The following is a 55421-nucleotide window of genomic DNA, read 5'->3' on the forward strand; positions in this document are numbered from 1 at the left end:
CGCGCGGTGGAACTCCTCGCCGAGGTACTTGCCCGCCGGCTGCAGGTCCACGATGAGCGGGACGTCGAACCCGATCCGCTGCCACTCGGTCATCGGCAGGTCCACGCCGACGTGCCGGGCGACGGCGGTGATGTGGATGGGCGCGTTCGTGGAGCCGCCGATCGCGGAGTTGACCACGATGGCGTTCTCGAAGGCCTCGCGCGTCATGACGTCCGAGGGCTTGAGGTCCTCGTGCACCATCTCCACGATCCGCCGCCCCGTCAGGTACGCGTTGCGGGCGCGGTCGCGGTGCGGTGCCGGGATCGCCGACGAGCCCGGCAGGCTCATCCCGAGCGACTCGGCGAGTGCGTTCATCGTGGACGCCGTGCCCATCGTGTTGCAGTGCCCGGGAGAGGGCGCCGAGGACGCCACCATCTCCACGAACTCGGCCTGGTCGATCTCCTCGGCGGCCAGCATCTCGCGGGCCTTCCAGACGATCGTGCCGGAGCCGGTGCGCTCGCCGTTGTACCAGCCGTTGAGCATCGGACCGCCGGACAGCACGATCGCCGGGATGTCGACGGTGGCCGCGGCCATGAGCAGCGCCGGGGTCGTCTTGTCACAACCCGCGGTGAGCACGACGCCGTCGAGCGGGTAGCCGTGCAGCACCTCGACCAGCCCGAGGTAGGCGAGGTTGCGGTCGATCGCCGCGGTGGGCCGCTTGCCGGTCTCCTGGATGGGGTGCACCGGGAACTCGAAGGCGATCCCGCCCATCTCCCGGATGCCCTCGCGCGTCCGCTCGGCGAGCCCGAGGTGGTGGCGGTTGCACGGCGAGAGGTCCGATCCGGTCTGCGCGATCCCGATGATCGGCTTCCCGGACTGCAGCTCGTCGCGGGTGAGGCCCCAGTTCATGTACCGCTCGATGTAGAGCGCCGTCATCCCCGGGTTGTCCGGGTTGTCGAACCACGCCTGGCTGCGCAGTGCGCGCTTATCAGGGGTCATGGTGTGAGCTGCCCTCCGTTGACCTCGATCACCTGACCGGTGACGTAGCCGCTCATCGCCTGCGAGGCGAGGAACAGCACCGTGCCGACGCACTCCTCCGGGGTGCCGGTGCGCCCCATCGGGATGCCGGCGACCATCGCGTCCATCTGTTCCGCCGAGGTGTGGCGCTCGTGGAACGGCGTCGTGATGACGCCCGGCGCCACCGCGTTGACGCGGATGCCGTCGCGCGCCAGCTCCTTGGCCAGCCCGTGGGTGAACGTGCTGACCGCGCCCTTGCTCGTGGCGTAGGCGACCGAGCCGCCCGCCCCGCCGGTGCGGGCCGCGATGGAGGTGAGGTTGACGATCGCGCCGCCGCCCCGGGCCTTCATCGCCGGGATCGCCTGCCGGCAGGCGGCGAACACCGACGTCATGTTGAGGTCCATGACCCGGGCGAAGTGCTCGTCGGTCATCTCGCTGATCGGGGTGCGCCCGAGCAGGTCGCCCGCGTTGTTGACCAGCACGTCGAGCCGGCCGTGGCGGGCCACGACGTCGTCGACCAGCTGGGTGGCACCCGCGGCCGAGGACAGGTCCGCGGAGACGACCGACGCGGCGCCGCCCGCCTCCTGGATCGTGCCCGCGACCTTCTCCGCGCCCTCGCGGTTGTGCCCGTAGTGCACGACGACGTGCGCGCCGTGCCGGCCGAAGCCCTCGGCGACGGCGGCGCCGATCCCGCTGCCGGCCCCGGTGACGAGCACGACCTGGTCGTGGAAGTCGAGCACCGTCACATCACCGCCCCGAGCTGCCACGGCACGAACTCCTCCTGGCCGAAGCCCAGCTCCTCGCTGAACGTCTTGCGTCCGGAGGCGGTGTCGAGGATGAACTGGAACAGCCGCTCCCCCACCGCCTCCACCGACTCGCCGTCGGTGAGGATCACGCCGCAGTTGACGTCCATGTCGCCGGACATCCGCTCGTACATCTCGGTGTTGGTGGCGAGCTTGATGCTGGGCGTCGGCTTGGTGCCCAGCACCGACCCGCGACCGGTGGTGAAGCACATGACGGTGGCCCCGCCCGCGATGATGCCGGTGACCGACACCGGGTCGTAGCCGGGCGTGTCCATGAACGTGAAGCCCTTGGCGGTGACCTTCTCGGCGTAGCCGTACACGCCGGTGAGGTTGGTCGTGCCACCCTTCGCGACCGCGCCGAGCGACTTCTCCAGGATCGTGGTGAGCCCGCCCGCCTTGTTGCCCGGCGAGGGGTTGTTGTCCATCGACCCGTTGTTCTTGGCGGTGTAGGCCTCCCACCAGTGGATCTGGTCGACCAGCTTCTCGGCGATCTCGGGGCTCACCGCCCGGCGGGTGAGCAGGTGCTCGGCGCCGTAGACCTCCGGGGTCTCGCCGAGCACGGCGGTGCCGCCGTGGCGCACCAGGAGGTCGACGGCCGCGCCGAGCGCCGGGTTCGCGGTGATGCCGGAGTAGGCGTCGGAGCCACCGCAGTTCAGCCCCAGCACGAGCTCGCTGGCCGGGACGGTCTGGCGGGTGACCTCGTTGGCCTTGGGCAGCATCGCCTTGAGCGCCTCGACCGCCGCGCGGACCGTGGCGACGGTGCCGCCCTGCTCCTGGATCGTCATCGTCTCGACCGGCCGGGACGGGTCGAGCCGCCAGCCCTGCGAGACACCCCGGATCTGGTTGACCTCGCAGCCCAGCCCGAGCATCAGGAACCCGGCGAAGTTCGGGTGCTCGGCGTAGCCGGCGAGCGTGCGGCGCAGCACCGCGATGCCCTCGCCGTCGTCGGCCATGCCGCAGCCGGTGCCGTGGGTGAGCGCCACGACGCCGTCGACGTTCGGGTAGTCGTCGAGCAGCCCGGGCCGCCGGAACTGGTCGGCGATCATCTTGGCCGCGGTGGCCGAGCAGTTGACCGAGGTCAGGATGCCCAGGTAGTTGCGCGTGGCGACCTTGCCGTCGGCCCGCACGATGCCCTGGAACGTCGCGCGCTCCGCCTCGGGGACGTACTCGACCGGGGTGACGTCGGCGCCCACCGCGTAGTCGCGCTCGAACGCCTGGAACGCCACGTTGTGGGTGTGCACGTGGTCGCCGGGGACGATCGCCGCGGAGGCGAACCCGATGATCTGGTTGTACTTGCGCACGGGCTCCCCGACGGGGATCTCCGCCACCGCGATCTTGTGCCCGGCCGGCACGTCCCGGCGCAGCGTCACCCCGTCCACGGTCGTGCCCGCGGCGAGGGCCCGGGCGGCCACCACCACGTTGTCGGCGGCGTGCAGCCGAACGCTCGGCTCCCCGCGCCTTCCGATACTGACCGGTGTCACTGCCACGGCTGAAGCCGTCCCTCCTCGTCGAACGCCATCGGAACGGCGTCTGAAATGATCTCCAGGTTCGGGTTGTCGTCGACCGCGGGGCGCAACGACTCCGAGACCAGCAGGTGCTCCAGGTCGAGGGTGTTGCGCATGCGCACGATCGTGACCGCCGCCGGGTCGGGCCGTCCACAGGTCTGCACGGCCGCCGCGATCGCGTCCCGGTCGGTGGCGAACGCCATCGGGATCTGCGCGCGCTGCGGGCCGCCCAGGCCCGAGGTCATCGCGTTGATGTAGACGCTGCGCAGGTCGATGCGCTCGAGCAGCCGGAACGGCACGAAGTCGGCGAGCCCGAGACCCACGGCGTTGCCGTGCGAGGCGTCACTGACGTCCAGCACGGCGATGTTGCGGATGTTCGGGCGGTCGAACTCCGGGCTGTCGCGGATCATCATCCGGCCGATCACGTTGGTGTCCATGCCGGCGCCGGAGTAGTTCTTGCCCATCACGTCGATCACGGCGACGTCGATCTCGTCGAAGGGCAGCCGCGCCATCCGCTGCTTGGCGTCGGCGAGCAGGGCGGTCTCCGCCGGCCCGGCGATGTCCGGGGCGTCCAGCAGCTCGATGCGCGCCGCCCGGTCGTTGGCGTTCTCGACGATGGCCAGGCCACCGAGCACCTTGCCGGTGTCGACGATGCGCCGTGCCACCCGCGGGATCCAGACCCCGAGGTTGGACGGCCCGAACCGGTGGATGCCCTCGGCCCCGCGCTGCTTGCCCAGGCCGATCGCGATGATCTTGGCGATGCCGCTCTCGATCTCGCCCTGGAAGTCGGTGTGGGCCTTGACCCGGTTGACCGCGAGGATCCCGTCGGCCTTGGCGGCGTTGGCGTCCAGGTGCACGGCCGGGCCGTCCGGCAGCCGGTCGATCTCGACCGTCTCCATCGTGGCCCGGATCGGCATGCCGAGCCGCTCCTCGGTCATCCCGAGGTCGGCGAGCATCTGGACCTGGCCCTCGGCGGTCGCGCCGCCGTGCGAGCCCATCGCGGGCACGACGAACGGCTCCGCGCCCGCCGCGCGCAGCCACTCCCCGGCCGCGCGGACGACGGCCGGCTTGTCGTGGATGCCGCGGCTGCCCGCGGTGATCGCGACGGTCATCCCGGGGCGGATCCGGGCGCGCAGCGGCTCGAGCGCGGCCGCGGTGGCCGCGGCGACGTCGGTGACCTGCGTGGGGTCGAAGCGCTGCCGCACCGGCAGCAGCCGCGGGAACGCGACGTCGTAGGTCAGGCCGCGGACGGCCTCGAACGGACCCAGATGAGTGGTCATGACGCCGCCGCCTCCTTACGGGCGCTCGCCATCGATGCGCCCACCAACACCGCCTCCACCATGCTGTCCGCGCTCGCCTTGCCGGTGCCGGCGATGTCGAACGCCGTGCCGTGGTCGACGCTGGTGCGCACGATCGGCAGCCCGATCGTGGCGTTCACGCCGGTCTCGAAGCCGAGCACCTTCACCGCGATGTGGCCCTGGTCGTGGTACATCGCGATCGCCACGTCGAAGTCGCCCGCCACGGCGCGGCCGAACAGCGTGTCCGCCGGCCACGGGCCGGTGGCGTCGATCCCCTCCGCGCGTGCCCGCTCGATCGCCGGCGTGATCGTCGTCTGCTCCTCGTCGCCGAAGAGGCCGCCCTCGCCCGCGTGCGGGTTGAGCCCGGCCACCCCGACCGAGGGCCGCTCGATGCCCATGTCGCGCAGGGCCCGGTCGGCGAGCCGGACGGTGGTGAGCACCCGCTCGGTGGTGACCTTCTCCAGCATCTTCCGGATGCCGACGTGGGTGGTGACGTGCACGACGCGCAGCTTGAGCGCGGTGAGCATCATCGCGAAGTCGGTGGTGCCGGTGAGCTCGGCGAGGATCTCGGTGTGACCGGGGTAGGGGTGCCCGGCCAGCGCGATGGCCTCCTTGTTCAGCGGCGCGGTGACGATGCCGTCGATGTCGCCGGCCAGCGCGAGCTCCACGGCGTGCGCCACGCCGTCGAAGGCGATCTTCCCGGCCTCCGCCGAGAGCTTCCCGACCGGGACGGGCCGGTCCGACGGCACGACGACCACGTCCAGCGTGCCGGGTTCGAACCGGGCCTCGGCCGGCGAGGCCACCGCACGCAGCGCCGGGGCGTCCGGCACCACCGACGCGGCGGACCGCAACGCCTCCATGCTGCCGATCGCGAGCAGCCGGGCGGCCGCGACGCGCGGGTCCCGCGCCGCGGCGAGGACGACCTCGGGGCCGATCCCGGCCGGGTCTCCGACGGTCAGCCCGAGCAGTGGTCTCATGCGCACGCCTCCAGAGCTTCTGCAGCGCGGGTCAGCGCGTCCGGAGCGCCGAACCCGCCGGACTTCGTCACCACGGGTACCCGCCGGGGCCCCGCGACCAGCACGCCGAGCGGGAGCCCGGCCACGACCTCGCCGTGCAGGCGCAGCTCGGTGGCGCCCAGCGCGTCGGCGACGGCGAGGGCCGTGGCCCCGCCCGTCAGCACCAGGCCGGTGCCCGGCACGGCGTCGAGCACGGCGACGGCGGCGGCGGCCAGCCCGGCACCGAGCGCCACGGCCGCCGGGCTCTCCGGGTCCACCGGCCCGTCGGGCTCGCAGGTGAGCACGGCCCGCCTCCCTGCCCGCAACGCGGAGACGGCCGCCGGGGCCGTGGTCACGAGGTCGGCGCCGAGCGGAGCGAGCTGCGCCCGCGTCGTGGGATGCGGGGTGCCCACCACGAGCAGCACACCAGCCTCGACCGACGAACGGCACTCTCGTCGGCTAGGGACCGACGAGAGTGCCGTTCGTCGGCAGGTCGGCGGAGGGGGGAGGACCTCGGCTAGCGCGCGGGAGAGGCCGCCTGAGCCGATCGCCACCGATCCTCCGTCGGCGAGCCTGCGCGCCAGCGCCAGCAGGGCGTCGTGGCTCTCGGCGTCGACGACCTCGACGCCGTCCGGGAACAGCGCGGCCACCTGCGGCACCGTCGGTTCGCCGTGCACGAGCAGGGCGCCGTCGCGCACGACGCGGCCCTGCGCGGGGAAGGCCGGGGTGGCGATCGCCGTCGCGGCACCCCATGCCGCCAGCGCGCCCTCGACGTCGGCGCGCACCTGTCCCCGCAGCGTGGAATCGATCTTGACGAAGAGCAGCTCGGCGTCCGGCACCCGGCCGACCGCGCGGTGCGTGCGCTCGCGGGCCTCGGCCGCGGGGCGCCCGCGGTTGTCGGTGCTCAGGGCCACCACGTCGGCGGTGGGCAGCTGCTCGCCCAGCGCGACGGCGACGGTGAACCCGTGGGCGGCGAAGGGGGCAGCGGCGTCGGCCGCGCCGGTGAGGTCGTCGGCGACGACGGCAAGGCGGCGGACGGTGCCGAGGGAAGCCACTGCGACCGATGCCTCCCGTCCCTGCGCGACGCCACCGAGGCTAAATGGGCCGGGGGACCCCGTCAACGAGACCCCTCTGACATCTGATGGTTCGGCGGCCGCCGAGGGGCAGCAAAGCCACTTTGCTGTACCCCAGGGTCATGAATGTGGCTTTCCTGACCCTCCGGACCCGGGAGGCCGAGCGGAGACGTCAGATCTGGAGGGCGCGGCGCGTCACTTCCCGGAGCGGGAGCCCGAGCGCCACCGCCGCGGCGGCCACGTCGTCGTGCTCGGGCTTCGTGCCCCACGGGCCGTGCTTGAGGCGGATCGGGTACCCCTCCACCTCGACGGTGCTGGTGTGCCGCGGCAGCGCGGCGCGGTCCACGGGCGAGCGGCGCAGCCCCAGGCTCCCGGTCTCGGCGAGCACCAGCCGCTCGCACGCGGGCGCCCGCTCGGGCGCGACGAGCACGTGCACGGTGTGGGCGGGGCGCCCCTTCTTCATCACGATCGGGGAGAGCCAGGCGTCCGCCGCGCCGGCGTCGAGCAGCCGGGCGACGAGGTGGCCGAGCACCTCGCCGGTGACGTCGTCGACGTTGGTCTCCAGCAGCACGAGGCGTTCGACGGCGCCGGTGGCCTCGCCGAGCAGGGCCTGCAGCGCGTTGGCCCGGTCGTGCGGGTCGCGCCCGCCCGCCCCGTAGCCGACGCGTCGCAGCGTCATCGCCGGCAGCGGTCCGAACTTCGCCCCGGCCGCGACGAGCAGGGCGGCGCCGGTGGGCGTGACGGTCTCCCCGTCGCCCGCGCCGACGACCGGCGCGCCCGCCGCGGCCAGCAGCGCCGCGGTGGCCGGCGCCGGGACCGGCAGCACCCCGTGCCGGGTGGCGACGGTGCCGGAGCCGAGCGCGAGCGGCCCGCACACCACCTCGGTGACGTCGAGCAGGTCGAGCGCCGCGGCGACCCCCACCGTGTCGACCACGGTGTCCAGCCCGCCGATCTCGTGCAGGTGCACCTCGGTCGGGTCCGCGCCGTGGATGCGCGCCTCGACGTCGGCGATCGCGCGCACTGCCGCCGCGGCGACGCCGGTGTCCGCGCGCTCGATGCGGGCGAGCAGCTCGGCGGCGCGCCGCTCGGTGGCGGTGTCGGTCACCGTGACCACGGCCCGGGTGGCCGCCAGCCCACCGCGCGTGACGGGCTCCGCGGTGAGCTCCCAGCCGTCCAGCCCGGTGCGGGCCACGGCCGCGCGCACGCCGTCGAGCGGGGCGCCGAGGTCGAGGAGCGCGCCGAGCAGCATGTCGCCGGAGATTCCGCTGAACGGGTTGAGCCAGACGATCACCGGCGGGCGACCGCCATCCGGTGCGCGGCCACCGCGGCGCCGAAGCCGGAGTCGATGTTGACGACCACCACGCCCGCCGCGCAGGAGCTGATCATCGCGAGCAGCGGGGTGACGCCCCCGAGCACCGCGCCGTAGCCGACGGAGGTGGGCACCGCGATCACCGGGCAGCCCACCAGGCCGCCGACGACGCTGGGCAGCGCTCCCTCCATCCCGGCCACGCAGATCACGGCGTCGGCCGCGGCGAGCTCGTCGACCACGGCGAGCAGCCGGTGCACACCGGCCACCCCGACGTCGTGCACCTCGCGCACGCGCAGCCCGATCGCGCGGGCCACGGCGGCCGCCTCCGCGGCCACCGGCCCGTCGGACGTGCCCGCGGCGACCACCACCACCTCGAACGGCCGCTCCGCCGCGGGCCGCCAGACCAGCAGCCGGGCCACGGGGTCGTAGCGCCCACCCGCGACGGCGGCGGTGACCGCGGCCGCGTCGTCGGGGTCGATGCGCGTGACCAGCACCGGGCCCTCGTTGCCCGCCAGCAGCGACCGCACGACACCGATCACCTGCTCGGAGGTCTTGCCGGGCCCGTAGACGACCTCGGGCAGGCCCATGCGCGCCTCCCGGTCGGTGTCGGGGCGCGCGTACCCGAGGTCCTCGAACCCCCGCGTCATCGCGCACCCGGCATGCCCAGCAGGACGTTCATCCGCCCGCTGGCGAACCCCTGCAGATCCAGCGCGCAGAACTCGAACCCCGCCGCGCGGACGCCCGCGTCCAGCTCGCCGCGCAGGCCTGCGGCCCGGGACACGTCCTCGGCGGGCACCTCGACGCGCGCCACCGCGCCGCCACCGTGGGCGCGCACCCGGCAGACCGGGAAGCCCAGCGCGCGCACGGCCTCCTCGGCCCGCTCCACGCGCTGCAGCACCTCCGCGGTGACCGGGTCGCCGTAGGCCACCCGCGACGCGAGGCAGGCCGCCGCCGGCTTCGCGGCCGTCACCAGGCCCAGCGCGTCGCTGACCAACCGCACCTCGGCCTTGCCGAACCCGGCGTCGAGCAGCGGCGCGATCGCACCCCTGGCCGCCGCCGCGGCCTGGCCGGGCCGGTGGTCCCCGAGGTCGTCGGCGTTCGTGCCGAGCGCGATCCGCGCGCCGGACAGCGCCGCCAACGGGGCGAGCGCGTCGAAGAGGGCCGACTTGCAGTGGTAGCAGCGGTCCCCGCCGTTGGCGACGTACTCGGGCCGCTCCAGCTCGTCGGTGGCGACCTCGACGTGCGCGATCCCGCGCTCGGTGGCGAACGCGCGTGCGGCAGCGCGTTCGCTGCGCGGCAGGCTGGCCGACACCGCCGTGACGGCGACGGCGCGTTCGCCCAGCTCCTCGGCGGCGACTGCGGCCACGAGGGCCGAGTCGACGCCACCGGAGTACGCCACGAGCACCCGCTCCTCGCGACGCAGGCGCGCGCGCAGCGCTGCCAGCAGGACATCGACCGACCGTTCGGGCACCACGAGGCGAGACCCTATGTCGTGCCGCCCGGATCCGCGATCGTGGCCGCGGTCGCAGTGGTGGCTGTGGTGGTGGTCGTCCCCGCCTGCCCCCCGTGTGCGATCCCGCACGGTAAGGTCGGCGCCGTCGTCGCGGTTGAGAACCCAGCCGTGCGGCCCGGGCTCGTCCGGCTGCCCGGACGGGTCGGTCGGCGCCGGTCCACACCGAGTTCGACCAGCCGGAGGTGAACGATGGGCGAGACGGTCCAGCCCGGACCGGGCGTGGCAGGCGCATCCGCCTCGGAGTTCCTGGACACCACGATCTCCCGACCCGAACCCGCCACGGTGCTGCTCAGCGTCCGCGGCGAGATCGACACGCTCACCGCGCCCGCGTTCACCGCGGCCACCGACGAACTGCTCGCCGCGCCGGGCGAGACCCTCGTCGTCGACCTGTCCGAGGTGCGGTTCCTCGCCTCGAGCGGGCTCGCGGTGCTGATCTCCGCCGCGCACCGCGCCGAGGAGCGGGGGCTGCGGCTGCGGCTCGTCGTCCCCACCAGGGCCGTCCGCAGGCCCATCGAGATCACCGGTACCGGGCAGCTCTTCGACCTGCACGGCGACGTGGCAGCCGCGACCGGGGGCCGCGATTGAACCGTCGCCCCGCGGGTAGCAAGATGAACCCGCACGTGCAGGACGTCCTCGTAACCACCGGAAGGAGACCCGGCAGCGTGTCGGACCTGTCCTCCCCCTCGCCCGCCGACGCGCTCGACGGGGCATCGACCGTGGAGGTCCGGACGTCGGCGAGCGCCGCACTGATCCCCACGATCCGCGCCGTCGCCTCCGACCTGGCCGCACGTGCCGACTTCGACCTCGACGCGATCTCCGACCTCCGGATGGCCGTGGACGAGGCGTGCGCCACGCTCGTCGACGTCGCGTCGCCCACCTCGTGGCTGCACTGCACGTTCCTGGTGCGCCCCGAGCGGATCGAGGTGCACGCCGAGGTGCAGACCAAGCACGCCGAAGCGGTCGTCTCCACCGACACCTTCGGCTGGCGGGTGCTGCAGACGCTCGCCGACGAGGTGTCCGTCCACCACGACCCCGGCCGCCCGGACTCCACACCGACCGTCGGGATCCGGCTGGACAAGCGCTCCGGCGACGTACTGCGGTGACCCGAGCCGACCCCGAGTACGGTCATCTCTCCCCGCTCCTCGAGCGCTACTCCACGCTCCGTCCGGACGACCCGGAGCGGGAGGCGCTGCGCGAGGAGCTGGTGCGGGGATTCCTCCCGGTGGCCCAGCACATCGCCCGCCGCTTCTCCAACCGCGGCGAGCCCCTCGACGACCTCGTGCAGGTCGCCACCGTCGGGTTGATCAACGCGATCGACCGGTACTCGCCCGACCGCGGCACCGACTTCTTCTCCTTCGCGGTGCCGACGATCAGCGGCGAGGTGCGGCGGCACTTCCGCGACCTCGGCTGGTCGATGCGGGTGCCGCGCCGGTTGAAGGACCTGCACGTCTCCATCAACGGGGTGGTCTCCGAGCTGTCGCAGAGCCTCGGGCGCGCACCCAAGCCCACCGAGATCGCCGAGCGCCTCGGGGTCCCGGTCTCCGAGGTGCTGGAGGGGCTGGAGGCGTCGGAGGCCTACCGGAGCTCCTCCCTCGACGAGATGCTGTCCTCCGAGCAGGGCAGCGCCACCGTCGGCGAGCTGGTGGGCGAGGCCGACGCGGAGCTCGACCGCGTCGACTTCCGGCAGGCGCTGCGACCGGTGCTGGCCGAGCTGGCCGAGCGCGAACGCACCATCGTGCTGCTGCGCTTCTTCGGCAACATGACGCAGACGCAGATCGCCGACCGCGTCGGCATCTCGCAGATGCACGTGTCCCGGCTGTTGGCCCAGACCCTCGACCGGCTGCGCACGCGGCTGGACCCCGAGACCCGCGTCGGCTGAGCCCTCCGCCACAATCGCCGGCGAGGGGGACGTCATGACCGATCAGCCGCAGCACGTGGTGATCGTCGGGGCGGGGCTCGGCGGGCTGCGCACCGCCCAGCAACTGCGCTCCGCCGGCTACCAGGGACGCATCAGCCTGGTCGGCGCCGAGCACCACGCCCCGTACGACCGGCCGCCGCTGTCCAAGCAGCTGCTGACCGGCGAGTGGGACGCGGAGCGCACGGTGCTGGCCGGCCCCGACACCGTCGAGGAGCTCGGCGTCCGGCTGCACCTGGGCCTGCCGGCCGTGGCGCTGCGGCCCGATGCGGGCGGGCACGAGCTGGAGCTGGCCGACGGCTCCGCCCTGCGTGGCGACGCGGTCGTCATCGCCACCGGGCTCGTCGCGCGGGCGCTCCCCGGCCAGCCCGCGGCCGTGCACACGCTGCGCACGCTCGACGACGCCCTCGCCCTGCGGTCCGCGCTGGAGGGCGCCGGCTCGCTGCTCGTCGTGGGCGCCGGGTTCATCGGCGCGGAGGTCGCGAGCGCCGCCCGCGGCCGCGGCCTCGACGTCACCGTGCTGGAGGCGCTGCCGGCCCCGTCGGCCCACGCCCTCGGCCCGCAGCTGGGCGCGCTGGCCGGCCGGCTGCTCACCGAGGCGGGCGTCGACCTGCGGACCTCGGCCACCACCACCGGCTTCGCCGACGTGCCCGCCGGTGTGGCGGTCGAGCTCGCCGGCGGCGGTCGGGTCGTCGCCGACGTCGCGGTCGTCGGCATCGGGGGCGCCCCGCACCTGGGCTGGCTCGACGGCGCCGGTGTCGACGGCAGCCGGGGCCTGCACTGCGGGCCGGACGGGCGGGTGCACGGGCTGGACGCGGTGTGGGCGGTCGGCGACGTCGCGGCGTGGGACGACCCCGCGCACGGCGACCGGCACCGCCACGAGCACTGGACCAGCGCCACCGACCAGGGCGCCGTCGTGGCCCGCGACATCATCGGGGCACCGCCCCCGCCGCGCACGGTGCCCTACTTCTGGTCCGACCAGTTCGGGCTCAAGATCCAGGTGCTCGGCCGCCCGGAGCTGGCCGACGGGCTGGTCCCGTTGCACGGCACGGGCCTCGACGACGGACCGGTGCGCGGCACCGTGGCGGCGTACACGGCGGGCGAGCGTGTGGTGGGCGTGGCCGGTTTCGGCGCCGCCCGCCTCGTGGCCCGCTACCGCCCGCTGGTGGCGGCGAACGCCGCGCTGGCCGAGGCCCGGGAGACGGCCGCCGCCCTGAGTGGATGACGACCGCGACGAACGGCACTCTCGTCGGCTAGGTGCCGACGAGAGTGCCGTTCGTTGCGGGGGGTCAGCGGAACAGGCGGCGGATGAACGCGATCGCCAGCAGGGCGCCGAGCGCCATGAGGCCGTAGCGGATCCTCGGGTCGCTCATCCGCACCGCGACGCTCTCCTTGCCCGCGTCGACGAGGTGCTTGGGGCTCGCGCGCTCGGAGAGGGCGTCGAGGCTGTCCGCGAGCGCGTCCCTGGCCTGCTCGATCTCGCGCTGGATGGTGTCCGGGTCGCGGGGCACGACGCCTCCTGGGATCTGCGGTCGACTGTGTCACGTCGGAGGGTGCCACCGTAGATCAGCGCGGGCCCGGACGGCGCCCCGGCCGTCGGCGCGTCCGGCGCCTGGTGCCAGTATCGGTGGATGACCACCCGCCTGGCCCCCGGCGACGCCGCTCCCGACTTCACCCTCCCCGACGCCGACGGCAGGCCCGTGTCGCTGTCGGACTACCGCGGCCGCCGGGTCATCGTCTACTTCTACCCGGCCGCGAGCACCCCCGGCTGCACGAAGCAGGCCTGCGACTTCCGCGACAACCTCGCGGACCTGGGCGACGCCGGCCTGGACGTCATCGGTGTCTCGCCCGACAAGCCGGCGAAGCTCGCGAAGTTCCGCGACGCCGAGGGCCTGACGTTCCCGCTGCTCTCCGACGTCGACAAGGAGGTGCTCACCGCGTGGGGCGCCTTCGGGGAGAAGCAGATGTACGGCAAGACCGTCACCGGCGTGATCCGCTCCACGTTCCTGGTGGACGCCGACGGGAAGGTCGAGCAGGCGCAGTACAACGTGCGCGCCACCGGTCACGTGGCGAAGCTGCGCCGGGACCTCAAGGTCTGACGACGCGGACCTCCACACCGGGGAGCTCACCGAACCCGGCACGGGCGTCAGTGGTGACGATCGTGCGGTCCGCGCTCCGGGCGGTGGCCGCGATGATCAGATCGTGGGCACCACACGCCTCGCCGCTCCTGCGCGTGTGGGCCAGCAGCGCAGCGTGGTGCTCGGCAACTCCCTCGTCGTAGTCGAGCACGGGCACGACCTGCAGGATCTCGTCGAGGAAGGCGCGTTGCGCCGCCGATCGGCCCGGATCTGCGTCGAGCAGTGTGCCCGCGAGGTACTCGGCCACCGCGATTGCCGGGAGCCCCACGTCGTCGGTGCGGGCGAGCGCGCCGAGGGGACCGCTGCCCCGCACACCGGCGACGAGAACGCCGGTGTCGAGGATCAGTCGCGCCACGGGTCGGTGTCCAGCTCCGCGGACACTGCGCTGCGGGCGGCGCCGACCTGCGCGGCGAACGCATCGTCGAGGGCGGGGTGGCCGCGCCAGCGCTCCATCACGTCGGACAGCGCCGCCCCGTTCGCGCGCGGGGCCGGCGCGATCAGCGCCACTCGCCGACCGGACCGGGTGACGACGATCGTCTCGCCCTTCTCCGTGGCGTCCAGCACCGCGGAGAAGTTGCGCGCCGCCTCGGACGCAGACATCTCCTTCACGCGGATCAGACTATCAGATTCCGAATATCAGGAATCGCCGAACACCGCGGCCACCCCGGGGATCCGCGCCCGGTACCCCCGCAGCAACTCCTGCGCCACACCCACCGAGTCGACGAGCGGGTGCTGGGCGAACGCGCGCAGCGCCAGCGCCTCGGAGCCGGTGACCGCGGCCTCGATCGTGTCCTGCTCCACGGCCTTGACCTGCTGCAGCAGGCCCAGCATCGCGAGCGGCAGCGGGGCGGTGGCCAGCGGCGTGACGCCGTGCGCGCCCACCAGGCAGGGCACCTCCACGACGGCGTCGGCCGGGAGACCCGGCACCGCGGCGCCGTTGCGGACGTCGAGGATCATGGTGCGGCTTGGGGGATGGAAGCCGGCGGAGCTTGCGGAGCCGGCGGGGTGGGTAAGGCTAGCGCCGCCGGACAGCGCCGCCATCAGGTCGAGGGCCACCTGCTGGTAGCCGCCGACGGCGAGGTCCTCCACGGCACGCTCGCCGGCGCCGCTGGCCTCGCGGCTCTCGGCCATGTAGCTCGCGTCGCGCTCGGCGTGCACGCGGATCCAGCGCTCCAGCGCGCCGCCCGGATCGGCCGCGGTGTCGGCGTAGAACCGATCCTGCTGGTCGAGCAGGTACTCCCCGCGGGTGCTCGCCGCCGCGCCGATGGCCGCCACGGCGTCCCGGGTCCGGTAGAAGTAGTAGAGGTACTCGTTGGGCAGGGCACCGATCGCGCGCACCCAGTCGGGCCCCACCAGGCGCGCCTCCTCGACCGACGCCAGCGCGGCGTCGTCGGCGAGCAGGTCCGGGAGCCGGTCCACCCCGTCCACCCGCAGCCCGCGCAGCCAGCCGAGGTGGTTGAGACCCACGTACTCGACCACCGGCTCCTCGGCCGCCGCGACGCCGAGGCCCGACAGCGCCCGCGCGGCGCGGTGCGCGAGCCCGATCGGCGAGTCGCAGATGCCGATCACGCGCTCGCCGAGCACGCGCTGCATCGCCTCGGTGATCATTCCGGCCGGGTTGGTGAAGTTGATGACCCAGGCGTCCGGCGCCACCGCCGCCACCCGCTCCGCGACGCGCAGCGCCACCGGCACCGTCCGCAGGCCGAAGGCGATCCCGCCCGGACCGGTGGTCTCCTGGCCGAGCACGCCGCACGAGAGCGCCACCCGCTCGTCCACGGTGCGCCCGGCGAGCCCGTCGACGCGGATGGCGGAGAACACGAACCGGGCGTCGGCGAGCGCGTCGTCCAGATCGGTGGTGGTGCGCACCGCCGGGGCCGTGGCCAGCTGCGCGAGCACCGCGCGGATCGCGGCGAGCCGCCCACCGGAGACGTCGTGCAGGACGACCTCCGTGATCGGCGACCCGCTCGCGAGCGCCCGGTAGACGAGCGGCACCCGGAACCCGCCCCCGCCCAGGATCGTGAGCTTCACGCGAGCCGGATCTCCGTGCCGGAGGCGGCGCACGCCGCGAGCGTGCCCGCGTCGGCCCCCTCGTTCGTGACGATCACGTCGACCTCCTCCGGTCCGCACACCGGGAGCAACCCGGTGCCGGGGAACTTGCCGCGGTCGGCCACCACGACGGTCTGCTCGGCTGCGTCGATCATCGCGCGCTTCACCGGAACCTCGACGAGGGTGGAGTCGCGCACCTGGCCCTCGCGGGAGATCCCGCTCGTGCCCAGGAACAGCCGGTGCGCCCGCACCTCGCGCAACGCCTGCTCGGTGAGCATCCCGACGAGCGAGTGGTAGTTGCGCCGCAGGATCCCGCCGAGCACGAGCAGCTCCACGGACCGGTCGTCGCGCAGCTCGTCGACGACCGCGAGGCTGCTCGTGATCACCGTGATCCGCCTGCCTCGCAGCATCCGGGCCAGCCGGGCGGTGGTCGTGCCGATGTCGAGCAGCACCACCTCGCCGTCGCCGACGAGCGTGGCCGCGGCGCGCGCCACCCGTTCCTTGTCGTCGGCGGCCACGGTGGCGACCTGCGCGAACGGCACCGGGTCGTCGTCGGGCACGCACCCGGCCCCGCCCCGCACCCGCCGCAGCGCACCCTCGGCGTCGAGCGACTGCAGGTCGCGCCGGATCGTCGACGGGCTCACCCCGAGGTTCGACGCCAGCGCCTCGACGGACACGATGCCGGAGGACCGCACCAGACGGAGGATCTCCCCGTGACGGCTCGCCGGAAGCACGGCGCCCACGGTAACGCAGCAGGGCGCACGCGAACACCGCCGCGCGAGCACAACGCGTCACATCTGAGCAAAGACGCGCGCGCACAGTTGCCATCCGCGCAGGCGACCCGGCACTATCCCGGCGGGACCGAGCAGGAGGACGAGGTAGCGCAGGCGGTGACCAGCACGAGGAACAGCACGACGGTGGACGTACCCCACGAGCCGGTGTTGTGGGACCCGCTGGCCGCGTTGCGCGGCGGCGCCGACTCGCCCCCGGTCGACATCTTCATGTCCGGCACGGTGTTCCTCGACATCGTCTTCACCGGGCTGCCGGCCGCGCCGTCGGCCGGCACCGAGGTGTGGGCGTCGGGCATGGCCTCCTGCCCCGGCGGGATCGCGAACCTCGCGATCGCCGCCTCCCGGCTCGGACTGCGCACCAGCCTCGCCGCGGGCTTCGGCGACGACGTCTACGCCGACTTCTGCTGGCAGACCCTCGCCGACCAGGAGCGCGTCGACCTCTCGCGGTCGCGGCGCTTCGCGCAGTGGCACTCCCCCGTCACCGTGTCGATGGCCGTGCAGCGCGACCGGAGCATGGTCACCCACGGCCACGAGCTGCCGATCCGTGCCGACGAGCTGATCGGCGTGCCGCCCCGCTCCCGGGCCGTCATCACCAGCATCGGCGAGGGCGCCGCCGACCCCGTCCTGCCGTCATGGGTGGCGCGGTCGCGCCACGAGGGTGCGCTGGTGTTCGCCGACGCGGGCTGGGACCCCACCGGGGCGTGGGACCCGCAGCTGCTGCGCACGCTCGCCGGTTGCGACGCGTTCATGCCCAACGCCGTCGAGGCCATGCACTACACGCGCACCGACAGCCCGCAGGCCGCGCTCAAGGCGCTCGCCGAGCACGTCCCGCTCGCCGTCGTCACGCTGGGCGGGGACGGCGCGATCGCGGTCGACGGCGTGACCGGCGAGACCGCGGCGGTGCCCGCGCTCCCCGTCGACGCCCTCGACCCGACCGGGGCGGGCGACGTCTTCGGGGCCGGGCTGGTGCTCGGCACCATCGCGGGCTGGCCGCTGGAGCACCGCCTCCTGTTCGCCGGCGTGTCCGCCGCCCTGGCCGTGCACGAGTTCGGCGGGTCCCTCGCCGCGCCCGGCTGGGGCGACATCGGCGACTGGTGGCGCCGCACCCGCGCCCGCGCCGACGCCGGGCACGCCGCCGCCGCGGACCTGAGCCGCCGCTACGGGTTCCTCGAGGACCTCGTGCCGCGCACCCACGTCTGCGGGGTCCGCCGCGCCGCTGCCACGATCGCCCGGCACTCCGACGTCGCCCGACCCACCACCAACACGACCCCCTGAGCACCCGAGGAGCCCCGATGGCCAGCCGACCGTCACGGATCCGCCGCGCGCCCGCCGTCGTCGCCGCGCTTCTCGGCGCGCTCCTGGCGACGGCCTGCACGCCCGGCTCCGAGAACGCCGCCGCACCGCCGACCACCGACCGGGCGGTGCAGACCGACATCGCCGCGCTCGGCCCCGTCACGCTCACCGTGTGGGACCAGGAGGTCCGCGGCGGGCAGAACGAGCAGATGGAGCGGCTCAACGCGGCGTTCCAGGAGCGCTACCCCAACATCACCATCGAGCGGGAGTCGCGCTCGTTCGACGACCTGGCCACCACGCTGCGGCTGGCGATCACCAGCAACGACGCGCCCGACGTCGTGCAGGCCAACAACGGCCGCGCCGACATGGGCGCGTTCGTCGCCGCCGGGCAGCTGCTGCCGCTCCAGCCGTGGGCGCAGGTCTACGGCTGGGACCAGCGCTACCCGGAGTCGGTGCGCCAGTACGTGAGCTACACGCCCGACGGCAAGGTGTTCGGCGAGGGCGAGATGTACGGGCTGCCGCAGGTCGGTGAGGTCGTCGGCGTCTACTACAACCCGGCCGAGCTGCAGCGCCTCGGCATCGCGGTGCCCACCACGTGGGAGGACTTCGAGGCCGCGCTCGCCACCGCGAAGGCGGCCGGCACGACGCCCGTGCAGCTGGGCAACGTCGAGGGCTGGCCCGCGCTGCACGTGTTCGGCACCGTACAGGACCAGCTCGTGCCCGCGGAGCAGGTCACCGACCTCGCGTTCGGGCGTGCCGGCGCGTCCTGGACGACCCCGGAGAACACGCAGGCCGCGCAGAAGGTCGCCGAGTGGGCGCGGGCGGGGTACTTCCCCGAGGGCGTCAACGGCATCGACGACAACCAGGCCTGGCAGGCCTTCTCCCGCGGCGAGTCGCCCTTCCTCATCGGCGGCACCTGGTACGCGCCCGACCTCGAGGCCGCCATGGGCCAGAACGTGCGGTTCATGCCGCCCCCGCCGCCCGCGGGCCGTCCGGTGTCGGCCACCGGCGGCACCGGCCTGCCGTTCTCGATCACCAGCGGCAGCGACGCGCCGGACGCGGCCGCGGCCTACCTCGACTTCATCACGAACGCCGACGCCATGGCCGTGCTCACCGAGACCGGCAACCTGCCCGTCGCCGACACCGCGGCGCAGACCCCGCCCGCCGGCCTGTCCGCGGACGTGTTCGCCGCGTTCGCCCAGGTGGCCGAGAACGGTGAGCTGCTGCCCTACCTCGACTACGCCACCCCGACCATGGGCGACACCATGGGCGCGGCGCTGCAGGACCTGATCGCGGGCGAGCAGCCGCCCGAGGCGTTCCTGAGCACGGTGGAGGCCGACTACGCGGCCTTCGTCGACGCGAATGGCTGATACCCGCACCCCCGCGCGCGCCCGGCCGGCACCCCCGGTCGTTCCCGCACCGGACGGGCGGCTGGGCCCGTCCCGGTGGCACGCCATGGCGTACGTGGCGCCCGCGCTCGTCGTCTACGCGGCGTTCGTGCTCTACCCGCTCGGGCGCGCCGTGCACCTGTCGCTCTACGACTGGGACGGGCTCTCCCTCGCCACGTTCGTGGGCCTGGCCAACTACGCGGAGGTCGTCACCGACGCCGGCCTGCGCGCGGCGTTCGGGCACGCGCTCGTGCTCATCGTGTTCTTCGCGCTGCTGCCCACGGCGATCGGGCTGGTGCTCGCGGCCGTGCTCACCCGCGCCCGGGTGCGCGGCCTGCCGTTCTTCCGCACGGTCGTGTTCCTGCCGCAGGTGGTGGCCATGGTCGTGGTCGGCGTCGCGTGGCGGCAGCTCTACGCCCCGGACGGATCGGTCAACGGCCTGCTCGACCTCGTCGGGCTCGGCGGGCTGACGCGGGCCTGGCTCGGCGACACCACCTTCGCGCTGCCGGCCGTCGGTGTGATCGGCACGTGGGTGCAGACCGGGCTGGTCACCGTGCTGCTGATGGCCGGGATGAGCCGCATCCCCGACCAGCTGTACGAGGCGGCGCGCCTCGACGGCGCCGGGCCGGTGCGGGAGTTCTTCGCGATCACCCTGCCCGCGGTGCGCGCCGAGCTCGCCGTCGCGCTCACGCTCACCGTCATCGCCGCGCTCAAGACCTTCGACCTGATCTACATCACGACCGGTGGCGGGCCGGGCAACCGCACGTCGGTGCCGTCGTTCGAGGTCTACAACCGCGCGTTCCGGCTGGGCGAGGTGGGCTCGGCGGCAGCCGTCGGCGTCACGCTCACCGTGCTCATCTTCGTGATCAACCTGGCGGTCGCGCGGATCGGGGAGCGCCGGTGATCTCCCGTACCGAGCGCGCGGCCAACTACGCGATCCTGCTGCTCTTCGCCACCTTCGCGCTGTGGCCGGTCCTCACGATCCTCGCCAGCGCGCTCGGCCCCGGCGACTCGGGCGGGCCGGGCGGCCTCGCCAACTTCCCCGCGGCATGGGAGCAGGGGCGGTTCGGGTCGTCGATGCTCACCAGCGTTGCGGTGTCGGCGTTCGTGGTCGTCGTCGCGGGGGTGCTGTCGGTGCTCGCCGGCTACGCGTTCGGCACGATGCGCGTGCCGGGGGCGGCCGTGCTGTTCCCGCTGTTCCTGCTCGGGCTGATGGTGCCCACCGAGGTGATCGTCGTCCCGCTGTACTTCGACCTGCGCACCTTCGGGCTCACCAACACGTTCTGGGCCATCGCCCTGCCGCAGGTGGCGCAGTCGCTCGCGTTCGGCACGTTCTGGATGCGGGCCTACTTCCGCTCCCGCCCGCAGTCGCTGATCGAGGCCGGCCGCCTCGACGGTGCGGGCTCGTGGCGCATCCTGTGGCAGATCCTGGTGCCGCCGGGGCGGCCCGCCATCGTCACGATGGTGGTGTTGACCTTCATGTGGACGTGGAACGAGTTCCTCATCCCGCTGGTCATGGCCACCGACGGGGACCTGCGCACCGCGCCGCTCGGGCTCGCGTTCTTCCAGGGCCAGCACATGACGGGCTTCACGCTGCTGGCGGCCGGCGCGGTGATCGTCGCGGTGCCGGTGGTGGTGGTCTACCTGTTCCTGCAGCGGCACTTCATCCGCGGGATGCTGGAGGGGGCGGTGCGGGAGTGAGCCGATCACCGTGGCGACGCGCGCTCGTCACCCGCCGTTCCCCGGCCCGGGGTTGGATGACGCAGGGCGGAGGGCGGGGGTCGGCGGATGTTCGTGGAGCTGCTGAACGCGGTGCAGCGGCGGTTCAACCGCTGGGTCGAGACGCGTGACGTCGAGGACCTGCTCGACCCGGCCGGCCTCCGCGACGTCGCGGCGCTGCTACCGCTGGCACCCTCGGAGCCGCCCCGACGCCGGTTCGGGTTCCTGCGGCTGACCCCGGAGCGGGAGGCCACCGTCGCGGCGCTGCAGGCCACCGGCATGCTGCGCTACGCCCGCGGCCTGCACCTGCCCACCGGCCCGGCCCGCGACGAGGAGCTCACCGCGGCCACCGACCCGCTGAACGCCGCGCTGCCGGCCCTGTCCGAGCTCCCCGACGACGTGCAGGAGCTGACACGGCTGGCGAACCCCGCCGCCGACGGTCCCGCTCGGGCAGCTCGGCGACGCGATCGCCGCGACCCGCCGCTTCGTGGCCGACTTCGCACACCCAGTTGCCACTTCGCACAAGGCCCGCGGTGTGCGAAGTGGGTGCTGGGTGTGCGAAGTCGAGCCCGTACGATTTGTGTGCGCCGGCGTAGCCCAACGGCAGAGGCCCGATCTTTAGGTGGTCGTCAGTGCGGGTTCGAATCCCGCCGCCGGCACCGCGCGCCCCTACGCGGCCCGCTCGTCCCCCGGCTCCACGTCGGTGGCGACCGGGAGCGGCACCACCGGCGCCGGCCTCCGGGCCGCGATCAGCGCCCCGGTGAGCCCGATGGCCCCCGAGCACACCGACACCAGCAGCATCGCGGGGTGCGGGTTGCCGCCCACCGCCGCGTCACCCAGGATGACGACCCCGATCGTGCCGGGTAGGACGCCCAGCACGGTGCCGATCAGGTACGGCGCGAACCGCACACCCGAGAGCGCCGAGGCGTAGTTCATCGCGGAGAACGGCACGGCGGGGATCAGCCGCAGCGAGATCATCGCGAGCAGGCCGCTGCGGTCCAGCCGGGCGCGCACCCACGTCATGAGGCGGTGGTCGGAGTGCTTGCGCGCGAACCGCCCGCCCACGCAGCGGGCCAGCCAGAAGGCGACGGCGGCAGCCAGGGCCGTGCCGGCCACGGCGAGCAGCACGCCGCCGATGCCGCCGAACAGCACCCCGGCGGCCACGGTGAACACGGTGCGCGGCACGGGCGCGACCGTGACCGCACCCTGCAGCAGCACGAACAGCAACGGCGCCCACAGGCCCGCGGTCTGCACGGCCGCGCGGATGTCGGGGATGCCGGTGCCGCTGCGGAACGCGAGCACGGCGAGGACGGCGACCGCGAGCACGCCGGCGACTGCGGCGATCCGTCCCCATCTCACTCGCTCGACGGTACCGAACGCCGTCTACCTGCTCGGCACGAAGGGTGGCGCTCGCCACCGGATGTTCACCTGCGCGGCGGCTACCGTGCCTCGCGTGACCGATGAGCAGCGCACCCTCGACCTCGATCCCGACGGCCTGGCCGTCCGCCGCGAGGTGCTCGGACCGGACCACGTGGACGCCGCGCTCGAGCGCGCCGACGAGATCACGTCCGAGTTCCAGGAGATGATCACCCGCTACGCCTGGGGCGGCATCTGGACCCGTCCCGGCCTGGACCGGCGGATGCGCAGCGCCATCACGATCACCGCGCTCGTCGCGCACGGGCACCTCGCCGAGCTGGAGCTGCACCTGCGCGCGGCCCTGCGCAACGGCCTCACCCGCGAGGAGATCGTGGAGGTGCTGCTGCAGAGCGCGATCTACTGCGGCGTGCCCGCCGCCAACTCGGCCTTCGGCGTGGCCCGCCGCGTGCTGAACGAGCCCTCCTGACGCGCCTCGGCGCTCAGGTGAGGGCGGCCAGGTGCGGGAGGAGGGCGCGCATGGCGCGGCCCCGGTGCGACGCCGCGTCCTTCTCCTGCGGCTCCAGCTCCGCCGAGGTGCGCTCCTCGCCGTCCGGCACGAAGATCGGGTCGTAGCCGAAGCCGTTCGTGCCGCGGGGCGCGCGCACGATCCGGCCCGTCCACTCGCCGTGCACCACGGTCTCCCGGCCCCCGGGCACCACCAGCGCGGCGGCGCACACGAACGCGGCGCCGCGGCGCTCGTCGGGCACGTCCCCGAGCTGGCCCAGGAGCAGTTCGAGGTTGGCGACGTCGTCGCCGTGGCGGCCGCACCAACGGGCGGACAGCACCCCGGGCATCCCGTTGAGCGCGTCGACGGCGAGACCGGAGTCGTCGGCCACCGAGGGGAGGCCCGTGGCCGCCGCGGCGTCCCGCGCCTTGGCGAGCGCGTTCTCGGCGAACGTGGCGCCCGTCTCCGGGGCCTCGGGGAACTCCGGGACGTCGGCGAGGCCGACGACCTCGACGGGGCCGTCGACGAGCATCCGCTGCAGCTCGACGAGCTTGCCCGCGTTGCGGGTGGCGAGCAGGACCTTCATCGCGTCACGACCGTCCCGGCAGGTCGCGCGGGTAGGGCTGGGCGAGTGCCTCGGCCTGCAGGTCCGCCAGCTTCTGGATGCCGACGAGCGCGACGTCGAGCATCGCGTCGAGCGTGCTGCGGGTGTAGGTGGCGCCCTCCCCCGTGCCCTGCACCTCGACGAGGGTGCCGGTGTTGGTCGCGACGATGTTCGCGTCCACCTCGGCGCGGGAGTCCTCCTCGTAGGGCAGGTCGAGGCGCACGCGCCCGTCCACCACCCCGACGCTGACGGCCGCGATCTGGCAGGACAGCGGCTTCGGGTCGGCGAGCGCACCGTGGGCACCGAGCCAGGTGACGGCGTCGGCCAGCGCCACGTAGGCACCGGTGATCGCGGCGGTGCGGGTGCCGCCGTCGGCCTGCAGGACGTCGCAGTCCAGCGCGATGGTGTTCTCGCCGAGCGCGGCGAGGTCGATGCACGCCCGCAGCGAGCGGCCGACGAGCCTGCTGATCTCCTGGGTGCGGCCGCCGACGCGGCCCTTCACCGACTCGCGGTCGTTGCGGGTGTTCGTGGCCGAGGGCAGCATCGCGTACTCCGCGGTGACCCATCCCAGCCCGGAGCCCTTGCGCCAGCGCGGCACGCCCTCGGTGACGCTCGCCGCGCACAGCACCTTCGTGTCCCCGAACTCGACGAGCACCGAGCCCGCCGGGTGCTTCTGGAAGCCCCGGGTGATCGTCACCGGGCGGAGCTCGTCGTCGGTCCTGCCGTCTGCGCGTGTCACGCGGCCACCCTATGACCCGGTCGGTTGAACCGACCGCCGCGGTGCGCCGTTGCACAGGACATGTGGGTCATCGACGGCATCCCGCTGCACCCCCTCGTCGTGCACGCGGTCGTCGTGCTGCTGCCGCTGGCCGCGCTGGGCGCCGTCGTGATCGCGGTCAGCCGGTCGTGGCGCCGCACGCTCGGGGTGCCGGTGCTGCTCGTGGGTGTGGCCGGGGTGGCGGCGGTCCCGATGGCGACGACCACCGGCACCCAGCTCTGGACGGCGCTCGGCGGCCACAACCCGCTGATCGACGTCCACGCGCAGCGCGCCTCGTGGCTGCTGCCGGTGGCCCTGGTCTTCCTCGTGCTGCTGGCGGGAGCGGTGCTCACCGAGCGGGCGGCGGCGCGCGCCGAGGCGGGGGCGCACGCCCGGGCGACCACGGCCACCCGCGCGCGGGCCGCCACCGGCCTCGCGGTGCTCGCCGCGCTGGCGGGGCTCGCCGTCACCGCCGTCGTGGTGTGGGTGGGGCACGCCGGCTCGGTGGTCGTCTGGCAGGGGATCGGGCAGTAGGTCAGACGTCGTAGGCCCGGTCGGGCGCCACCAGCTCCACCGGGCCGTCGAACGCCGCCTTCGCCTCGGCCAGCAGGTCCTCGCCGGAGAACCACGCGGGCACGTGAGTGAGCAGCAACCGGCCGACGCCCGCCGCCGCCGCGTGCTCGCCCGCCTGCCGGCCGGACAGGTGCACGCCGGGCGGCTGCTCGCGGTCCGTTCCGGGCACCAGGTGCGGCCAGGTGGCCTCGCACAGCAGCACGTCGGCGCCGCGGGCCAGCTCCACGAGCGACGCGCACGGGCCCGTGTCGCCGCTGTAGACGAGGCTGCGCCCGTCCGCCTCGACCCGCAGCGCGTAGGCCTCGCAGGGATGGTCGACGCGACGGGCGGTGAGCCGCACGCCGGCCACGGTGGCGCTGCCGCCGTCGGTGAGGGGGTGGAAGGTGAAGACGTCGGTGAGGTCGGTCTCGGCCCGCTCGGCGGCGTCGGGCGCGTACGCCGCGGCGAACCGGTCGGGCGCCTCGGCCGGGGCGTGCACCGCGAGCGGGCGCACGGCCGGGTCGTGGGGCGGGCGCGGGTGGTAGCGGCGGTGCACCGCCAGCGCCGAGAAGTCGGCGCAGTGGTCGGGGTGCAGGTGGGAGAAGGCGACGGCGTCGAGGTCCCACGGGTCGAGGTGGCGCTGCAGCGCACCGAGGGTGCCGTTGCCCAGGTCGAGCACGAGGCGCGCTCCCCCGGCCTCGACCAGGTAGCCCGACGCCGGGGAGTCTGGCCCCGGTCCGCTGCCCGAGCACCCCAGCACGATCAGCCGCATGCGCAACGCTAACGCGGCCGGCTCGTGTGCCGCAGCCACCAGAGGCCGATCAGCGGCAGCACCAGCGGGATGAAGCCGTAGCCACGCCCGTAGGCGGACCAGACGGTGTCGTCCGGGAAGTCGCCCTGGTCGAACACGGTGAGCGTGCCGACGACCAGCACCCCGACCAGCTCGAACCCGACCGCGGCCCACGCCAGGCGCCGCGCGCCGGGCCCGTGCCCGGCCAGCCCGATCGTGGCGAGGATGTAGACGACGCCTGCGAGCGCCGACAGCAGGTACGCCAACGGCGCCTCACCGAACCGGGTGGCGATCTGCACGCCGGCCCGCGCGGTGGCCGACAGCGCGAACACCCCGTAGACGGCGATCAGCACCCGCCCCGGCCCGGAGGACGTGGCGCGGGCGGGCTCAGGCACCGGGCACCCAGAGCCCGTCGAGCCGCCAGACGGCGACGGCGGTGGCGATCGCCCCGACCGCGACGACGGCCCCGCCCCACCGCGTCGGCTCGGCGGTGGCGAACTGCGTGGCGATCGGCAGCACGCACACCGACACGACGAGGTAGATGAGGAACGTGCTGGTCTCGGGCAGCGGGGTGCCGCCGAACACCTGGACGGCGGCGATGGCGGCCTGCACCACCAGCAGCGCGACCACCACCCCGACCGCCCGCTTGGTCCACACGTCCGGCGGCCGGTCGATCGCAGTCAGGACCACGCCGTAGACCGCGAGCGCCACGAGCGCGACGAGGACCACGACGACGAGAGCGCCGATCACGCCGCGACGCTACCGGAGGGCGAGGTGCGCGGCGCCGCCCGCCCGCAGACGACGAACGGCACTTTCGTCGGTACCTAGCCGACGAAAGTGCCGTTCGTCGGCAGGGATGGTCTCAGGCGAGCCGGGAGGCCTGCCACCGCGCCGATCTCGGGCCCCAGGAACCGGCGGCCAAGGCGGCGGAAGGGCTCCGGGTCGCCGGTGGCGAGGAAGCGGTGCGGCGCGGGCGGCGGGCCGGCCGGGTCGCGGGCGAGGTCGTGCTCCATGAGGACGCGCACGAGGTCCTTGGCCGTCTCGTCGGCGCTGGAGACGAGCGTGACGTCCGGGCCCGCCACGATCTGCAGCACACCGGCGAGCAGCGGGTAGTGCGTGCAGCCCAGCACCAGCGTGTCGACGCGGGCCTGCTGCAGCGGCGCCAGGTAGCTCTGCGCCAGCCCGAGCACCTGCCGGCCGCTGGTCATGCCGCGCTCGACGAAGTCGACGAAGCGCGGGCACGCCGCGGCCGTGACCTCGACGCCGGCAGCGGCGGCGAAGGCGTCCTGGTAGGCGCCGGAGGCGATCGTGGCGCTGGTGCCGATCACCCCGACCCGCCCGCTGCGCGTGGTGGCCGCGGCCCGGCGCACGGCGGGCCGCAGCACCTCCACGACAGGTACGGGGTAGCGCTCGCGGATGTCGGGCAGGCAGGCCGCGGTCGCGGTGTTGCAGGCGACGACCAGTGCCTTGATCCCCTGCTCCATCAGCGCGTCGCCGACCGCGAGCGCGTGCCGCCGCACCTCGGCGATCTTCAGCGGCCCGTACGGGCCGTGCGCGGTGTCGCCGACGTACACGACCTGCTCCGCGGGCAACTGGTCGATCACCGCGCGGGCGACGGTGAGACCGCCGACCCCCGAGTCGAAGATGCCGATCGGGGCATCGGGATCGGGGGCCACCCCCCGATCCTAAGGACCCCTACGCAGCCCGCCTCGTCCGCCGGTCGGCCCCCGCCACCAGCCGCGCCGCCAGCAACCCGGCCAGCGCCCCGAACAGGTGCGCCTGCCACGACACCCCCGGCTGACCGGGCAGCACGCCGAACAGGATCCCGCCCCAGACGAGGAACAGGCCCACGGCGAGCAGGATCTGCAGCCCGCTGCGGGCGAAGAACCCGCGGGTGAGCAGGAAGACCAGCCAGCCGAAGATCAGCCCGGACGCGCCGATGTGGTAGCCGGACACTCCCGTGAGCCATACGCCGAGCCCGCCGAGCACCCAGATCGTGGCGGTCACCAGCAGGAACTGCCGGAACCCCCCGGCCATTGCGAGGAACCCGAGCACCAGGAACGGCACGGTGTTGGCCATCAGGTGGGCGAAGTCGTCGTGCAGCAGCGGCGACCACAGCACGCCGCCGAGGCTGTCGACCACGAGCGGGCGGATGCCGCCCGCCTCCTCCAGCTGCTCGCCGCTGGCGGTGTCGAGCACCTCGATCACGTACAGCGCCGCGGTGAACACCAGCATGAACAGCGCAGACCGCACCGGCGCGGGCGGCAGCACGCGGGCCATCGAGCGGCGGGGCGCGGGCGCAGGGGCGACCATGCCTCCGAGGTTACGCAGGAGAACGCCTGCGAGCGACAACAGCGTGTGAGCCGCACCACTTCCGGTCGACTCGGCTGAGGCCGCAGCCTCACGCCCAGAGGTGGCCCTCGATGCCCTCGGCCGCTTCGTCCAGCTCCCCGGAGTAGGCACCGGTGGACAGGTACTTCCACCCGGCGTCGGCGATGATGATCACGATGTCGGCGCTCTCCCCCGCCCCCGCGGCCTTCTCCGCGACGGCCAGCGCGGCGTGCAGGATCCCGCCGGACGAGATGCCGGCGAAGATGCCTTCCTGCTCCACGAGCTGGCGGGTGCGGCGCAGGGCGTCGTGGGAGCCGACGGAGTAGCGCGCCGTCAGCACGTCGGCGTCGTACAGCTCGGGGACGAAACCCTCGTCGAGGTTGCGCAGGCCGTACACCAGCTCGCCGTAGCGCGGCTCGGCCGCCACGATCTGGACGTCCGGCTTCTGCTCGCGCAGGTAGCGACCGGTGCCCACGAGGGTGCCGGTGGTGCCCAGGCCCGCCACGAAGTGCGTGACCGTGGGCAGGTCGCGCAGGATCTCCGGGCCGGTGGTGCGGTAGTGCGCGTCGGCGTTGGCCGGGTTGCCGTACTGGTAGAGCATCACCCAGTCCGGGTGCTGCGCCGCCAGCTCCTTGGCCATCGCGACGGCCTGGTTGGAGCCGCCCGCCGCGGGCGAGGAGATGATCTTCGCGCCGTACATCTCCAGCAGCTGGCGCCGCTCGAGCGACGTGTTCTCCGGCATCACGCAGACCAGCGAGTAGCCCTTGAGCTTGCACGCCATCGCCAGCGAGATGCCGGTGTTGCCCGACGTCGGCTCGAGCACCGTGCAGCCGGGCGTGAGCACGCCGTCCGCCTCGGCCTTCTCGATCATGGCGAGCGCGGGCCGGTCCTTGATGGATCCGGTGGGGTTGCGGTCCTCCAGCTTCGCCCACAGCCGCACGTGGGGGGCGGGCGAGAGCGACGGCAGGCCGACCAGCGGGGTGTCTCCGACGGCCTGCAGCAGGGAGTCGTACCGAGCCATGGCGTCTCCTCGGACGGGCTCGGGGTGGGCCGGGACGCGCCCGGCCCGTCCCCGATCAGCGCATGCCGCCGGCGACGGCCGGCAGGATCGTGACGTTGGAGTTCTCGCCGACGGGCGCCTCCAGGCCGCCGGCGAAGCGCACGTCCTCGTCGTCGACGTAGATGTTCACGAACCGGTGCAGGTTGCCGTTGTTCACGAGCCGGCCGGCGATGCCGCCGTGGCGGGCCTCGAGGTCGTCGATCACCTCGGCGACGGTGCTGCCCTTGGCCTCGACGGACTTCTCGCCGCCGGTGTGGGTGCGCAGGATGGTGGGGATGGACACGGTGACGGCCATGCGGATGCTCCAGGTGGTGTTCGGTCGTGGCGGGCGGACGCGACGTCAGGCGTGGTCCGGGACGTCATCGGCCCCGGTGTGCGAGAACATGTAACTCTCCACGACCTCGACGTCTTCCTCGGTGACCACACCGTCCACGATCCGGAACGACCGGAACTCGTGCGTGCCGGGCTCGCGCGTCGACACGAGCACGTAGTGCGCCTCGGGCTCGGAGGCGTAGGAGATGTCGGTGCGCGACGGGTAGGCCTCCGTGGCGGTGTGCGAGTGGTAGATCACCACGGGCACCTCGTCGCGGGAGTCCATGTCGCGGTAGAGCCGCAGCAGGTCGCCCGAGTCGAACTCGTAGAACGTGGGCGAGCGGGCGGCGTTGAGCATGGGGATGAACCGCTCGGGGCGGTCGGAGCCCTCGGGTCCGGCGATGACGCCGCACGCCTCGTCGGGGTGGTCCCGGCGGGCGTGGGCGACGATCTCGTCCACGAGATCGGCTCGGATCACCAGCACGCCGTCCAGCCTACGTTCCGGAACGGCGGAGGTGCACCCCGTCGGACGCGCCTCACACCTGCGCCGCCTAGCGGATCTGCATCCGCGACTGCACGAGCGCGTCCTGCACGAACGTGAGCCAGTGGTAGACGCCGAGGTGGGCCGAGCGCGGATCGTCGGGCCCGAGGTCCTCGGGCATGTCCTCGCTGACGTCCAGGGCGGTGCCGAGCGCGAGCCGCACGTCGTTGAGCGCGGCGAGCCAGGCGTCGGCCTGCTCCGGGGTGAGCTCGACGCGGCCCCCGTCGTCGGGGAGGGTCTCCAGCACGAGCGCGGCCGCCGCGTCCTTCGCCTCGATCAGCTCCGGCTCGTGCAGGGACCGCATCCCGGCGGCGAGGTCGGCGTCCTCGGTGGTGAAGTCGGGCAGCAGCCGGGCCAGCACGCGGTCGTCGGGCCGGCTGGACGGGCCCGTGCGCATCCCGGTGAGCACTGCCAGCTCGTCGGCGGGGTTGTCGGCGCTGCGGCCGGCGAGCATCTGCCGGACCTCGCCGACCAGGCCGCGCAGCACGGCGGCCTCCTGCGGGTCGAGCGACGCGACCAGGCGCGCCTTGGCGCCGCGGCCGGACCTCTTCCAGCCGTTCACTGTGCCATGCCCTTCATGAGCGCTGCATGGTGGCCCACAGGCCCGCGGCGTGCAGCTTCGCGACGTCCGCCTCGATCTTGTCCTTGTCCCCGGACGACACCGCGGCCTTCCCCTTGTGGTGGACGTCGAGCATCAGCGCGGTGGCCTTGGGCTCCGGGTACCCGAACAGCTTCTGCAGCACGTAGGTGACGTACGACATCAGGTTGACGGGGTCGTTCCACACGATCGCCTGCCAGGGGACGTCGGCCGTCGAGTCCTCGGCGACGTCCTGCTCCACCTGGCGCGTGGGTGCGGGTAGCGGCGCGGCCATGGTCTCCATGGTGACACCTCCCCCGTTCGGGGCGCACGGCACATAGGCTTCGGACCATGACTGGCAGTCCGTCGTCGGCCGGGGTGTCCACCGCCCTGTTCACCGACCGGTACGAGCTGACGATGGCGGCCGCGGCGCTCGCCGACGGCACCGCGCAGCGGCACTGCGTGTTCGAGGTCTTCGCCCGGCGCCTGCCCGAGGGGCGCCGCTACGGCGTGGTGGCCGGCACCGGGCGCCTCCTGGAGTCGATCGCGCGGTTCCGGTTCGGCGAGGAGGAGCTGGCGATGCTCGCCGACGTCGTCGACGACGCCACGCTGTCCTGGCTGGCCGACTACCGCTTCTCCGGCGACGTCGACGGCTACCCGGAGGGCGAGCTGTACTTCCCGGGCTCCCCGATCCTGACCGTCACGGGCACGTTCGCCGACGCGGTGCTGCTGGAGACCCTCGCGCTGTCGATCCTCAACCACGACAGCGCGGTCGCCTCCGCCGCGGCGCGGATGGTGACGGCCGCGGCCGGCCGCCCGATCATCGAGATGGGGTCGCGGCGCACCCACGAGGCCGCCGCCGTCGCCTCGGCGCGGGCCACCTACCTCGCCGGGTTCACGACCACCTCCAACCTCGAGGCCCAGCGCCGCCACGGGATCCCCACCGCGGGCACCGCCGCGCACGCCTGGGTGCTGCTGCACGACGACGAGCTGTCGGCGTTCACCAGCCAGGTGAAGGCCCTCGGGCCGGACACCACGCTGCTCGTCGACACCTACGACATCCGCCGCGGCGTCGAGCTCGCGGTCGAGGCCGCCGGCACCGGGCTCGGCGCGATCCGGATCGACTCGGGCGACCTGGGCGAGCTGGCCCGCCAGGCCCGCGACCAGCTCGACGCGCTGGGAGCCCGGGACACCAAGATCGTGCTGTCGGGTGACCTCGACGAGTACGCGATCGCCTCGCTGCGCGCCGAGCCCGTCGACTCCTACGGGGTCGGCACCTCGGTCGTCACCGGCTCGGGCGCGCCGACCGCCGGGATGGTCTACAAGCTCGTGGAGGTCGACGGGCGACCGGTGGCCAAGCGCAGCTCGTCGAAGGAGTCGCGCGGCGGCCGCAAGTCGGCGGTGCGCCGGTACAAGCCGACCGGCACCGCCATCGAGGAGGTCGTCCACCCCGCGGACGCCGACGTGGCGGTCGGGCCGCACGACCGCGTCGTCCCGGTGCCACTGATCCGCGGCGGGGAGCAGGTGGCGGGGCTGCCGACGCTCGAGCAGTCCCGCGAGCACCTGCGCGCCGCACTGGTGTCCGTGCCGTGGGAGGGGCTCAAGCTCTCCCGCGGCGAGCCGGCACTGCCCACCGTGTTCGAAGGGATGTGATCGCGTGCGCGCGCTCATCGTCGTCGACGTGCAGAACGACTTCTGCGAGGGCGGTTCCCTCGCCGTGACCGGCGGGGCCGCGACGGCGGCCGCGATCTCGGGGTGGATGCGGGAAGGCGGGTACGACCACGTGGTCGCCACCCGCGACCACCACGTCGACCCCGGGGCGCACTTCTCCGACACCCCCGACTTCGTCGACAGCTGGCCGCCGCACTGCCGCACGGGCACACCCGGGGCGTCGTTCCACCCGGAGCTGGACGTGGCGCCGCTCGAGGCCGTGTTCAGCAAGGGCGAGCACGAGGCCGCCTACTCGGGGTTCGAGGGCACGGACACGGCGGGCACGGGCCTGGCCGACTGGCTGCAGGCTCGCGGCGTGGACGCGGTGGACCTGGTCGGCATCGCCACCGATCACTGCGTGCGCGCCACCGCGCTCGACGCGGTCGCGGCCGGGTTCACCACCACCGTGCTGCTCGACCTGTGCGCAGGTGTGGCGCCGGAGAGCACGGAGCGGGCGCTGGAGCAGCTGCGCGCCGCGGGAGTGACGCTGGCGTAGCACATCGGCTACAGTCCTCGCATGAGCGAGATCGCCCTGCGCGAGCTGCGCAACAACACCAGTGACGTGTTGCGGCGGGTCGAGGACGGCGAGGAGATCGACGTGACGGTGAACGGCCGGGCCGTCGCCCGGCTGGTACCGCTGCCCCGGCGCCGGCCATACCTGACATGGGACGAGATCGTCGCGAACCAGGCTGATCCTGGCATGCTCGACGATCTGCGCGAGATCCTCGGAGACGAGACCACCGACGATATGAAGGACCCGTGGGAACGACACTCTCGCTAGGTGACACGTCGGTCTTCGTCGCAATCGAGAACAACCGACCGCTCCGTGCCGAGCCGCCCCGCCGGCTCGTCGTCTCGATGATCACGATCGGCGAGCTGCGGGCCGGAGTCCTCGCTGCCATCGACTCCACCACTCGGGCAAATCGGCTGCGGAGTCTGGCGAAGGCACTGGAGGTGGAACCGCTGCCGGTCGACGACCGTGTCGCCACCGCATGGGCCGAGATGCGGACGCAGCTTCGGGAGTCGGGGCGCCGGCTCGGTGCGAACGACTCCTGGATCGCCGCCACCGCGATCGCCCACGGCCTGCCGCTCGTGACCCAGGACCGTGATTACGACGGCGTCCCCGGCCTGACCGTCGTCGCCCTCTAGCGCCGGCGCACCGGCCGTGAGTGGATACAGGTGTCGGGGCACCCGTACCCACTCACGACCAGGGGCGATCAGACGGAGCGCATCCGGAAGGGCTCCAGGAGCGCTCCGAGGTCACCGACGACGCCGTCCTCGTCGAGCACCCGGTGCGAGCCGACGGCGTCGGCCAGGCCGATGCAGCGCGGGCCGTCGAACAGGCCGCAGGCGTAGCGGGCGGTGGTCTCGTCGAGCTCGACGACGCCGACGCGCAGCTGGTAGATGCCCGGGTAGCGCACCTCGTCGAGGTACTGCACGGAGAGCGAGCTCGGCGCGAGCCCGTCGAGCGGTCCGCCGGTCGGGTAGCCGAGGACGTCGGTGTGCAGCTCGGCGAGGCCGTCGAGGTACCAGCCGGCCAGGGCGACGTTGTTGACGTGGCGGTTCGTGTCAAGGTCGCCGAACCGGGTGCGCACGTCGAGCCGGAACGGGTAGGCCTCGCGCACGCGCCGGGCCGGGTCGAGCTCGGGACGCGCCGCCGCCGGGCCGTCCACGCGCAGCTCCTCGAGCGCCGCGAGGGCGGACGCGGGCAGCGGCGCCGGGCGGCCGTGCGCCGCGTGCACGCTGACGGACTCGCCGGTGGCCACGCACTCGTCGTCGGCGAAGACCGCGTACGAGTAGGCGAACGAGGACGTCCCGACGTGCGTGACACCGAGACCGATGCGGTAACTCCCGGCGACACGCAGCGGGGCCAGCACGTCGACCCGCACCGAGGCGAGCAGCAGCTGCGCCCGCGCGGGCAGGTCCGCCCCGAACCGGGTGCGCTCGACGGAGACGCGGGCGTCCTCGAACCACCGCACGAGGGCGTCACGACCGATGCGACGGCTCGGGTCGAGGTCGCTGTAGCGGGCGTCGTGCTCCAGCAGCACGGGGTAGGACGACGGGGGGAGCAGTAGTTGGGTGGATGTCACCAGACCCATGATGGCGTCGCCGTCGCTCCGGTGGGTGACGGGAAGTTGTTCATCACGTGTGAACCTCGCTACGACGAGATCGGTGGTTCCGGCCCGGGGCCCGGGACGCTGCGGGTAACCTCCCGTCGTGCCCACCGCGACCCAGATCCCCGGCGTTGCGGAACTGCTGGAGGCGGCGGTCACCGCCGTCGGCGGGCAGCGGCGCGAGGGGCAGGACGCGATGGCGCAGGCCGTCCGCAAGGCCCTCACCACCGGCGAGCACGTCGCCGTGCAGGCCGGCACCGGCACCGGCAAGTCGCTCGCCTACCTGGTGCCCGCCATCCACCACGCGGCCGCCAAGGGCACCACGGTCGTCGTCTCCACGGCCACCATCGCGCTGCAGCGCCAGCTCGTCGACCGCGACCTCCCCCGACTCGCGAAGGCGCTGAAGCCGCTGCTCGGCCGCACGCCCACGTTCGCGATCCTCAAGGGCCGCCGCAACTACCTGTGCCTGAACAAGCTGCACGGCGGTGACGACACCGACCCGGGCGACGAGCTGTTCGACCCGTTCGCGATCTCGGCGATGGGCCGCCAGATCAAGCGGCTGCACGAGTGGGCCGACACCACGGAGAAGGGCGACCGCGACGAGCTCGTGCCCGGCGTGCCCGACTCCACGTGGCGGCAGGTGTCGGTCACCGCGCGCGAGTGCCTCGGCGCCGCCAAGTGCCCCGTGGGCGAGGACTGCTTCGCCGAGAAGGCCCGCGCCGAGGCCGGCAAGGCCGACATCGTCGTCACCAACCACGCCCTGCTCGCGATCGACGCCCTCGAGGGCCGCCCGGTGCTGCCCGAGCACGACGTCGTGGTCGTCGACGAGGCGCACGAGCTCGTCGACCGGGTCACCGGGGTGGCCACGAACGAGCTCACCGCCGGGATGATCAGCGCCACCGCGCGGCGCCTGGGCAAGCTCGTCGACCAGGCGGTCGCCGACCGGCTCGCGGAAGCGGGTGAAGGCCTCGGGATGGTGCTGGAGGACCTGCCGCCGGGCCGCTGGGACTCGTTGCCCCGCGCGGCGGCCGGCGCGCTCTCGGCCGTCCGCGACGCGGCCGGCTCCTGCAAGCAAGCGCTGGGGTCCGATCGCCGGGAGGACCCGGAGGCCGCCGCCGGTCGCAAGATCGCCCAGGCCTCGCTGGACGAGGTGGCCGACACCGCGGTACGCCTGCTCGGCGCGTTCGAGGAGGACGACCCGGCCAAGCGGCGCGACGTGGTCTGGCTGGCCGAGCACGGCCCCGACGGCGCGCGCCACAAGGGGCTGCACGCCGCCCCGCTCTGGGTGGGCGGGCTGCTGCGGGAGCGACTGTTCGGGCGCTCCACCGTCGTGCTGACGTCCGCCACCCTCGCGCTGGGGGGCAACTTCGACGCCCTCGCGCGGCAGTGGGGGCTGCCGCCGGAGAAGGCAGCGGCAGACTCCACCGACCCGGTGCCGGACCCGGATGCACCGAAGTGGTCCGGCCTCGACGTCGGCTCGCCGTTCATGCACGCCAAGAGCGGCATCCTCTACGTGGCCAAGCGGCTCCCCCCGCCGGGGCGCGACGGCCTGCCGCCCTCCTACCTGGACGAGATCGCCGGGCTCGTCGAGGCCGCGGGCGGACGCACGCTGGGCCTGTTCTCCTCGATGCGCGCGGCGAAGCAGGCCACCGAGGCGCTGCGCGGGCGGCTGGACACCCCCCTGCTGTGCCAGGGCGAGGACTCCACGATGCAGCTGGTCAAGAAGTTCGCCGAGGACGAGGCCACGTCCCTGTTCGGCACGCTGTCGTTGTGGCAGGGCGTCGACGTGCCCGGGCCGTCGCTGTCCTGCGTGATCATCGATCGGATCCCGTTCCCCCGGCCCGACGATCCCCTCGTCGCCGCCCGCCAGCGCGCCACCGACGCCCGCGGGGGCAACGGCTTCCTGTCGGTCTCGGCCACCCACGCGGCCCTGCTGCTCGCGCAGGGCGCCGGGCGCCTGCTGCGCGGGATGGACGACCGCGGCGTCGTCGCGATCCTCGACTCCCGCCTGGCCACCGCCCGCTACGGCGGCTTCCTGCGCGCGAGCCTGCCGCCGTTCTGGGCCACCGAGGACCGGGAGAAGGTGCACGGCGCCCTGCGCCGGCTGCGCGGAGCCTGAGCCCTATCGAACGGGAGTGCCGCTCGTTCGGGACGAAGACCGGCCGGCCAGCGCGGTCGCCAGCAAGCTCTGCAGCTGCCGTTGTTGTCCCGCGTCCAGCGCGGCGAGCGGCGAGTGCTGCTCCACGTGCTCCAGGATCCTGCGGCGGACGGCCTCGCCCGCCGGCGTGAGCACGAGCGTCCGCACCCGGCCGTCGCCGGGGTGGGGGCGGCGCTCGGCGATCCCCTTCTCCTCGAGCCGGTCGCTGAGCAGCGTGACGTTGGACGGGTCGCAGTGCAGCCGGCCGGCGAGCTGCCGCAGCGGCACCGGGTCGGCGTCGGGGTCGAGCAGCCACACGAGGTTGGCCAGTGGCGTGGTGAGGCCGAGCTCACCCACGGCGTCCTGCAGGTCCTCGGCGACCGCCGTGGCCAGGTGGAGCACCTGCTCGACGAGGACGGGGACGGGCTCGACACCGGACACGGCCCGAGCCTAGCTTGACAATCTCCTTGAAGTTCTCAAGCATCTCCTTGAGAGCCTCAAGCATAGGAGAGCACATGAGCATCTGGGACCTGAGCGCCGTCCCCGACCAGCACGGCCGCCGCATCGTCGTGACCGGGGCCGGCAGCGGGCTGGGCCTCGTCGTCGCGCGCGAGCTCGCGAGCCGTGGGGCGCACGTCGTGATGGCGGCCCGCGACGTCGCGAAGGCCGGCCGGCACCGCGACGCCCTGCGGGCCGAGCACCCGGCGGCCACCGTGGACGTCCGGCCGCTCGACCTGCTCGATCTGGATTCCGTCCGAGCCTTCGCCGCCGACGTGGCGGCCGAGCCGGTCGACGCGCTGCTGAACGTCGCCGGCATCGCGGGCGCACCGCTGCGCCACGATGCGCACGGTCGCGAGAGCCACTTCGCGACCAACCACCTCGGCCACTTCGCGCTCACGACACTGCTGCTCGACGCGCTCGGCCGGGGACGGGAGCCGCGCGTCGTCACCGTCTCGTCGGGGCTGTACCGGGTCGGTCGGCTGGACCTCGACCGCGATGACCACCTGACGGGCGGGGCCCGCTACACCTCCACGCGCGCGTACGCGCGCTCGAAGCTCGCGAACGTGCTCTTCGGGCTGGAGCTCGACCGGCGGCTGCGCGCCGCGGGCTCCCCGATCCGCAGCCTGCTCGCCCACCCGGGGATCGCCCGGACCCCGATGAACACCGCTCCGCGCGACAAGCTGCTCGAACGCATCGTCGCATCCGTCGTCGGCCGGGTGGCCCGCACGGCGGAGCAGGGCGCCCTGCCCATCCTGTACGCCGCGACGGCACCCGGCCTGGCCGGCGGCACGTTCGTCGGCCCGCACACCGAGTTCCGCGGACCGGTGCGCGTGGAGCACCTGCCGATCCGCCGGCCGGCGGACGACCGGCGGCTGGCCGAACGGCTGTGGGCGGAGTCGGAGGAGCTCACCGGCATCCGGTCCGCACTGCTCTCGTCGAGCGCCGGGTGAGACCGAGTGCGCCGGTAACCGCGACGGTGATCGCCACCGGCTCGCCGCGGACCCGCGTTGATCGCGAGTATCGGTTGTGCGCCACGAGGCGCTGTTGGTTCGGATGGAGGTGGGAGACCTTCGTGGCCCTGTCGTCGTAGCGGTGGGGTGAAGCTGGCGGCAGCCTGATCCGGGGATCGCCGGGGAGGGTGGGAGCAGCCGCGACAAAGTCGGGACGGCTCAGGACTGCCGGATGGGCCGGGCCCGGTGAGCGAGACGAGAAGGTATACGAGAGAAACCAGCGCTATTACGCCTCTTGACTCGCGGCCAGCTCGAAATCCGGTGGATATGGGCTGGGGTGCGGCGCGTACTCGGCTGCCGGTCGTGTCCCGGCGGGTGAGGAACTCCCGGCTGGTATGGCCGTGCCGGGTCCGGGAGGCCATGGTGAATGTCTACGGCGTAGCCGTGGCGATGCCGCAGGGGTACAGCTGGGTGCCTCACTCGTCGACCGAGCAACAGTGAACGTGGGAACCATCCGTGCGACGTTCCAGCAGGGTGCGCCGGCCAGGCGTGACGACCGCTGGATAGGTGCGATGCCGACCGAAGGGCCGGGTGGGGCGGAGCCGCCGTAGTACTCCGGGCCGGGGAAAGCCCGGCACACGGGGAAGGGCGGCAGCGTGTCGGGCGAGGATGCTGACTGCAAGGGACGGAGATACACCGGTGAATACTGGTGTCGTGGCTTGGCCGGATGTGGATTCGGCCGGGTTGGCGGTACGGAGGATGCAGCGCAAGTTGCACCGTTGGGCGAGCGAGGACCCGGCTCGCCGGTTTGATGATCTGTTCAACCTGGTCTATGATCCGGCGTTCCTGGTCGATGCGTTCACGCGTGTTGCCGGAAACAAGGGGGCGAAGACCGCGGGGGTCGACGGGCTGACGGTGGCCGCGGTCGATACCCGCATCGGAGTGGACGTGTTCCTGGGTCAGATCCGGGACTCACTCAAGACGCGTGAGTACCGGCCGTGTCCGGTCCGGCAGGTGATGATCCCCAAGGGCGGCGGCAAGCTGCGCCGGCTGGGGATCCCCACGGTGGCCGACCGGGTGGTCCAGGCCGTCGTCAAGGCGGTGCTCGAACCCATCTTCGAGGCGGACTTCCTGCCGTGCTCGTATGGGTTCCGCCCGAACCGGCGCGCTCAGGACGCGATCGCCGAGATCCACCACTTCACCTCCGCACCCATCAACTACGAGTGGGTGCTGGAGGCCGACATCGCCGCGTGTTTCGATGAGATCGACCACGTCGCGGTGATGGACCGGCTGCGGCGGCGGATCAAGGACAAGCGGCTGGCGAATCTGGTGAAGGCGTTCCTGAAATCCGGGATCTTCACCGATCTCGGGGATCGGGAGGAATCACCGACCGGCACCCCGCAGGGTGGGATCCTCTCGCCGCTGCTGGCGAACATCGCACTCTCAGTGTTGGATGAACACTTCACCCAACACTGGGACCCGGCCACCGGGGCGATGGGCACCCCGGCACGGCGGGCCGCGCGGAAACGTAACGGCAAGGGGAACTGGCGTTTGATCCGGTATGCCGACGACTTCGTGTTGCTGGTCTCCGGGGACCGTCACCACGCCGAAGCGCTCCGGGTCGAGGTGGCGGCCGTGCTCGCCCCACTGGGGCTACGGCTTGCCGAGGAGAAAACCCGGGCGGTGCACATCGACGAGGGCTTCGACTTCCTCGGTTTCCACATCCGGCGGATGCGGAAACGTGGAACGCAGAAGCGCTACGTCTACACCACACCCTCCCGCAAATCAACACAGAAGGTGCGGGACCGGGTGCGAGAGAAAACGAACAAGTCAAACCTGAACACCGACCTGGACGAGCTGCTCTCCGGGCTCAACCAGACGGTGCGAGGGTGGGCGAACTACTTCCGGCACGGGGTGTCCAAAGCGACCTTCAGCGCGGTCGACCACCACACCTGGTGGCGACTGGTCGGGTGGATCCGCCGCAAACACCCCAAGATCAGCTGGAAGGAGATCCGCCGCCGCTTCTGCGATCATGGCTGGCGGATCGCCCACAACGGGGTGGTGTTCACCGGCGCTTCCAGCGTCGCCGTGACCCGCTACCGCTACCGCGGAGCGAACATACCAACCCCGTGGACCCCAGCCCTCACAGGCTGAGCAACGGCCACGACATGCGGAGAGCCGGATGCGGTGAGAGCCGCACGTCCGGTTCGGCGGGCGGGCACGGGAAACGGACCCGGGGCAACCCGGGCACCGCGCCCGTGTCCGACCCAACGCTCATGGCAGTCGCGACAGCGGTGGACGACCGATAGTCGCGATCATCGTCAGCCTTCGTTCCCCGGAGCTTGTGCACGACCTCGTCGGCGGAGGCGGCGAATGCGTCCAGCGGCGGGGAGTGGAAGAACACGATCTCCCGGCCCGCCACGGCGCGGTCTGCATGATCAAGAATCATGGCGAGAAGTGCAACCCCCATGACGCGCTGACTTGCCGCGCGTCGCTCGCGAGCCACACAGCCTGGATGACGACGTACTCATCTTCATGACTCGGGTCGAGCAGCACGCTGATCCGGTCACCGCCATCTGCGAATGCACACTTCGCGCCTGCCGCATTCGCCTCACCGGTCCACAGGTCGCAGGGTCGCTCTCGCCCCACGCCGCGAGGGATTCCCACCCGGTCGACGCCGCCGAAGCTCAGGGTGGTCACTCGCACGGGCACGGTCGGCGTCTGCAGGACCAGTTCTGCCGGCACATCACCTGTCGTCGTCCAGTCGCCTGCTTCCGGTGCGCTCGCCGACATGGATGCGTCGACGGCGCCCCAGTCGACGGCGAGATCCGGGCTCACATTTCACGGCTACCGTAATTCTGAGCATGCTAGTAACTTTAGGCCCGTCCGCAGCTCCCCCCACACGTTCCCAGCCGTACCACCTCAAACGGTATGTCGTCGCGCTCACCTGGTTCGACTCCAGCGGAACAAGTTTACAAAATGACTCAACTCTAGTGTGCACCTGAGCCGAGTTCTTTACTGATGGGTGAGGAATGTCGACGCGCACTCCACACTTCTCGTCCTGAGCGTTGGCAGCGGCCGGTACCGCAACAACGGACACGACGACGAGCCCGAGGGCGGACACCAGGCGGGCGACCGAGAACCGCATGACACCTCCCGTGGTCGGATCGCATCGAACGCTAGGACGCCCTCAGCCCACGGCCGGCTGCTTTCAGTCAATCAGGCTCAGGTTGCAGGCCCGTACACCCGTCCCGAACGCCCGCCACAGTCCTGACCAGGCCAAAATCAGGACAGAACCGTCCATCCAGCCGTTCACTATTGCTAACGCCGCGGGGTAGGACCTCGCACCTCGAAGGCGTCAGCATGCTCGAGCGCCGTGACGATCTCTGCCTCTGCGCCAATGTACGTCAGCCAGTCGTCGCAGTCGGTGATGACGATCCAGCGGTGGTCGAGCGGGAACATCACGTTGGCCGCCTGGTACGCGACCTCGTCGACGGACGCAGCGAAGGCGTCCAGCGGGGAGCGGAAGAACACGACCTCCCGCTGCGTGACCTCACGCCTCGGCGCTCCCGGCGTCTCCGTCAATCTATGCGCCGAGGCCCAACCGGCCCACACGCCACAAACGCCGTCTGTCGCGTCCGTATGTGCCCGCAGCACGGACAGCAGCGCCTCGTGCTGCCGCAGCGGGAGCGTCCCCTGCTCGGGCGGCCAGTTCCAGACGCCCGAGGGATCATCGAAACCATTCTCGAAGTCGTTGACGTGCAGGCCCACCAGCGCATTGAAGTGGGCGGCGCTGTGCACATCGGAGCCATGTGCCCGTGCCACCTCGGCCCAGGTAACCTCACGCACCACCTCGTCGTCCTCGATCCAGTAGGCCGGATGGAGGACCTCCCGCCACGTGAACGCCGTCATTCGCGAATCGAGGTCGTCGAGCGTGGGGCGAGCCTCGGCGAGCACCGAGAGCCACTCGACGTCGTCGGAGGTCGCAGGACTCCAGAGATCGACAGTCACCGTCGCATTCTGGCACTGCACGCCAACCGAAAATCTGCTGCGGCCCGATGATCGCGGGAAGTGGTGGGAGAACGTCAGGTCTGCCGCTCCCCCACCACTCCTGCCGATCACGGCTCGTTCATGAGCTCAGGTGGCGTCGAACTGCGCGAGCAGGTCGCGCTCCGTGCCCCGCTGCACGGGGAGCGCCCCGACGAGCAGGTGCCCCGTCCCGGAGCCGTCGGGCAGCAGCACGGCGAGCACCAGCTCGCCCATCCGCGGCGCCGGGCCGGCCGGGAGGGGGACGTCGGCGCGGGAGCCGTCGCGCAGGTCCCGCAGCGTCAGGCCCTGCCCGGAGCGGATGCCCTCCACCTCGTACACGCTCGGCCTCGCGCCCGCCCACGACGCCGCCAGCTCCGCCTCGTCCGCCGGCAGCAGCGGTCCGCGGTCGGCGAGGAACCACGCGAACCCGCCGTCGTGGGCCAGGACCGCGTCCACGACCTCGGGGCCGTCGGGCTCGTCGACGTCGAGGTCGTCGGCCCACCGGAGGAGCGCCCGGCTCGCCGGGCCGCCTCGGCGCTCCACGTAGCTGCGAGCCTTGTGGTGCAGCCAGTGGACGCGGTCGGCCAGCGGGGCCTGCACCGGCCGGCCGCGGTGGCACTGCTTGTACTTGCGCCCCGACCCGCACCAGCAGGGGTCGTTGCGGCCGGGTTCCGGGCCGGCGGTCGCGAAGGGGGCGACCGCGGCGAGGTCGGGGTGGTCGGCGGGCACGTCGATCGCGTGCCACCGGGCGGCGGCCGCGGCCGCGTCGCCCCGGTCCGACTCGTACCAGGCCAGCCGGTCCTCCACCAGCTCCCAGCCCTCGTCGGCGAGCGCGGCGGCGCGCAGGTGCGACTCGGCGTCCAGCACGCGCCCGTCGCGCTCCGCCACCACCGCTGCGACGTACCGGGCGGCCGCCTCCCGCGGGGAGCGGCCCGCCACGGCCACGAGCCGCTCGGCGAGCGCCACCGCGGCGCGCACCCGTTCCCCGTCGTCGTCGGGTTCGTGCAGCAGCTCCCCGACGACGGCATCGAGCACGTCCGCGTCGGCCAGGAGCGCGAGCGCCGACCGCAGCGCGGCCGGGTCGTCCGGGTCGGCGAGCAGCGCGAACGCCCGGAGCGCGGCCTCCCGCTGCTCCTCGGTCTCGAGGCCCGCCACCAGCCGGAACTCCCGGTCCGCGGCCTCGGCCTCGGCCCATACCGACTCGTCGTGGGCGAACTCCTCGCCGCGGCGCAGCAGACCCGCGGCGGCGGCGAGCTCGGTCAGCGGCGGGCGCGGCTCGGCGAACGCGGCACGGTCCGCGTGCAGGAGGCCGAGGACGAGCAGCTCCGCGGGCACCGGGAGACCCGGCTCAGCCAGCTCGGCCTCGTAGATCGCGCGCAGCGCCGCCACCAGCTCCGGCTCCGCCGCGGGCTCGTGGTCGAGCACCGAGAGCGACACGGCGCCGTCGGCGGTGGCGCGCACGGCGAGGAGCGCGCCCGCCGCGAACTCGGCGAGCCAGCCCGGCGGGCCGCCCCACTGCGCCGGCTCGTCGGCCCCGGTGTCGTCTCCCGCCTCGTCCACGTGCAGGGGCCCGCCCGCGACGCGCGCGTCGGGACAGCGCAGGAACCCGGCGAGGTCGGTGCCGAGGTCGAGGTGCTCGGCGGCGAGCTCGTCGGCGCTGAGCCGGTGGGTCAGCACGATCCCGTCGGTCAGCGCCGGGGCGTGCACGACGACGTCGGGCACGAGTATCACCAGCGGGCCGGCCGGGTCGTCGAGGACGTCGTCCGACACGAGGTCCACGAGCTCCTCGGAGGCGGGGTCGGTCGGGTCGAGGCCGAGGCGCGTGGCGACGAGCCGCGTCAGCTCGGGGAGACCGACCGCCACCCGCTCGCGGGCCACCTCGACGTACGCGGTCCACGCCGCGTCGTACCGGGCCTCCTCCGTGCTCTGCGGAGGCGGTTCGGGGGCGGTGCGGCCGACCAGCAGCCGTTGACGGGACCGTGGCATCAGGCGGCGATCGTAGTGATCGTGCCCGGTGCGACCTCGGTGAACCCCGCGTCGCGGACGGCGACGGCCGCACCGCGCTCGACCGCGGCGCACAGCCGCTCCCACCGCGCGCCGTCGGCGTCCCGCACCGCGAACGCCGGAACCGACGTGAGGCCGTGCGCCGCCGCGTAGAGCATCGAGGCGTGCCCGACCTGGGCCGCGGCCTTCCCGACCGTCATCTCCAACCCGGCGTTCACCCAGATCACGGGCACGCCGGGCGGGGCAGGGCCGGGATCGTCCGGTTCCAGCTCGGTGCCGCCGATCTGCAACCGGGAGACGATCCGCGGGACGTCGTCCACCGGACCCGGCAGGAGCGCGCGGGCCTCGGCGCCACCGACCGACCAGGTGACACCCGGCAGCTCCTGCACCGCCGCCCAGTGGGCGCCCCGGGCGCGCCGTGCGATCTTGCGGATCTGCGTGGAGACCCAGGCCGTGACGGCGTCGTGCCACTCACCGCCCGGCTGCGCGCGTGGGTCGAGGCAGAGCGCGAGCGCGGCGGCGGCCGCGGCCTCCAGCACCGGCGTGCGCGCAGCCGGCGGACGCTCCAGGCGCAGTACGACCGGCATCGCCCGCACCACACCGTCGGACAGGGGCGCGGAGTCCCGCACGTAGCGGTCCGCGAGCGGCGCCAGTACCGGCGCCTCGGCGAGATCGGTCACGGTCGGGGTCAACGCGCCCGGCCGGGTGCCGCTTCCCCGGATCGCGGTCACGCGATGGGGACGCGCCGCAGCACACCCTCGGCGGCGTCGGCGCGCTCCACCTCGTCGCGGGTGATGCCGAGGACGAACAGGACGACGTCCAGGTACGGGTGCGACAGCGCGGTGTCGGCCACCTCCCGCAGCGCCGGCTTGGCGTTGAACGCCACGCCGAGCCCCGCGGTGGACAGCATGTCGATGTCGTTGGCGCCGTCGCCGACCGCGACGCACTGCTCGAGCGGCACGCCGAACTCGTCGGCGAACCGGCGCAGGGCGACGGCCTTGCCCGGCCGGTCCACCACCTCGCCCACGACCCGGCCGGTGAGCCGCCCGTCGACGACCTCCAGCTCGTTGGCCGCGCAGAAGTCGAGCCCGAGCTCGTCGACGAGGCCGGAGATCACGCGCGTGAAGCCGCCGGACACGACGCCGCAGCGGAAGCCGAGCCGCTTGAGGGTGCGGATCGTCGTGCGGGCACCGGGGGTGAGCTCCAGCTCTGCGGCCACCTCGTCGAGCACGCCCTCCGGCAGCCCGGCGAGCACCGCGACGCGGCGGCGCAGCGACTCGGTGAAGTCCAGCTCGCCGCGCATCGCCGCCTCGGTGACCGCGCGGACCTCGGCCTCGGCGCCCGCGCGGGCCGCGAGCATCTCGATGACCTCGCCCTGCACGAGCGTGGAGTCGACGTCGAACACGATCAGCCGCTTGCTGCGCCGGGACAGCCCGGCCCGTTCGACGGCCACGTCGACGCCCGCGTTGCGCGCCACCTCCACGAGCCGCGCGCGCAGGGTGCCGGGCGGGTGGTTCTCGCTGCCGCCGCCCGGCTCCGGCGAGACCAGCAGCTCGAGGCCGGTGACCGGGTAGTCGGCGACGCGGCGGATGGCGTCGATGTTCGCGCCGACGTCGGCGAGCGCCTGCGCCACCGACCCGAACGCGCGCGCCGTGATCGGGCGCCCCAGCACGACGACCACGTGCGTGGAGCGGCGCCGGGCGGCGGGGTCGTCCCGCACCTCGAGCGAGGTGTGCACCTGCATCGAGATGCTCGCCATCGCCTGCTCGACGACCTCCTGCAGCTCCTCGGGATCGTGGTGGGCCACCACCACGACACCGAGGGTGAGCCGGCCGCGGACCACCACCTGCTCGACGTCGACCAGGTCGACCCCGTGGCGGGTCAGCGCCGCGAAGAGCACCGAGCTGACGCCGGGCCGGTCCGGGCCCGTGACCGTGATGAGGACGCTCGTGCCCGAGTCGGTCATGGCGTCGGCCGTCAGCGCGACTTCGGGTCGTCGTTCGGCTGCGTCTCCCGGCCGGTGGACTGGGCCGCCACCTCGTACGGGGACGGCTTGCCACCGATGTGCGCCTCGTGGCGGAAGCGCTCCACCAGGTGCGGGTAGTGCAGCTCGAACGCCGGGCGCTCCGAGCGGATGCGCGGCAGCTCGGTGAAGTTGTGCCGCGGCGGCGGGCACGACGTGGCCCACTCCAGGGAGTTGCCGAAGCCCCACGGGTCGTCGACGGTGACCACGCGCCCGTAGCGGTAGCTGCGGAAGACGTTCCAGATGAACGGCAGCGTGGACGCGCCGAGCACGAACGCCCCGATCGAGGAGATCGCGTTCAGCATCGTGAAGCCGTCGATCGGCAGGTAGTCGGCGTAGCGGCGCGGGAAGCCCTCGTTGCCCAGCCAGTGCTGCACCAGGAACGTCAGGTGGAAGCCGATGAACGTGAGCCAGAAGTGGACCTTGCCCAGCGTCTCGTCCATCATCCGGCCGGTCATCTTCGGGAACCAGAAGTAGATGCCGGCGTAGGTGGCGAACACGATCGTGCCGAACAGCACGTAGTGGAAGTGCGCCACCACGAAGTAGGTGTCGGAGACGTGGAAGTCCAGCGGCGGGGACGCCAGCAGGATGCCGGTGAGGCCGCCGAACAGGAACGTGACCAGGAAGCCGATGCCGAACAGGTTCGGGCTCTCGAACGTGATCTGGCCCTTCCACAGCGTGCCGATCCAGTTGACGAACTTGACGCCCGTCGGCACCGCGATGAGGAAGGTGGTGAAGGAGAAGAAGGCCAGCAGCACCGCGCCGGTGGCGTACATGTGGTGGGCCCACACGGCCACGGACAGCGCCGCGATCGCGATCGTCGCGTAGATCAGGCTCTTGTAGCCGAAGATCGGCTTGCGGGCGAAGACCGGGAAGATCTCCGAGACGATGCCGAAGAACGGCAGCGCCACGATGTAGACCTCGGGGTGGCCGAAGAACCAGAACAGGTGCTGCCACAGGATCACGCCGCCGTTGGCGGGGTCGAACACGTGGGCGCCGAGGTGCCGGTCGGCCAGCAGGCCCAGCAGCGCCGCGGTGAGCACCGGGAAGGCGATGAGGATGAGGATCGCCGTCACGAGGATGTTCCACGTGAAGATCGGCATCCGGAACATCGTCATGCCCGGGGCGCGCATGCAGACGATCGTGGTGATGAAGTTGACGCCACCGAGGATCGTGCCGAGACCCGAGACCACCAGCCCGGAGATCCACAGGTCCGCGCCCGCGCCCGGCGAGCGCATGCCGTCCGACAGCGGGGTGTAGGCGAACCAGCCGAAGTCGGCCGCGCCGCCCGGGGTGAGGAAGCCGGACAGGACCGTCAGGCCGCCGAACAGGAACAGCCAGTAGGAGAAGGCGTTCAGCCGCGGGAACGCGACGTCGGGGGCACCGATCTGCAGCGGCACGATGTAGTTCGCGAAGCCGAACAGGATCGGCGTGGCGTAGAGCAGCAGCATGATCGTGCCGTGCATGGTGAACAGCTGGTTGTACTGCTCGTTGGACAGGAACTGCTGTCCCGGCACCGCCAGCTCGCCGCGCATGAGCAGCGCCATCGCGCCCCCGGCGAGGAAGAAGCCGAACGACGTGACCAGGTACAGGATCGCGATGTCCTTGGGGTCTGTCGTCCGCAGCATCTTCAGCAGCGTGGATCCCTTGACCGACTGGCGCGCCGGGTACTGCGGCGCGATCGGCTTGGGGGCGACGGCTGTCACTCTGCCTCCTGAACTACGTGGCCGCTGGCTCTGCACGGCCCGCTGGCCCTCAGGCCCGTGGTGGTGGTGCACGGGCGTCCTAGCCCATCCGGGATCGTAGCTCTACCCGACGTCGAAGACGGGAGGGGGTTCGCCACACCTGGCCGCGGCAGGCCGAGGTGCCCCCGGTGGCTTGATCAGCGGTTCGGCGCGTTCGCGGGTCGGATCCCTGTCGCTCTCCCACCACTCCTGCTGATCATGGCCGTTTCCGCGTTCCGCTGAACGCGCCCGTCCACGACCCGGTCGACGTCAGGGGTCTCCGACCGCGGTCGCAGACCCATGGTGTCGACAGGGTCATGAGTTCCCTTCCGCGGGCGCGCCGTTCCCGGCTCGAGACCGCTGCTCCTGCCTCGGCCCAGGGTCTCCGCCGCAGTCGGCGCCTTCCCCCTGCCCCGCCTGTCGCGAGGTGGCCGGGTTGGTGCAACTGCCGAATATCGTGGCTGGGTAGACGGCCGTACCCGACATGGCCCAGGCCGGTTCTGGACAGCGCCGTGACGAACGGCACTTTCGTCGGCTAGGTACCGACGAGAGTGCCGTTCGTTCGGGTGGGAGCCTGACGATTGGGCAACATGCTCGGATCCGCCCGTTCTCGCGCCGACACGCTGATCATGGGCGTCGGAACCGCCTCCGGCGAGGCGGGCGGGGAGGATCCACCGTCATGGGAGGCGCGAACGTCGTCATCGGGCCCGCGCTCGCCGTGGCCGCCGTCGCCGCGGTGCTGCTCGCGGCCGTGGTCGGTCGCGCGGCCGGGCTGGGCACCGCACGGGCCGCCGCACTGGCCGCCGTCCGCGCCGTCGTCCAGCTCGGGGCGGTGTCGCTCCTGCTGGGGGCCATCATCGGGTCGCTGGCCGCGAGCGCGGCCTTGGTGGCGGTGATGATGGGGGTGGCCGCGTGGACCTCCGCCCGCCGGGTCACCGGCCACTCGGTGCTCACCGAGCGCAGCGGCGCGTGGGTCCTGCTGCCGATCGGGCTGGCCCCGCTCCCGGTGGTCGCGGCCCTCGTGGCGGGCGGCGTCGTGCCACCCGTCGGAGTCGCGGTCATCCCGATGGCCGGGATCCTGATCGGCGGCACGATGACGGCCACCTCGCTGGCTGGCCGCCGCGCCCTCGACGAGCTGCGCAGCCGCCGCGGCGAGGTCGAGGCCGCGCTGTCGCTGGGCTTCCTCCCCCGCGACGCCGCCGTGGAGATCGCCCGGCCCACGGGGGCCCAGGCCCTCGTGCCCCCGCTGGACCAGACCCGCACCGTCGGGCTGGTCACCCTGCCGGGCGCGTTCGTCGGCATGCTGCTGGGCGGCGCGACGCCGATCGAGGCCGGCGCCGTGCAGCTGCTGGTGCTGCTCCTGCTGCTCGCCGTGGAGTCGGTCGCGGTCGCGGTGACCCTCGAGCTGGTGTGCCGGGGCCGGATCCGGCGACCGGCCGTCAGCGCAGCGGGGTGAACAGCTCCTCGAACAGCTCCGGCGCCGCGGCCCCGCTCGGTGCCTGGTCGACGATGTAGAACTCGGTGCCCATGCCCATCGCGAACAGCGGATCCGGCATGGTGATCAGGAAGTGCTCGGGTGACATCTGGCTGGCGTGCGCCCGCATCGACGCCTTCTTCTGCTCCACGTAGTCGACGGCGTCGACGCGGTGCGTGATCTCCGCCTCCGGCTTGCCGAAGGTCGGCTGGTCGAAGTCCGGGGCCTTCCAGCCCTCGGGCAGCTGCCCGGACTCGGCCATCCCCCGCATGCCGCGGACCATCCAGTCGCGGTTGATCGTGCCCTGCGCCACGACCGGCACGGCCGACAGCTCGGCGGCCCGCCGGCCGACGCGGTGGACCTGGATGTGGTCGGGGTGGCCGTAGCCGCCGTTGTCGTCGTAGATCGTGAGGATGTCGGGCTCCTCCTCGTCCAGGATCACGGCGAGGCGGCGGGCGGCGTGCGCGACGTCGGCCTGCCAGAAGCAGAACGGCGCGTTGTTGCTGGCCTCGCCCATCATCCCGGAGTCGGTGTAGCCGAGGAACTCGACGCGCTTCGCCCCGATCGCGGCGGCGGAGGCGTAGCACTCGGCGGAGCGGCGCATCGCCAGCTGCTCGCCGGGCTCGAGCACGCCGGGAACGGGTTCGCCCAGCTCGCCGCGGGTGGCGAAGACCAGGACGACGCGGTGGCCCTCGGCGGCGGCGCGCGCCAGGGTGCCGGCCGCGCCGATCGACTCGTCGTCGGGGTGCGCGTGGAAGGAGACGATGGTGCCCACGGCGCAAGATTACGCAGCGGCGCGCGCAGGATGTCGTCAGCCGAGGTAGGCGGCCAACGCGCCGCGGCTGCGCCGCATCGCGTCGATCCGGGCATCCAGCTCCGCCAGCTCACGGCGCAGGGTGCGCACCAGCTCCGGGCAGAGATCGATCTCGAGCGCCTCGGCGCCGTCGACGCAGGGCAACACCGTGCGGATCACGTCGGTCGACAGGCCCGCGGCGAGCAACGCCCGGATGCGGGCGACGACGCGCACGGACTCGGTGGTGTAGCGGCGGTAGCCGTTCGCGTCCCGCTCGGCGCGCAGCAGCCCCTGCTCCTCGTAGTACCGCAGCGACCGCTGGCTCGCCCCCGTCCGCCCGGCCAGCTCCCCGATCAGCACCGTGATCCACCCCACCGCCGTTTGACCCTGACACCGGTGTGAAACCCCAACATCGCGGCATGGCTGAGCATTTCGCACACATCGTTCGGGGTTCCGGCCCCGGCATCCTCCTCGCGCACGGCGGGGGCGGCAGCATCGCGGGCAACTTCGGATCGATCCTCGACGACCTGGCCGGCACGCACACCGTGGTCGGGCCGGACTACCCCGGCTCAGGCGCCACCCCGCGAAACCCCGAAGGCCTGGATCTCGACGACGTGGCCGACGAGCTGGTGCGGACCGCTGTGGACGCCGGCGTCGAGCGCTTCACCGTGCTGGCCTACTCGGTGGGCACCGCCGTCGCCGTGCGGATCGCCACGCGGCACCCGGAGCGGGTCGCAGGGCTGGTCCTCACCGCCGGATTCGCGTACCCGGACAACCGGATCCGGCTGGCGGTGCAGATCTGGCGCGCCCTGCTCGACGGCGGCGACCGGCGGTTGCTCGCCCGGTTCCTCACGCTCGTCGGCACCGGCGAGCGACACCTGAACGCACTGACGCCCGATGCGGTGGAGGCGTCGGTCGCCGGGCTCGCGGACTTCATCCCGGCGGGGAGCCCGGAGCACGTGGACCTCGTGACGAGCGTCGACACCCGCGCCGAGCTGCCCCGGATCTCCGTGCCGACGCTCGTGGTGGCCACGACCGAGGACGGTCTGGCCGGACCGAACCTGTCACGGGAGCTGGCCACCGGCATCCCGGGCGCCGAGCTCGTGGAGATCGCCGCCGGGCACGGCGTCGCGGTGGAGGCCCGCGACGAGTGGCTCGCCGCGATCCGGTCCTTCCTCGCCCGGGTGGTGTGAGCCGCGTGGACGTCGAGGTGGTGCTTCCCGACGAGTCGCCCGCGATGGCCCCGGAGACGCTCGTGACGCTGGCCGAGGAGGCGGAGAGGCTCGGCTACCGCACCGCCTACCTGCCCGACCACCTGCTCCCACCCGCGGCGTACGGCGACACCTACGGCGGGGTCTACGAGCCGCTGGTCACGCTCGCCCACCTCGCGGCCCGGACGTCGACGATCCGGCTCGGCACGTCCGTGCTGGTCCTGCCCATGCGCAGCCCGTTCGTCGTGGCCAAGCAGGTGGCGACGCTCGACCGGCTCTCCGGCGGGCGGACGGTGCTCGGGGTCGGCGTGGGATGGGACGCGGAGGAGTTCGCCGCGGTCGGCGCCGACTTCGCCTCCCGCGGGGCCCGCACCGACGAGGACATCCGGCTGCTGCGCCACCTGTTCCGCGGCGGCGGCCCGTTCCGGGGCCGGTTCCGCGACGTGGCGCGGGGCGTCTTCGCTCCGGTGCCCGAGCGCCCGATTCCGATCATGGTAGGGGGTCGAGCGGGGCCGCGCTGCGGCGCACCGCCGAGCTGGCCGACGAGTGGCAGGGCTTGGGCCTCGCGCCGGCGGACTTCGCCCGCTGCGTCGCTCGCCTGCGCGCCCTGACCGACCGCCGGATCCGGGTCGGCAGCCGCATCGCGTGGCGCGGCGGGCGCGCGGGGCCGGGCGCCGCCGTGCGGGAGGCCCACGCCCTCGCCGAGGCAGGCGCCGACGCCGTCGCCGTCTGGTTCGGGGAGGCGGACGGCGCCGCCGAGCGGATGGCGGAGTTCGCCGCGGCCGTCCGGGCGTGACGGCGGGACGCCGTCGTCGAACCCCCGTGCGCGTCCCCGGGTACGGCTAGGCTGCACCCACTCGGCCGGGGGGTGAGGCGTGGGAGTCGCGCATGTCGCGGAACGGCCCGTCGTGCGGCCCGCGGTGGGGCCGCGTTCGTGGCGCGACCTCGTGCTCGGCGGCGCCACACCCCAGCGGCTGGGCAGGCTCAGCGCACTCCTCGTCGTGGGCTGTCTGCTGACGGCGCTGGTGAGCGCGATGTCCGGCTGGGCCCGCGCCGACGCGGTGGGGGCGGGCGGCACCCGGCTCGCGGCCCTGGACACCGACGCGGGGCAGCTGTACCGCTCGCTCAACGAGGCCGAGGCCATGGCGACGAGCGGGTTCGCCGCGGAGGGGCCGGTGCCACGCTCGGTGCGCGCCCGCTACGAGGACCACGTCGCCCGGGCCACCCAGCGCCTGGTCCACGCCGCCGGCCTGCTCCCGCCCGGCGGGCACGACGCGGCGCTGATCGAGCGGGTGGCGAGCCGTTTGCCCCGCTACACCGCCCTGGTGGAGGCCGCCATCACGCGGCGGGACGAGGGCTCACCCCGCGCGCAGGAACCGCTGGACCAGGCGTCGGCGCTGATGCGCGACAGCATCCTCCCCGCGGCCGACGAGCTGCGCCGCGGCCGCGAGGCCGCCCTCGCCGCGAACTACCGCCGGGCGAGCGAGTTCCCCCTCACCGTCGTGCTCGTCGGCGCGATCACCCTCGTCGGCCTCGGCTACGCGGCGGTGCGGGAACGGCGGCGCACCAACCGGATCCTGAACCCCGGTCTCGTCGCCGCGGCCGTGCTGCTGGCGGTCGCGCCGGCCTGGTGGCTGGTCGCCACCGTCGCCGCCGACGATCGGTTGGACGCGGCCCGCGGGCACAACGCGGTGGCCGCGGCGTTGGACGAGGCCCGTGTCACCGTCCTGCAGGCGCGGGCGTCCGAGACGCTGGCCCGCGTCGACGGCGGCACCGGTGCGGAGTTCACCGACCGGATCGAGCGGCTGCTCGGCGGCGACGGGTTGCTCGACACGGCCGGGAACCAGACCACGGACGCCACCGCGGCGTCGGGCATCGCGACGATCAGGGCCGCGGCCGTGGAGTGGCGCGACGGCGTGCGCGCCGGCGCGGCACCCGACGAGACGCGCAGTGCGTTCGACCGACTGACCGCCGCGCTGGCCGACGTCATCGGCGCCGAACGCACCGACCTCGCGGGCGAGATCCGCGCCGCGGACGCGGTGCTGCGCGGCACGGCGATCGGGCCGGCCGCGGTGGCACTGCTGGCGGCGGCCGCCGCGGCGTTCGGGATCGGCAGGCGGATCCGGGAGTACCGATGACGGGACACGGCGCAACGGGGCGGGGAGCAACGGGGCGGGGACCAACCGGGCGGCACAGCTGGTCCCGCCGCGGGTTCCTGCGCCTCGGCGCGGCGCTCGGCGCGGGCGCGCTGTCCGGCGGGTGCGCGTCCGCCGCGTCCGCGGGCTCGTACGCCGTGGGCGGCTCGACGCTGGCGCGGGCCCGCGAGGCGGGCGTCATCTCGATCGGCATCGCCAACGAGGCGCCCTACGGCTACACCGGCCCGGACGGCACCGTCACCGGGGAGGCGGTCGAAGTGGCCCGCGCGGTGTTCACCGATCTGGGCGTCCCCGCGGTCCGGCCGGTCACGGTCGACTTCGGCGAGCTCATCCCCGGGCTGACGCTGGCGAGGCAGTTCGACGTCGTCACGGCCGGCATGTTCGTCACGGCGCAGCGGTGCGAGGCCGTCGCGTTCTCCGTGCCGGACTACACGGCCCCCACCGCGTTCCTGGTCCCCCGGGGCAACCCGCGCGGCGTCGCGACGTTCGACCAGGTCCGGGAGCAGGACCTGCGGGTCGCGGTGCTCGGTGGCGCGGTCGAGTACCGCTACGCGCTCGACAGCGGCGTGTCCGAGGCGCGGGTCCTGCCGCTCGCCGACCAGCAGGCACTGCTGCTCGCCGTCGAGGCAGGCCGCGCCGACTGCGCGGCGCTCACCAACATCTCGCTCAACAACGTCGTGGCCGCCAACCCGGACACCGCTGTCGAGGTCACGCCCGGGTTCTTCCCGGTGATCGGGGGCCGCGAGGTCGTCTCCGCCGGGGCGTTCGCGCTGCGGCCCGGGGAGGACGACCTCCTCGAGGCGATGAACGCCCGGTTGCGGGCCATGCAGCAGTCCGGGGAGTGGCTGCGCATAGCCCAACCGTTCGGCTTCGGCCCGGACAACGTCCCCGGCGAGGACGTGACGACCGAGGGCCTCTGCGCCGGATGACCCAGACCGCACCTTGGAGCCATACTGCTGCTCCTGGGCCCGAAAAACAGCAGTAGGGCTCCAAGGTGCTCGGGGCGTGATCGCTAGCGTGGCGCGCTCACCGTGATCGTCGTCCACGCCCCCAGCCGGATGCGGTCGCCCGGCGTCAGCGGGACCGGGCGGTTCGGCGCGATCGGGTCGGCGGCATCGTTCAGCACGGTGCCGTTGGTCGACTCCAGGTCGACGAGCTGCCATCCCCCGTCCGGCTGCGCCAGCAGCAGTGCGTGCAGCGTGGAGACCCCGGGGTCCAGCGGGGGCCCGGACAGGTCGATCTCGGGCTCCACGCCGCGTGAGCGGCTGCGGCGCCCGATCGCCAGCTGCGCCCCGGACAGCACGAACCGGCGCTCCGGGCAGTAGGGCGGGAACTCCAGCGCCGCAGCCCCGGCGCCGCCGCGGGCGCGGACCCGGTCGAACCACTCGCGGTCGGCCCGCACGACCGCGGTCCAGGGTGGCGCGGCGGGGTCGGTCGGCGGCGCCGGCGCTCCCGGCGCCGCGGGCACGGGGCGTTCCGCGTCGTGCCCGCAGACCTCGCAGAAGCGGCCGTCGCGCGGCTCGCCGCACGCGGGGCAGCGCTTCTCGGCGGGCGGGACCGCACCGAGCGCGGCCGTGGCGGCGGGATCGCCACCGCTCGCGGCGCCCATCGGTGCGCCGCACTCGTCGCAGTAGTCGGTGGTGGCCGAGTCGTGCCCGGCCGGGCAGGTCGGCACGGGTCAGGCCCCCTGCTCGCCGCCGCGGACGCGGACGGTCTTGGTCGAGCGGGTGTCGAGGGTCATCACGCCCGCCTCGGTGGCCTCGTCGCGCAGCCGCACGGTGCCCGACGGCGCGTCGATCACCTCGACCACCTCCTCCAACAACCGGGCCGTGTCGTCGTTCCCGGACGCCGCGGCCAGCGCGACCGCCCGCCCCAGCCGGGCCGTCGCCGTGGACCGGTCCCCCGCCTGGTGCGCGGCCACGCCTTCCTGGATCGCCTCGGCCAGCTCGGCCTGGCCGGTGTAGTGCGCGACACCGCGGGCGATCCGGCTGGACAGCGCCGCGTCGTCGGTCCACACCGCGCGCACGAGCCCCTGCCCGAGCACCTCGTCGGAGCCGGAGCGCAGCAGGCTCGCGCGGGTGGCCAGCACCTCGTCCCCGACCGCGCCGGGAGCGACCTCGACCTGGACGTGGTACTCGCGGCTCTCCGCGCCCCAGGCCCCCAGCGGGTAGTCCCCGGTGAGAGCGCCGGACGGGCTGCGCCGGTCGGTGAGGTCCTCGACCGTGGGGCTCACCTGCTTGACGAACCGCACGCTCGCCCCGCGCGGGGTCCACAGCCGCAGGGCGACGTCGGCGACGCCCTTGCCCATCGCCGCGCCCATGACCGCCTGGAAGTCGGCGGCCAGGTGCGCCGGGTCGGCCACGATGTCGATCGTGCCGAGCAGCGCCGAGGCGATCCGCCGCAGCTCGACGACGCGCCAGTCGGTGCC

Annotated in this window: 64 protein-coding genes and 1 tRNA gene (1 of these 65 running past the window's edge); 25 read left to right on the plus strand and 40 right to left on the minus strand. The window is 73.5% G+C overall.

All coding sequences use genetic code 11. The annotated features are described in order from the left end of the window. The 9 genes from FB558_RS38885 to larE form a co-directional block, all read right to left on the minus strand. A partial coding sequence (locus tag FB558_RS38885) for a dihydroxy-acid dehydratase domain-containing protein (RefSeq protein ID WP_211367170.1) occupies positions 1-978 on the minus strand: 978 nt, incomplete at its 3' end. Then, positions 975-1763: an SDR family NAD(P)-dependent oxidoreductase gene (locus FB558_RS38890; RefSeq protein WP_211367171.1), complete on the minus strand. Its 789-nt coding sequence runs from the start codon at positions 1761-1763 to the stop codon at positions 975-977. The genes FB558_RS38885 and FB558_RS38890, both read right to left, overlap by 4 nt. Further along, the gene (locus FB558_RS38895) at positions 1739-3286 is read right to left on the minus strand and encodes a UxaA family hydrolase (protein WP_246107087.1); all 1548 of its coding nucleotides are present in this window, start codon (positions 3284-3286) and stop codon (positions 1739-1741) included. The genes FB558_RS38890 and FB558_RS38895 overlap by 25 nt, the downstream gene beginning before the upstream one ends. Beyond that, positions 3277-4584: a nickel pincer cofactor-dependent isomerase, group 22 gene (locus FB558_RS38900; protein ID WP_142063434.1), complete on the minus strand. Its 1308-nt coding sequence runs from the start codon at positions 4582-4584 to the stop codon at positions 3277-3279. Before FB558_RS38900 ends, FB558_RS38895 begins: the two co-directional genes overlap by 10 nt. After that, on the minus strand, positions 4581-5579 hold the full coding sequence (gene pdxA / locus FB558_RS38905) for a 4-hydroxythreonine-4-phosphate dehydrogenase PdxA (RefSeq protein WP_142063437.1): 999 nt from the start codon (positions 5577-5579) through the stop codon (positions 4581-4583). The genes FB558_RS38900 and pdxA overlap by 4 nt, the downstream gene beginning before the upstream one ends. After that, a complete protein-coding gene (locus FB558_RS38910; protein WP_170231763.1) occupies positions 5576-6652 on the minus strand; it encodes a four-carbon acid sugar kinase family protein in 1077 nt (358 codons plus the stop codon). Before FB558_RS38910 ends, pdxA begins: the two co-directional genes overlap by 4 nt. Before the next feature lie 190 nt (positions 6653-6842). Next, positions 6843-7961 (minus strand): nickel pincer cofactor biosynthesis protein LarC, encoded by a 1119-nt coding sequence (gene larC, locus FB558_RS38915; RefSeq protein ID WP_142063443.1) that lies wholly within the window; start codon positions 7959-7961, stop codon positions 6843-6845. After that, positions 7958-8626, minus strand: a complete 669-nt coding sequence (gene larB / locus FB558_RS38920; RefSeq protein ID WP_142063446.1) for a nickel pincer cofactor biosynthesis protein LarB — start codon at positions 8624-8626, stop codon at positions 7958-7960. The genes larC and larB overlap by 4 nt, the downstream gene beginning before the upstream one ends. Continuing rightward, entirely contained in the window at positions 8623-9453 is an 831-nt protein-coding gene (larE, locus tag FB558_RS38925; protein ID WP_211367172.1) for an ATP-dependent sacrificial sulfur transferase LarE, read from the minus strand. The genes larB and larE overlap by 4 nt, the downstream gene beginning before the upstream one ends. Positions 9454-9681: 228 nt before the next feature. Between larE and FB558_RS38930 the strand changes: the two genes are divergently transcribed. The 4 genes from FB558_RS38930 (at position 9682) to FB558_RS38945 (ending at position 12632) form a co-directional block, all read left to right on the plus strand. Then, a complete protein-coding gene (locus FB558_RS38930) occupies positions 9682-10077 on the plus strand; it encodes an STAS domain-containing protein (RefSeq protein ID WP_142063449.1) in 396 nt (131 codons plus the stop codon). 77 nt (positions 10078-10154) lie between these two features. Continuing rightward, positions 10155-10595: an ATP-binding protein gene (locus FB558_RS38935; protein WP_142063452.1), complete on the plus strand. Its 441-nt coding sequence runs from the start codon at positions 10155-10157 to the stop codon at positions 10593-10595. Continuing rightward, on the plus strand, positions 10592-11371 hold the full coding sequence (locus tag FB558_RS38940) for a SigB/SigF/SigG family RNA polymerase sigma factor (RefSeq protein WP_142063455.1): 780 nt from the start codon (positions 10592-10594) through the stop codon (positions 11369-11371). The genes FB558_RS38935 and FB558_RS38940 overlap by 4 nt, the downstream gene beginning before the upstream one ends. Positions 11372-11405: 34 nt before the next feature. Beyond that, positions 11406-12632, plus strand: a complete 1227-nt coding sequence (locus tag FB558_RS38945) for an NAD(P)/FAD-dependent oxidoreductase (protein WP_142063458.1) — start codon at positions 11406-11408, stop codon at positions 12630-12632. Between the two features lie 64 nt (positions 12633-12696). On the opposite strand, the gene FB558_RS38950 is transcribed toward FB558_RS38945, so the two are convergent. Next, positions 12697-12918, minus strand: a complete 222-nt coding sequence (locus FB558_RS38950; RefSeq protein WP_142063461.1) for a DUF3618 domain-containing protein — start codon at positions 12916-12918, stop codon at positions 12697-12699. A 120-nt stretch (positions 12919-13038) separates the two neighbouring features. On the opposite strand from FB558_RS38950, the gene bcp reads away from it, so the two are divergent. Continuing rightward, complete coding sequence (gene bcp, locus FB558_RS38955) at positions 13039-13506, plus strand: thioredoxin-dependent thiol peroxidase (RefSeq protein ID WP_142063464.1); 468 nt, start codon at positions 13039-13041, stop codon at positions 13504-13506. Here bcp and FB558_RS38960 read toward each other — a convergent pair. Genes FB558_RS38960 through FB558_RS38975 form a run of 4 tightly spaced genes read right to left on the minus strand, consistent with a single transcriptional unit; the run spans position 13496 to position 16334 of the window. Further along, a complete protein-coding gene (locus FB558_RS38960) occupies positions 13496-13900 on the minus strand; it encodes a PIN domain-containing protein (protein WP_142063468.1) in 405 nt (134 codons plus the stop codon). The genes bcp and FB558_RS38960 overlap by 11 nt on opposite strands. Continuing rightward, on the minus strand, positions 13888-14145 hold the full coding sequence (locus FB558_RS38965; RefSeq protein ID WP_142064312.1) for a type II toxin-antitoxin system Phd/YefM family antitoxin: 258 nt from the start codon (positions 14143-14145) through the stop codon (positions 13888-13890). The genes FB558_RS38960 and FB558_RS38965 overlap by 13 nt, the downstream gene beginning before the upstream one ends. A 36-nt stretch (positions 14146-14181) precedes the next feature. Next, positions 14182-15573: a family 4 glycosyl hydrolase gene (locus FB558_RS38970; protein ID WP_142063471.1), complete on the minus strand. Its 1392-nt coding sequence runs from the start codon at positions 15571-15573 to the stop codon at positions 14182-14184. Then, positions 15570-16334, minus strand: coding sequence for a DeoR/GlpR family DNA-binding transcription regulator (locus FB558_RS38975; protein WP_342787724.1), 765 nt, complete (start codon positions 16332-16334; stop codon positions 15570-15572). The genes FB558_RS38970 and FB558_RS38975 overlap by 4 nt, the downstream gene beginning before the upstream one ends. 258 nt (positions 16335-16592) lie before the next feature. On the opposite strand from FB558_RS38975, the gene FB558_RS38980 reads away from it, so the two are divergent. The 5 genes from FB558_RS38980 to FB558_RS39000 all read left to right on the plus strand — a co-directional run bounded on the left by FB558_RS38980 (position 16593) and on the right by FB558_RS39000 (position 21441). Continuing rightward, the gene (locus tag FB558_RS38980; RefSeq protein WP_142064315.1) at positions 16593-17657 is read left to right on the plus strand and encodes a carbohydrate kinase family protein; all 1065 of its coding nucleotides are present in this window, start codon (positions 16593-16595) and stop codon (positions 17655-17657) included. Positions 17658-17674: 17 nt separating this feature from the next. After that, positions 17675-19045 (plus strand): extracellular solute-binding protein, encoded by a 1371-nt coding sequence (locus FB558_RS38985; protein ID WP_142063477.1) that lies wholly within the window; start codon positions 17675-17677, stop codon positions 19043-19045. Then, on the plus strand, positions 19038-19967 hold the full coding sequence (locus FB558_RS38990) for a carbohydrate ABC transporter permease (RefSeq protein ID WP_142063481.1): 930 nt from the start codon (positions 19038-19040) through the stop codon (positions 19965-19967). Before FB558_RS38985 ends, FB558_RS38990 begins: the two co-directional genes overlap by 8 nt. Then, entirely contained in the window at positions 19964-20764 is an 801-nt protein-coding gene (locus tag FB558_RS38995) for a carbohydrate ABC transporter permease (RefSeq protein ID WP_142063484.1), read from the plus strand. Before FB558_RS38990 ends, FB558_RS38995 begins: the two co-directional genes overlap by 4 nt. A 604-nt stretch (positions 20765-21368) precedes the next feature. Further along, positions 21369-21441, plus strand: a tRNA-Leu gene (locus FB558_RS39000). 10 nt (positions 21442-21451) lie between these two features. Here FB558_RS39000 and FB558_RS39005 read toward each other — a convergent pair. Continuing rightward, positions 21452-22141, minus strand: coding sequence for a TVP38/TMEM64 family protein (locus tag FB558_RS39005; RefSeq protein ID WP_142063487.1), 690 nt, complete (start codon positions 22139-22141; stop codon positions 21452-21454). Positions 22142-22235: 94 nt separating this feature from the next. Between FB558_RS39005 and FB558_RS39010 the strand changes: the two genes are divergently transcribed. Next, positions 22236-22625, plus strand: a complete 390-nt coding sequence (locus FB558_RS39010) for a carboxymuconolactone decarboxylase family protein (protein WP_246107089.1) — start codon at positions 22236-22238, stop codon at positions 22623-22625. A gap of 13 nt (positions 22626-22638) precedes the next feature. Here FB558_RS39010 and rdgB read toward each other — a convergent pair whose 3' ends face one another. Both rdgB and rph read right to left on the minus strand, forming a co-directional pair. After that, complete coding sequence (gene rdgB / locus FB558_RS39015) at positions 22639-23229, minus strand: RdgB/HAM1 family non-canonical purine NTP pyrophosphatase (protein WP_142063493.1); 591 nt, start codon at positions 23227-23229, stop codon at positions 22639-22641. A gap of 4 nt (positions 23230-23233) precedes the next feature. Beyond that, a complete protein-coding gene (gene rph / locus FB558_RS39020; RefSeq protein WP_142063496.1) occupies positions 23234-23986 on the minus strand; it encodes a ribonuclease PH in 753 nt (250 codons plus the stop codon). A gap of 60 nt (positions 23987-24046) precedes the next feature. On the opposite strand from rph, the gene FB558_RS39025 reads away from it, so the two are divergent. After that, the gene (locus tag FB558_RS39025) at positions 24047-24538 is read left to right on the plus strand and encodes a DUF2231 domain-containing protein (protein ID WP_142063499.1); all 492 of its coding nucleotides are present in this window, start codon (positions 24047-24049) and stop codon (positions 24536-24538) included. Position 24539: 1 nt separating this feature from the next. Here the strand turns inward: FB558_RS39025 and FB558_RS39030 are convergent, their stop codons facing one another. The 10 genes from FB558_RS39030 to clpS form a co-directional block, all read right to left on the minus strand. After that, on the minus strand, positions 24540-25328 hold the full coding sequence (locus FB558_RS39030; RefSeq protein WP_142063502.1) for an MBL fold metallo-hydrolase: 789 nt from the start codon (positions 25326-25328) through the stop codon (positions 24540-24542). An 8-nt stretch (positions 25329-25336) separates the two neighbouring features. Next, positions 25337-25741: a hypothetical protein gene (locus tag FB558_RS39035; protein ID WP_170231764.1), complete on the minus strand. Its 405-nt coding sequence runs from the start codon at positions 25739-25741 to the stop codon at positions 25337-25339. After that, complete coding sequence (locus FB558_RS39040) at positions 25734-26096, minus strand: hypothetical protein (RefSeq protein ID WP_142063505.1); 363 nt, start codon at positions 26094-26096, stop codon at positions 25734-25736. Before FB558_RS39040 ends, FB558_RS39035 begins: the two co-directional genes overlap by 8 nt. 74 nt (positions 26097-26170) lie before the next feature. Continuing rightward, on the minus strand, positions 26171-27022 hold the full coding sequence (gene murI, locus FB558_RS39045; protein ID WP_142063508.1) for a glutamate racemase: 852 nt from the start codon (positions 27020-27022) through the stop codon (positions 26171-26173). A gap of 19 nt (positions 27023-27041) precedes the next feature. Beyond that, positions 27042-27659, minus strand: coding sequence for a rhomboid family intramembrane serine protease (locus FB558_RS39050; protein WP_211367173.1), 618 nt, complete (start codon positions 27657-27659; stop codon positions 27042-27044). Positions 27660-27747: 88 nt separating this feature from the next. Continuing rightward, on the minus strand, positions 27748-28698 hold the full coding sequence (locus tag FB558_RS39055) for a PLP-dependent cysteine synthase family protein (RefSeq protein WP_142063511.1): 951 nt from the start codon (positions 28696-28698) through the stop codon (positions 27748-27750). A 55-nt stretch (positions 28699-28753) separates the two neighbouring features. Continuing rightward, a complete protein-coding gene (locus FB558_RS39060; protein WP_142063514.1) occupies positions 28754-29032 on the minus strand; it encodes a MoaD/ThiS family protein in 279 nt (92 codons plus the stop codon). Between the two features lie 45 nt (positions 29033-29077). Continuing rightward, positions 29078-29533, minus strand: coding sequence for a M67 family metallopeptidase (locus FB558_RS39065; RefSeq protein ID WP_425468155.1), 456 nt, complete (start codon positions 29531-29533; stop codon positions 29078-29080). Between the two features lie 67 nt (positions 29534-29600). Further along, positions 29601-30152: a DUF2017 domain-containing protein gene (locus FB558_RS39070; protein ID WP_142063521.1), complete on the minus strand. Its 552-nt coding sequence runs from the start codon at positions 30150-30152 to the stop codon at positions 29601-29603. Positions 30153-30165: 13 nt separating this feature from the next. Next, positions 30166-30462, minus strand: coding sequence for an ATP-dependent Clp protease adapter ClpS (gene clpS, locus FB558_RS39075; protein ID WP_142064324.1), 297 nt, complete (start codon positions 30460-30462; stop codon positions 30166-30168). Positions 30463-30518: 56 nt separating this feature from the next. Here clpS and FB558_RS39080 point away from each other — a divergent pair, with 56 nt between their 5' ends. The 4 genes from FB558_RS39080 to FB558_RS39095 are packed head-to-tail and all read left to right on the plus strand — an operon-like array spanning position 30519 to position 33026. Next, positions 30519-31820: a nicotinate phosphoribosyltransferase gene (locus FB558_RS39080; RefSeq protein ID WP_142063523.1), complete on the plus strand. Its 1302-nt coding sequence runs from the start codon at positions 30519-30521 to the stop codon at positions 31818-31820. 4 nt (positions 31821-31824) lie between these two features. Next, positions 31825-32373, plus strand: a complete 549-nt coding sequence (locus FB558_RS39085; protein WP_142063526.1) for a nicotinamidase — start codon at positions 31825-31827, stop codon at positions 32371-32373. Positions 32374-32394: 21 nt separating this feature from the next. Next, positions 32395-32658 (plus strand): type II toxin-antitoxin system Phd/YefM family antitoxin, encoded by a 264-nt coding sequence (locus FB558_RS39090; protein ID WP_142063529.1) that lies wholly within the window; start codon positions 32395-32397, stop codon positions 32656-32658. Then, positions 32637-33026, plus strand: coding sequence for a type II toxin-antitoxin system VapC family toxin (locus tag FB558_RS39095; protein ID WP_142063532.1), 390 nt, complete (start codon positions 32637-32639; stop codon positions 33024-33026). Before FB558_RS39090 ends, FB558_RS39095 begins: the two co-directional genes overlap by 22 nt. Before the next feature lie 68 nt (positions 33027-33094). On the opposite strand, the gene FB558_RS39100 is transcribed toward FB558_RS39095, so the two are convergent. Continuing rightward, complete coding sequence (locus tag FB558_RS39100) at positions 33095-33967, minus strand: acyl-[acyl-carrier-protein] thioesterase (protein WP_170231765.1); 873 nt, start codon at positions 33965-33967, stop codon at positions 33095-33097. Between the two features lie 127 nt (positions 33968-34094). Here FB558_RS39100 and FB558_RS39105 point away from each other — a divergent pair, with 127 nt between their 5' ends. Continuing rightward, positions 34095-36110, plus strand: a complete 2016-nt coding sequence (locus FB558_RS39105; protein ID WP_142063537.1) for an ATP-dependent DNA helicase — start codon at positions 34095-34097, stop codon at positions 36108-36110. Between the two features lie 3 nt (positions 36111-36113). Here FB558_RS39105 and FB558_RS39110 read toward each other — a convergent pair whose 3' ends face one another. Further along, entirely contained in the window at positions 36114-36569 is a 456-nt protein-coding gene (locus tag FB558_RS39110) for a MarR family winged helix-turn-helix transcriptional regulator (RefSeq protein ID WP_142063540.1), read from the minus strand. Positions 36570-36643: 74 nt separating this feature from the next. On the opposite strand from FB558_RS39110, the gene FB558_RS39115 reads away from it, so the two are divergent. Next, positions 36644-37579: an SDR family NAD(P)-dependent oxidoreductase gene (locus FB558_RS39115; RefSeq protein WP_142063543.1), complete on the plus strand. Its 936-nt coding sequence runs from the start codon at positions 36644-36646 to the stop codon at positions 37577-37579. A gap of 714 nt (positions 37580-38293) precedes the next feature. Further along, the gene (gene ltrA / locus FB558_RS39120; protein WP_211366131.1) at positions 38294-39733 is read left to right on the plus strand and encodes a group II intron reverse transcriptase/maturase; all 1440 of its coding nucleotides are present in this window, start codon (positions 38294-38296) and stop codon (positions 39731-39733) included. On the opposite strand, the gene FB558_RS39125 is transcribed toward ltrA, so the two are convergent. From FB558_RS39125 to ctaD, 7 genes are all read right to left on the minus strand, one after another. Beyond that, positions 39723-40028 (minus strand): hypothetical protein, encoded by a 306-nt coding sequence (locus FB558_RS39125; RefSeq protein ID WP_142063546.1) that lies wholly within the window; start codon positions 40026-40028, stop codon positions 39723-39725. The two genes, ltrA and FB558_RS39125, sit on opposite strands and share 11 nt — an antisense overlap. Then, on the minus strand, positions 40025-40417 hold the full coding sequence (locus FB558_RS39130; protein ID WP_142063549.1) for a hypothetical protein: 393 nt from the start codon (positions 40415-40417) through the stop codon (positions 40025-40027). Before FB558_RS39130 ends, FB558_RS39125 begins: the two co-directional genes overlap by 4 nt. Positions 40418-40900: 483 nt before the next feature. After that, complete coding sequence (locus FB558_RS39135; protein WP_142063552.1) at positions 40901-41590, minus strand: hypothetical protein; 690 nt, start codon at positions 41588-41590, stop codon at positions 40901-40903. A 126-nt stretch (positions 41591-41716) separates the two neighbouring features. Continuing rightward, positions 41717-43594, minus strand: coding sequence for an SEC-C metal-binding domain-containing protein (locus FB558_RS39140; protein WP_142063555.1), 1878 nt, complete (start codon positions 43592-43594; stop codon positions 41717-41719). Beyond that, on the minus strand, positions 43594-44292 hold the full coding sequence (locus FB558_RS39145) for an aminoacyl-tRNA hydrolase (protein WP_142063557.1): 699 nt from the start codon (positions 44290-44292) through the stop codon (positions 43594-43596). Before FB558_RS39145 ends, FB558_RS39140 begins: the two co-directional genes overlap by 1 nt. 47 nt (positions 44293-44339) lie before the next feature. Beyond that, positions 44340-45578: a phosphoserine phosphatase SerB gene (gene serB, locus FB558_RS39150; RefSeq protein ID WP_142063560.1), complete on the minus strand. Its 1239-nt coding sequence runs from the start codon at positions 45576-45578 to the stop codon at positions 44340-44342. Between the two features lie 11 nt (positions 45579-45589). Beyond that, positions 45590-47341 (minus strand): aa3-type cytochrome oxidase subunit I, encoded by a 1752-nt coding sequence (ctaD, locus tag FB558_RS39155; RefSeq protein WP_142063564.1) that lies wholly within the window; start codon positions 47339-47341, stop codon positions 45590-45592. A 697-nt stretch (positions 47342-48038) separates the two neighbouring features. Here ctaD and FB558_RS39160 point away from each other — a divergent pair. Next, entirely contained in the window at positions 48039-48815 is a 777-nt protein-coding gene (locus FB558_RS39160; RefSeq protein WP_211367174.1) for an ABC transporter permease, read from the plus strand. Here FB558_RS39160 and FB558_RS39165 read toward each other — a convergent pair. After that, complete coding sequence (locus FB558_RS39165) at positions 48799-49608, minus strand: PIG-L family deacetylase (RefSeq protein WP_142063567.1); 810 nt, start codon at positions 49606-49608, stop codon at positions 48799-48801. The genes FB558_RS39160 and FB558_RS39165 overlap by 17 nt on opposite strands. Before the next feature lie 36 nt (positions 49609-49644). Next, positions 49645-49986 (minus strand): MerR family transcriptional regulator, encoded by a 342-nt coding sequence (locus tag FB558_RS39170; RefSeq protein WP_142064330.1) that lies wholly within the window; start codon positions 49984-49986, stop codon positions 49645-49647. Between the two features lie 59 nt (positions 49987-50045). Between FB558_RS39170 and FB558_RS39175 the strand changes: the two genes are divergently transcribed. From FB558_RS39175 to ehuB, 5 genes are all read left to right on the plus strand, one after another. Next, positions 50046-50819, plus strand: coding sequence for an alpha/beta fold hydrolase (locus tag FB558_RS39175; protein ID WP_142063569.1), 774 nt, complete (start codon positions 50046-50048; stop codon positions 50817-50819). A 5-nt stretch (positions 50820-50824) separates the two neighbouring features. Next, on the plus strand, positions 50825-51448 hold the full coding sequence (locus tag FB558_RS39180; RefSeq protein WP_246107090.1) for a TIGR03619 family F420-dependent LLM class oxidoreductase: 624 nt from the start codon (positions 50825-50827) through the stop codon (positions 51446-51448). Next, positions 51394-51633: a hypothetical protein gene (locus FB558_RS45025; RefSeq protein WP_246107091.1), complete on the plus strand. Its 240-nt coding sequence runs from the start codon at positions 51394-51396 to the stop codon at positions 51631-51633. Before FB558_RS39180 ends, FB558_RS45025 begins: the two co-directional genes overlap by 55 nt. 79 nt (positions 51634-51712) lie before the next feature. Next, complete coding sequence (locus FB558_RS39185; RefSeq protein ID WP_142063571.1) at positions 51713-52975, plus strand: hypothetical protein; 1263 nt, start codon at positions 51713-51715, stop codon at positions 52973-52975. Continuing rightward, positions 52972-53922 (plus strand): ectoine/hydroxyectoine ABC transporter substrate-binding protein EhuB, encoded by a 951-nt coding sequence (ehuB, locus tag FB558_RS39190; RefSeq protein WP_142063575.1) that lies wholly within the window; start codon positions 52972-52974, stop codon positions 53920-53922. The genes FB558_RS39185 and ehuB overlap by 4 nt, the downstream gene beginning before the upstream one ends. Before the next feature lie 83 nt (positions 53923-54005). Here ehuB and FB558_RS39195 read toward each other — a convergent pair whose 3' ends face one another. Both FB558_RS39195 and FB558_RS39200 read right to left on the minus strand, forming a co-directional pair. Then, positions 54006-54668, minus strand: a complete 663-nt coding sequence (locus tag FB558_RS39195; protein WP_142063578.1) for an FHA domain-containing protein — start codon at positions 54666-54668, stop codon at positions 54006-54008. 3 nt (positions 54669-54671) lie between these two features. Then, positions 54672-55421, minus strand: the 3' portion of a protein-coding gene (locus FB558_RS39200) for a VWA domain-containing protein (protein ID WP_142063581.1). 543 nt of this gene lie beyond the right edge of the window; 750 of the gene's 1293 nt are visible here — the last part of the coding sequence; its start codon lies beyond the right edge, outside the window; the stop codon is at positions 54672-54674.

This window comes from Pseudonocardia kunmingensis, assembly GCF_006716445.1.
GTDB lineage: Bacteria > Actinomycetota > Actinomycetes > Mycobacteriales > Pseudonocardiaceae > Pseudonocardia > Pseudonocardia kunmingensis.

Bases quoted from the DNA above. Each gene is read 5' to 3' on its own strand.
- FB558_RS38900 (WP_142063434.1), bottom strand. From the start codon at position 4,584: ATGACCACTCATCTGGGTCCGTTCGAGGCCGTCCGCGGCCTGACCTAC.
- pdxA (WP_142063437.1), bottom strand. From the start codon at position 5,579: ATGAGACCACTGCTCGGGCTGACCGTCGGAGACCCGGCCGGGATCGGC.
- larB (WP_142063446.1), bottom strand. From the start codon at position 8,626: ATGACGCGGGGGTTCGAGGACCTCGGGTACGCGCGCCCCGACACCGAC.
- FB558_RS38930 (WP_142063449.1), top strand. From the start codon at position 9,682: ATGGGCGAGACGGTCCAGCCCGGACCGGGCGTGGCAGGCGCATCCGCC.
- FB558_RS38945 (WP_142063458.1), top strand. From the start codon at position 11,406: ATGACCGATCAGCCGCAGCACGTGGTGATCGTCGGGGCGGGGCTCGGC.
- bcp (WP_142063464.1), top strand. From the start codon at position 13,039: ATGACCACCCGCCTGGCCCCCGGCGACGCCGCTCCCGACTTCACCCTC.
- FB558_RS38965 (WP_142064312.1), bottom strand. From the start codon at position 14,145: ATGTCTGCGTCCGAGGCGGCGCGCAACTTCTCCGCGGTGCTGGACGCC.
- FB558_RS38980 (WP_142064315.1), top strand. From the start codon at position 16,593: ATGTCCGGCACGGTGTTCCTCGACATCGTCTTCACCGGGCTGCCGGCC.
- FB558_RS38985 (WP_142063477.1), top strand. From the start codon at position 17,675: ATGGCCAGCCGACCGTCACGGATCCGCCGCGCGCCCGCCGTCGTCGCC.
- FB558_RS38990 (WP_142063481.1), top strand. From the start codon at position 19,038: ATGGCTGATACCCGCACCCCCGCGCGCGCCCGGCCGGCACCCCCGGTC.
- rdgB (WP_142063493.1), bottom strand. From the start codon at position 23,229: ATGAAGGTCCTGCTCGCCACCCGCAACGCGGGCAAGCTCGTCGAGCTG.
- FB558_RS39025 (WP_142063499.1), top strand. From the start codon at position 24,047: ATGTGGGTCATCGACGGCATCCCGCTGCACCCCCTCGTCGTGCACGCG.
- FB558_RS39030 (WP_142063502.1), bottom strand. From the start codon at position 25,328: ATGCGGCTGATCGTGCTGGGGTGCTCGGGCAGCGGACCGGGGCCAGAC.
- FB558_RS39050 (WP_211367173.1), bottom strand. From the start codon at position 27,659: ATGGTCGCCCCTGCGCCCGCGCCCCGCCGCTCGATGGCCCGCGTGCTG.
- FB558_RS39055 (WP_142063511.1), bottom strand. From the start codon at position 28,698: ATGGCTCGGTACGACTCCCTGCTGCAGGCCGTCGGAGACACCCCGCTG.
- FB558_RS39060 (WP_142063514.1), bottom strand. From the start codon at position 29,032: ATGGCCGTCACCGTGTCCATCCCCACCATCCTGCGCACCCACACCGGC.
- clpS (WP_142064324.1), bottom strand. From the start codon at position 30,462: ATGGCCGCGCCGCTACCCGCACCCACGCGCCAGGTGGAGCAGGACGTC.
- FB558_RS39080 (WP_142063523.1), top strand. From the start codon at position 30,519: ATGACTGGCAGTCCGTCGTCGGCCGGGGTGTCCACCGCCCTGTTCACC.
- FB558_RS39090 (WP_142063529.1), top strand. From the start codon at position 32,395: ATGAGCGAGATCGCCCTGCGCGAGCTGCGCAACAACACCAGTGACGTG.
- FB558_RS39115 (WP_142063543.1), top strand. From the start codon at position 36,644: ATGAGCATCTGGGACCTGAGCGCCGTCCCCGACCAGCACGGCCGCCGC.
- FB558_RS39125 (WP_142063546.1), bottom strand. From the start codon at position 40,028: ATGATTCTTGATCATGCAGACCGCGCCGTGGCGGGCCGGGAGATCGTG.
- FB558_RS39140 (WP_142063555.1), bottom strand. From the start codon at position 43,594: ATGCCACGGTCCCGTCAACGGCTGCTGGTCGGCCGCACCGCCCCCGAA.
- serB (WP_142063560.1), bottom strand. From the start codon at position 45,578: ATGACCGACTCGGGCACGAGCGTCCTCATCACGGTCACGGGCCCGGAC.
- FB558_RS39160 (WP_211367174.1), top strand. From the start codon at position 48,039: ATGGGAGGCGCGAACGTCGTCATCGGGCCCGCGCTCGCCGTGGCCGCC.
- FB558_RS39175 (WP_142063569.1), top strand. From the start codon at position 50,046: ATGGCTGAGCATTTCGCACACATCGTTCGGGGTTCCGGCCCCGGCATC.
- ehuB (WP_142063575.1), top strand. From the start codon at position 52,972: ATGACGGGACACGGCGCAACGGGGCGGGGAGCAACGGGGCGGGGACCA.